Raw genomic sequence first — 57,671 nt, forward strand, 5'->3', positions numbered from 1 at the left:
TAGAGATTCTCAGTGAAAACAAGGCGAATTTACGCGTCAATAGCTAGCCTATTGCAAGTAAATTCAACGCAGTTAGCGCTGATAATAGCTGCTCGAGATAGATTTATTATCCAGAGTTCAGGTTAAGTAGTATTAGCTTACTTATAAAAGGCTTCAACAGTGCCTTTTCTGGTAAGTAAAAGTGGTTGTCCGCGACGATCAACTTTTGGAGATGCAAACTTTATCCAACCTTCGCTGATGCAGTATTCTTCAACATCAAAACGCTCTTTGCCGTTGAACGTGATACCAATATCGTGTTCAAAAACGTCTTCCACATGATGTGGGCTGCGTGGATTAATAGAAAGGCGATCTGGTAAAGCTGGTTTTGCGGTAGTGTCGTTCATGGTCATATTCTATATTGAATGAAGTATGCGCTATTGTAGGCAATACAAAGCTTTCGCTCAAGAGAGATAGTAGTAAATGTGTTTAAAAATGTACTAATTAATGAGTTGTGTATACAAATGAGATTGTGCTTGGAAAATATTTACAGAGGAGGTTTTGAAGATATTCGATTAAATAATTATAAAGGTAAATATATTAATGGGTTATTTCTAACCCACCAAATTGTTTAGCAATTAGATGCTAACAATGTTTTCGGCTTGTGGGCCTTTTTGACCTTGAGTAACAGTAAACTGTACACGTTGGCCTTCAGCAAGAGTTTTAAAACCGTCGCCAGAGATTGCGCTGAAATGTGCGAACACGTCTGCGCCAGATTCTTGCTCGATAAAACCAAAACCTTTAGCTTCGTTAAACCATTTTACTGAACCAGTAGTTGTAGTAGACATAATATGTATCCTAAAAAATTAATATAAGTGTGCCTGAAAAGAGGCGATTGAGCCGGAAAAAATAGTTAACTTGAGGATATCGTGCAGGATTATTACTAAAACAACTCGGTACTAACAAATAAAACAAAACTTCTTTCAAACTAGTATTTTTTTAATGGGTTATTGCTAACCCATTAAACGAAAGCAATTAGATGCTAACGATGTTTTCAGCTTGTGGACCTTTTTGACCTTGAGTAACAGTAAACTGTACACGTTGGCCTTCAGCTAAAGTTTTGAAACCGTCGCCAGAGATTGCGCTGAAATGTGCGAAAACATCAGGACCAGATTCTTGCTCGATGAAACCAAAACCTTTTGCTTCGTTGAAAAATTTAACTGTACCAGTTGTAGTATTAGACATAATAGTATCCTAAGAATTAATAAAAGTGCGCCTTAAATTAGGCAATTTAACAGGAAGAAAACATACATTTAACTGAGGATAACGCGAAGGATTATTACTAATATCAACGTGGTACTTACAAATAAATAGGGTTTTCTGTCAACCCGATGCGAGGCAGGATAACAGTAAGGTTAGACATAAAACAAGCTTTATCTGACATTTCATTTTATTTAACCCGCGGCTAAGGGGATTGATTTTTGATTTTAAAGTATTTTTATATACGAGTAAGTAAATATAAAACCCTTAATTATTAAATAGTTGACTGTTTAAAGCTTAAGGCTTTATATTGATTTTTGATAGTTAGTTACTGATTATTAAATTTATTCAAGGCGGCTTACTTTTAGAATAATACAGGGCTTTTGCGATGTATTAACTCTTATTAGGAGGTGGCAGAGAGGCTTCACGCTACTTACATCAGAGTTCAGATTACTTAAATGCAACTTCAATCATGGCTAATGCCGCGTTAAAGGATAGGATGATCACATTAGGTTATTTAGTAAAGTGGTTCTTTTGTATGTTTTTATATGTTTTTGTGTTTTTTTTTGTAAATAAATTGTACTGATTTAGATTTGTGTTCTACTTTGATTCGTACCTACTTTGGTTTAATTAAGGATAAGAATGAAAACTACATTAATTTCTATGGGTATTGTTTTAGCTTCTATATTTTCTGCGCAAGCGAGTGCAGATCAAATGGAGTGTTATGTAGATACTCAAGCATATGATCAATTTACTCCAAATCATTGTTCTGCGTTAATTTATGGTAAGAATAAAGCAACAGCAGTATTTAGAGTTATAGGTAATGGTTCTGACATTGATAGTGTTGTTTGGTCAAATGCAGCATCGTCTTGTGGTGTATCGGGTACATCATGCTCATTTTCGATAAGATCGTTCAGAGGCTATAAAGCAGAGGCGACGGTACTATATACAGATGGTACTTGGAGCAAAGTTTCTGCAACCGCTTCGTTTGAAGATGGTCGTTAATTAAAAAAATAAAATTTAATTGAATTGATAAGCGCAGCGTGTAAACGTTGCGCTTTTTTGTGCCTGACTTATTTTTGTAAAATTTTAGTCATTGTTTCTTCATCAAAATTACCTTTATTAGTCATATCTGTTTCCTATAGTGCGGCGGTTGATCTTTTTTGTGGTCACACATATTAAAAATAACCACTAAACAATGGGAATTACGGATGAAAATTAAAAAAGTCGCTACGGCAATCGCGCTAACATTTGCGTTTAGCGCAGTTAGTCATGCCGATGTACTACCGCAAAGCCAAAAAGACAGCAGCTGGTATAGCGCTGCGCAAACAAAACTAACAACAAAAACAACACAAGCGCAGGCTACAAAAACGACCAAAGCTAAAAACGTTATTTTATTTGTTGGCGACGGTATGGGTATATCAACACTTACTGCGGCGCGCATTTTACAAGGTCAGCGTAATAACCAATTTGGTGAAGAAGGCTATTTAAGCTTTGAGAGCTTTCCGTACTCAGCACAAGTTAAAACATATAATGTTGATGCACAAACGCCTGATTCTGCCGGCACAATGACAGCAATGATCTCAGGTGTTAAAACTGATGTTGGCGTAATTGGTGTAGATGAAGATATTGAACGCGGTGTGTGTTCAACAGTGGCAGGTAATGAGCTTCTTACAGCGACTGAACTGGCTGAAATTAAAGGTCTTGCAACAGGGGTCATTTCTACAGCACGAATTACTCATGCAACGCCCGCTGCAACGTATGCTAAATCGGCAGACCGCAATTGGGAAGATGTTTCAGATATGCCAGAAGATGCAGTAACGACTGGTTGTGAAGACATCGCATCGCAACTGGTTAATTTTGAAAAGAATTTAGAAGCACGTTTTGTTGGAACGGATGTAGATGGTCTTGATTTTGTAATGGGTGGCGGTCGTCGTCATTTTTTACCAAAAGATGCAGCGGCTAACTCAACGGATGCCGCAAGTACAATTGAGGGCGATCGTACTGACGAGCGCAACTTAGTGACTGAGTGGCAAACACAATACCCTGACGCAACTTATGTAATGGATCAAACAGGCTTTGATGCCATTGCCGATGATGCTACCAAAGTATTTGGTTTATTTAACGAATCCCACATGCAGTATGAAGCAGACCGCGCAAACGATGTAGCGGGTGAACCTTCACTTACCGACATGACTACAAAAGCGATTGAAGTACTTGGTAAAAACGAAAAAGGTTTTTTCTTAACGGTTGAGTCGGGCCGTATTGATCATGCGCACCACGCAGGAAATGCCTATAACGCATTAAACGATACCATTGAGTTTGCAAAAGCTGTGCAAGCTGCGGTAGATAACACCAATCCAGAAGAAACCCTTATTTTAGTGACCGCCGATCATAGCCATGTATTTACGATTGCTGGTTATCCTAAGCGTGGTAACCCAATTTTAGGTCAAGTTGTTGCGGTTGGAAAAACAACACCGAGCTTAGCAAAAGATGACATGCCATATACAACGGTTGGTTATGCAAATGGCTTAGGTTTTAGAAATTTAGGCGATGAAACAAATGCTGATGCAAGCTACGCAAGTGCCGCTGTTGCAGGGCGTGTTGAGTTAAATGGTGTTGATACAACCACACCTGGTTTTCATCAAGAAACAACCGTGCCACTTAGTTCTGAAACACACGCAGGTGAAGATATTTCTTTACATGCTAAAGGCCCAGGTGCCCAACTTGCTCAAGGTGTAATTGAGCAAAACGTAGTGTTTCATTTAATTAATCAAGCTCTTGAACTAACTCAGCAATAATGGCGGGTAACATGAACAAATTAACAGTACTTTCTTTAGCAGTAATGGTTGCCCTTGCGGGTTGCTCAAGTGATAACGATAACAACGAAAATAACATTATCGCAGTCGACAATAAAATTGCCGTGGGCTCTGAACAATGTGTTAACGGTGGTGTAGAAACACAATCAGGTGTAGATACAGACAAAAACGGTAAACTAGATAGCGGCGAAGTAACAGCAACTAATTTAGTGTGTAATGCACCAGCCACTTCGCTAACCAGCGAGCAGTTAAAATCATTGACGAGTAATGTGTGGTTTAGCGATGCACAAACAAAGCTCGAAACAACGCAGGCAGCAAACGCTAAAATTGTGACTGAATCAGGCAAAGCTAAAAATGTTATTTTATTTGTTGGCGATGGTATGGGTATTTCTACTGTAACCGCAGCACGTATTTTAGCAGGGCAGCTAGAGGGCGAAATGGGTGAAGAGCATCAACTTAGCTTCGAAACTATGCCTTTTTCTGGTTTTGTAAAAACATATAACGTAGATGCGCAAACGCCCGACTCGGCAGGTACTATGACCGCAATGGCATCGGGTGTTAAAACCGACGCAGGCGTTATTGGTATTGATGAAGCGGTTGAACGTGGTAATTGTGTATCAGGCAAAGGGCACGAACTTGTTACCTCATTAGAGCTTGCTGAAATTGCAGGCAAAGCAACAGGGATTATTTCTACAGCGCGTATTACTCATGCAACACCAGCTGCAACGTATGCTAAATCGGCAGAGCGTAACTGGGAAGATATTTCAGATATGCCAGCAAGTGCTGCAACGTGTGAAGATATTGCATCGCAACTGGTTAACTTTGAAGCCAACCTAGAAGCGCGCTTTAGTGGTGTTGATGTAGACGGTATTGATGTTGTTATGGGTGGTGGCCGTCGTCACTTTTTACCAAAAGATGCCGCGTTTAATTCAGCCGATGCAGTAAGTACTGTTGAAGGGGATCGCACAGATAATCGCGATTTAACCGCAGAGTGGAAAACGCAATACCCAAATGGCACCTACGTAATGGATCAAACGGGCTTTGATGCAATTAGCGATGATGCAACTAAAGTGTTTGGCTTATTTAACGAATCCCACATGCAATACGAAGCTGACCGTGCAAATGACGTTGCTGGCGAGCCGTCTTTATCACAAATGACCAAAAAAGCGATTAATGTGCTTGATAACAACGAGCAAGGCTTTTTCTTAACGGTTGAATCGGGCCGTATTGACCACGCACACCATGCGGGTAATGCTTATAACGCACTTAACGACACAATTGAGCTTGCCAAAGCCGTTAAAGTGGCGATGGAAAACACCAACCCAGAAGAAACATTAATAGTTGTAACCGCCGATCACAGCCATGTATTTACCATTGCCGGTTACCCTAAACGCGGTAATCCAATTTTAGGTAAAGTGGTTGGTGTAGGAAAAACAGAGCCAAGCCTTGCAGCGGATGATATGCCTTACACAACCGTAGGCTACACAAATGGTTTGGGTTACAGAGATTTAGGTAATGAAACCGATGCCGATGCTTCTTACTTAGCAGCAGCGGTAACAGGCCGCGTTGACCTAACTAATGTTGATACAACAACACCAGGTTTTCACCAAGAGTCGCTAGTACCACTTAGCTCAGAAACCCATGCCGGTGAAGATGTGGGTGTTTACGCAATGGGGCCAGGTGCTCATCTAGTAACAGGGACAAACGAGCAAAGCTTTTTATTCCATGTAATGGATTTTGCAGCTGATTTTGTAAAAGCTGCCGATGAAAAAGTAGCGCAATAAATACCGGCTAGTTATAAATTTAGTTAAATATATCTAAATAAAGAAACCCGTACATTGTGCGGGTTTTTTGTCATTAAACTGACATTTTTAGTGGTTATGTTATTGCCATAAACTTGAAATATAAATAAGAGATAGCTCAATGAAAAAAGCGTTATTACTAATTGCCACGCTTGTAAGTACAAGTAGCTTAGCCTCGCAGTGCGATATCAACCCAAATATATTAAAAGCAAATTACAGTGTAACCAATACAGTCACTCATTCTGTAAAAAGTACCGCAGCGGCTAATAACAAGCCTGTCAGTCAGTCGCTCAACCTTTGGCGAAACCAGCAACAAGTTGCCCATGAAAATGATGTAATGACCGAGCTTTGGCAGCATCTAGCCAATAATCAAATACGCCCAATACGTTACTTTAATGCTCAGCAACGCGGTATTGAATATCAACCATCTGAAGTACGCGGCGTACAAAATTGGAGTGCTAAAAGTCAGCTGGTGGATAACCACTTAATCGAAAAAATGACCTTAGTAAGCACACAAGGCAAAGGCTGTGATGAAGTGAAAAACTATACACTGAGCGAAAATGGCAACGACTTTAACCTCGCCTTTTTTACGCATTCAAAATTAGTTAAAACATTTAGTATTAGTAATAAAAAAAGCGAAACAACTACCTTGCTAAGCCTTAACAATGTAAGCACTGATGTGCCATTAATTACTGCTCAATTTGCACAGTGGGATCGCTTTCAAACCACCGATTACGCCGACATTGGCGATAACGAAGGTGACCCGTTTTTAGCTAAAATGATAAACCTAGGTTTTATTGAACACGGCGCAACTGGCTTTTATAACCAGCAGGGCGAGGCTATTCAAGGCGGGCATCACCACTAGTTTTTAAATGTAGTAGCTCATAGCTAAAAATGACAGGCTGCTATGAGCTACAAGTAGGTATTCAACGAGTTAATACAAGTCACTGCGACAAATTAAGCTTGTTAAGCAATTTTCCTCTTACTTCCAAAGCTACCCACCTTTCGCATGGCATTTAAAGTTGGCAATAATTTATACTCTTTGATATTAATAGAAGCCCATGCAATAGGGGCGCTTTCTCGTAAATGTAAGGAAGTAAACTCTGATAATGTTGTTATAAAGATAGGTGAATATGATGAGTCCTAATAAATCTAAAAGTTCATTAGTGGTTGGTTTGACACCTGAAGGGTATGAAATACCAGACTTGAGAATGACGAAGCCTACTTTTCATTTTGCCAAAGATAGTAGCGGTTCAATGTTGATTCAAGATATTGATACCGTCAAACTCAATCGTTCGCGAAGGATTAATTATTTCGTGCCAAACAACATAGGAATTTTAATGAGCGTAAGCACTAAAGCTTCAAGTCGAGCGAAAGAAATTTTTGACCGAAAATTTAAAAATATTAGCTATGAATTGGATATTACTAAGCTAACTGGAAGTAAAAAAGATGCAATAAGTACTATTTCCCAAGACGTTTATGATTATATCGAAGAGGTTCAATCTGCAATCGTCTTTGCTTATACTGCTTTAGAAGCATTTGCTAATCTAAGCATTCCTCATGGACACACTTACAAAGCTAAGAAAAACTCGAAAGGTATTATAGAGTCATACGATAAAGCAGCCATCGAACGCTGGCTTAGTTTAAAAACAAAGATTAAATATATCCTTCCAGAGTTGTATGGAACTAATAATGTAGAAAAGCAAAAATGGTGGGGGCAGTTTGTTACTCTTGAAGAGTATAGAAATGAGATAATCCATCAAAAATCTATCGGCGCAACTGAGTTTTATAAAGCATATTTCAAAGACTCAATTTTTAATATTATCAACTGTATAGAGCCTGTAATATCATTTTTCTACGTTGCGCATCAGGCCAATGGTAAAACTAATGAGGTTTGGCCTTGGTTAAAAGATCATGTTGATATCCCTACTGTAGAGTTTCAGAAAAATCAATTCGAAGTTATTGGGAATGTTCATCAGGGCTTCAAGTAAAGTGTTATAAAAGTGCTTTAAACTACATAAAAACCGTTGGCTACGTTTCGCTTTACTTTACTGTTTAGCCAACAGTTTATGTCCAATTGAGTGGGCGCTATCAATTTATGCTAATAGTGCAACCCAACTATCTGACTTTATTCAAGATGAGCATCATCAGGCTTTTTAGGTTTACTCTCTACTTCTGTTAAGCCGTCTTCGCAGTCACCGCTATCGCAGGTATTTAAATCGCTTTGTGCTTGTTTATCTTGTTGCAGTACTTGTTTTAAATCTTCCATGCGTTGGCGAACTGCTACGCCGTAGCTGGCGTCGTCTCCCCATAATGCAGCAAGTTGCAGTACCGCAGCGCGGTCGTGGTCTCTAAACAGCTTACCAGCACGCTCTGCATCTTGCTTAGTGTTACCTAGTAACTCCAGAGCTTCTACGGCAAGGTTAATAGCTGAATCGACGGTTTCACGGTTAAACGCATCTGCTTTTAAATTAAGTAACTGATACGCATGGCGGCGGTCGATTGCGCGAGCAACTATTTTAAGCTGCGGGTAGTTTTTATGCGCAAGCTTAATTATCTCAATGGTTTTATCGGGGTTATCAATTGCAATTACCAGCATTTGCGCGGTGTGTGCGCCTGCGGCTTCAAGGAGTTCTTGGCGTGCGGCATCGCCATAAAATACAGTATTGCCAAAACGGCGTAGTAATTCTATTTGGCTAGGGCTATGGTCAAGTACGGTAATTTCGTAGCCTTGCGCGTGCAGTAAACGCCCCATAATTTGCCCAAAACGTCCGTAGCCCGCGATAATTACGTGCTTAGCGGTGCTAATTTGCTCTGGCTTATCAAACTCAGGCAGAGCACTGCTGCTGCGTTTTTGTATTTGCTCATAAACCATAAGTAGTAACGGCGCTATTAGCATTGATACCGCCACAACTAAGGTAACAAGGCTGGTTTGCTCGGGCGTTAAAATACTTAAGGTGGTGGTTACGCTTAAAAGTACAAAGGCAAACTCACCCCCTTGGGCAAGCGCTAGGGCAAATAATAACTGCTGTTTACTGTTAATTTTAAAGGTAACGGCAAGGGCAAATAAAATGCAGGCTTTAACTACTATGAGTAAAACTACTAAGGCAATAACGGTACTAAACTCGTTAAATAGCAGTTCAAAGTTAATTGATGCGCCAACAGTTATAAAAAACAACCCTAACAGTAAGCCTTTAAAGGGTTCTATGTCGGCTTCTAATTCGTGTCTAAATTCACTTTCGGCAAGTACAACGCCTGCTAAAAAAGTCCCCAGCGCAGGCGATAAACCAATACTTTGCATAACCAGTGCAATAGCGACCACTAAAAAGAGTGCAAAAATAGTAAATATTTCACGCATGTGTGTTTGAGCAATGTATCTAAATAACGGGGCCGATACATATTTACCGCCGGCAATAATAGCGGCAATAACCGCAACCGATACACATACTTGTTGCCATACAGGCCAGCTTGCAATAATCGAATCGCTGATTTCTTTTGTGCTAGTTTGCGGGGCAAATGCGAGCAGTGGTAATAAGGCTAAAATAGGGATAATTGCGATGTCTTGAAACAGCAATACCGAAAACGCGTTTTGTCCGGCTTCTTGCTTTAGCCAGCCTTTTTCTTCAAGGCTTTGCAGCACAATAGCGGTAGAGGAGAGCGCGAGCATTAAACCAATGGCGAGTGCGGTTTGCCAATGCATGGCAAAAAACCAATAACAAAATGCAAATATAGCCGCTGCCGATAGCACAACCTGTAAGCCGCCAAGCCCTAAAATAGAGTGGCGTAATGTCCATAAACGCGAAGGTTGTAGCTCAAGGCCCACTAAAAACAGCATCATTACTACGCCAAATTCAGCAAAGTGCATTACATCTGTTTGATCGCCCACAACACCGAGCGCATAAGGGCCAATGAGTATTCCGGCAATTAAATAACCTAATACTGAGCCAAGTCCGACTCGTTTTGCAATAGGCACAGCGACTATGGCTGCTGCTAAGTAAATTAAAGCAATTTCTAACACGCGTTTATCCTAAGTTAATTTATGCTCAAAGTGCTTGAGCATAAATAGAATGACTTAGGTTCTTGTAAAATACAATAATTTATAGAGTTGAAAGTAGCTATTTGAGATTGATTTAATGCTTAAGCTTAAATGTTTAGTATTAATCGTCGAGCTTTACTGAACCAGAGATATTATCAATACTTACATCGCCAGAACCTGCTTCGATAATAGCCAGCCCTTTGGCATGATTAACGCGAATATCACCAGAACCGTCTTCAATAGTGACACTGGCATCAACATGCTCAATGATTATATCGCCAGAGTTGTCGTCTACATTGACTGCGCCACTTACATTATTAATAGCCAAGTCACCTGAGCCATCTTCAACGGTTAAAGTGCCGCCTATATTGCTCACGTGCATTTCGCCCGATCCATCGTCAATAACTGCATTGCCACTTACATTGCTAATATGAATGCTGCCAGAGCCGTCGGTTAATTCTAAATTACCTGCGATATTTTGAAAGTTGACTTCACCTGAGCCATCGTCAACAGTTAAGTTTTTAGCGCTGTTAATGGTTAAATCTCCAGAGCCGTCTTTTACATCAATATTGCTTTGCATCGCAGTGATAGTTATATCGCCAGATCCATCATCAATGTCTAAATTTAGTGTGCTTGGCACAGTAACCACTAAATTAATACTTGGCGATTGGCCACTGTAAAAGCTAATCCCATTACGGCTTTTATTTTGGGCAACAAGCTTTGCTTGTTTACCATCTTGCTCTAGCGTTAGCTCATATTCATCGTTAATGTCGGCTGTGTAGATAGTGGCATCAACACTTATGCTGCTGGCCGTTTTTGAGCCTTTTATTTCAAGGCTACCTGCGCCGCTCAAAACATTTAAATACTCAAGGTTGTTGCTTGGCAGTGTAAGTTGTTGCGTCTGTTTTACCGATGCAACGCTTGGCGATATGTGAAATACACAGCCGCTTAATAATAAAATACCGCTAATAAGTGAAAGTGGTTTTGTAATATTTAATACGCTTGATGAGCTCATGGTTATTCCTTTGATATTTATTGTTTGTATTTGTATAAACAATATAGAGCAAAAATGAGACCGAAATGTAAGTTATTGTTTTATATGGGGTGGTGATTTTTTATAAAAGCTGGAATACTAATAAGTGGTTAAAATAACTAACTATTAATAAAAAGGATGCATAAAGCATCCTTTTTATTATTCAACTTTGCTTTGTGTTTTTAAAAGCTGTAAGTGATATTACCGTATAAAAAGCGGCCATCTAAGCTGTATGGTGCATACGGTGTGTACGGGAATATTTGACTAAAGGTTGAGTAACCAATGTTGTCGATAGTCGCTTGTGGGTACTGATCGAACAAGTTATTGGCACCAACTGCAAATTTCCACTCATCATTAGGGCGATAAGCAACTTCAAGATCGGTTATCCATTTTGCATCTAGATATTCATCGCGATCGCTGGTTGTTGAAATATCAGCAACTTCACCATAGCGTGTAGCCCGTAATGTGGTTTGCCATTCGTTAAAGCTCCAAACCGCCGATAAGTTTAACTTGTTATCGGGTGTTCCTTCTTCAAAGCGGCCCACTTCACGCCGTGCAAATACAACGTAGTCGTCACCTAGCGAATTAAGTTGCTCAGGGTTATCGTCAACGTGGGTTACTTCGGTGTCGTTAAAGTTAGCGGCTGCGTTTAAGCGTACGTCGCCTAAGTTATCTAGCTCTAGCAAGTAAGTTGCAACGATATCTACACCTTGCGTACGAGAGTCAATGGCGTTAGTGAAATAGCGCACGCTTTCGGTGTTTAGCTCACCCGCGTTAGCTAAAATTTCTTGCACAGCTGAGCCTGTTAAGTTTTCAGACAAAACAATACGGTCATCAATATCAATGCGATATGCATCAACGGTTAAGCTAAAATTACCTTGGGTGTATACAAAGCCAGCGGTGACGTTTACTGAATCTTCTGCGTCTAGCTTTTTAGCACCTAGTGCTTGTGCAGCTGGCGCGTCACTTGGAAACAAACCGACTTCAAATGCTTGGTTGTTTTCAAGTACAGTCGAAATTTGACGGTATGAGCTTTGTGCTAATGAGGGCGCACGAAAGCCAGTGCTTATAGCACCACGTAAAGATAAACGGTCGGTAATGCTGTAACGCGTTGCTAGTTTTGATGTAAACGTATTGCCAAAGTCGCTGTAATCTTCATAACGGCTTGCTAAAACGACATTCCACTTTTCAGTTAAGTAAGTGTCAAGCTCAACATAGAGCGCGACATTGTGGCGGCTTTCGTCAGTGACGCTTTCTGGGCCAAAGCCAGAAAGTACTTGTGCGCCACCGGCAGCAATTGGATTGCCATTACCATCAAGAGCAGTAATGTAAGAGGCTTCTTCACCTTGTTCTATTTTGTAGCTTTCGTGGCGATATTCAGCACCTAGGGTAAAAAACACGTCGTCAGGCAGGCCTAAATCAAGCGTAGTGCTGGCATCACCATTAACAATAAATTGGTCATAAACGAGCGCGCCGTTATCAAACTCGGTAGGGCTGTTTGCGCCTAAAGAGGTGTTTAAGCTATTTACTACACCCAAAGAAAAGTCGTTCCGGCCATAGTTAGTACTGACATCCCATGTCCAGTCGCCTGACTCGCCTTGCAAACCAAGCGCAAGTGAATAATCTTCTACGTCTGTTTCAATTTGTGGTAAAAAGCCATCAGGGTAAAGAGCTAACACGTTACGGCTGTCTTTTGCGCGACGGTAAAAGCCACCCGAATTACCTTCACGTTTTGAGTAACTACCAAATGAATAAAGGTTTAAGCCATTATCTAAGTCATAACCCATATTGTAAAATAAGGCGTAGTCTTCAAGGTCTGCTTTACCAAAACGGTGGTTGTAACGATCAATAGTCAATTCACGTGGATCTAAACTGCCATCATCAAGGCGACTATATTGCTCGCGCGGGTCAAAACCAGAGCGCTGAGTTGGGCTGTTATCACGGTACTCAATTGATACGTTTACAAAGCCGTTATCTAATAACGAAAAGCCAGAATTGGCACTAATAGTACGAGTACTACCATCGTTTACTTTTCGGTCATCACCAGTATTAAAAGCCAAGTCGCCGTTTGCATCTGCATACGCACTTTGAAGGTTTGCAGCCCCTGCCATTTGGGTATCGTATTGTCCGTAAGTAACACTTACACTTCCGCCTTCAGTGGCATCTTTAAGGATTATATTAATAACACCCGCAATGGCATCTGAACCGTACTGTGCAGCAGCGCCGTCGCGCAAAACTTCTACACGTTTAATTGCTGATGTTGGGATCATATTTAAGTCTACAGCTGTTGAGCCACGACCTACTACGCCCCCTAAATTTAAAAGCGCACCAGAGTGGCGACGTTTGCCATTAATAAGCACTAAGGTGTGATCAGGCGCTAAACCACGTAACACGGCTGGGCGAGCATGATCTGTACCATCAGCAATCGTTGCACTTGGGTAGTTAAAGCTAGGTACTTGATTTGCAAGTACTTGACTGATTTCAAGTTGACCTGTGCTTGCCATATCGCCGCTGGTAATAATATCAACAGGTACTGAACTTTCGGCAATACTGCGTAAGCTACGACGCGTTCCTGTTACTGAAATTACTTCGATATTTTCTTCTGCCTGATTATTTTGCTCTGCGGCAGCTATAGAATAAGGCGTGCTAAGTGCAGTAGTAATAGCCAAGCTAAGTGCTAATTTATTGGCAGATAAACGCTTAAAAGTCATTAATGTTCCTTAAGAACGTCGTTGTTTTGGCAAGTTTGAAAAGGAGCGAATCATATAGAAGCGCTCAACTACGTGCAAAGATAAAAACCATCTATGTTATTCACGTTTTTAATAAGTAAGGCCACTGTTTACGTACGTTACAGACGATTAGATCGTTACTGTTGTAATCTTGTGGCGAATGGAGGCGAAATCAATAAAACTAATAGAAATTGAGAATAAAAAACGCAGGGCAATAAAAAGCCAAGTTAAAAAACTTGGCTTAAAAAATTTTAAAATAAGGGTTAAAAAATTACTCTGGAGCTACTTCAAGCGTTGTAAATAAGGCATAACGACCTGAGTCTACACCTTCTTCATTTACGGTAACCTTGTTAGATGTTTCGATTAGGTATAGGCCTGGCTCTTTCCACGTAATTGTAAACATACCGTCTTTATCGGTCGTTACTTTTACTTCGCCACGGTCGTTACGGTAGCGTGTGTCGCCTTTTAAAATGCTTACTTCAATGCCTTCACCGGCAGATTTGCCATCTTGTAGTAACTGAAAACGAGCTTGCTCACCGACAAATAAATCGTTTGGATGGGTTGGGCCGCTTAGCTCTAAACCTAAACCTAGTTGAGCTGGCTTAGAAGTACCGTTGTGGCTTACAAATGTATCTACCGTCGAGATTGATTTAACCGTTGTTATGTCGGTCGCATCTTTTGGTAAGTTGGCATCTGCTTTTTTAGCAAATACACGGTGGCGCTTACCTGCGGCATCTTTATAAAAGGTCATTAGCGTTGGTTTTTGCGTCATCGCAATGTGGTAAGTACCTTGTTCAGTTAAGCTAATTGCGGCTGAGCTTTTACGTTTTAAGTAATAAGCACGGATTGTGTCGGTGACAGGCTTACCGTTTGGCATAAGTGCCATTAGTAATGTATCGTCCCATTGAGCGCCTTTTTCTTTTGGCTTAAATGCTTTATCGGGTGCAAAAATTTCGTTTGAAACACTTGCATCAATCATCACATAATGCGCTTTATCGCCAGAAAGTGAGGTGTGTGAAGGCAGTAACCAGCGCGCGTGTGCATTTGCTGACGTTGACACTAAAGCAGATAGGCTCAATGCGCCGATTAATGCAGTTTTTAATAAATTAATTTTCATTATTTTTCCTTTGCTTAAATTCGAGTAATAAATAGCTGCTCGAGATAGATTTATTATCCTGAGTTCAGGTTACTTAGTGCTTACAGTGACGAAGCTTTTTGAAAACTCGTTTTTACCGTCAATGGTGAGCGTTCCTGATTGAGTTAAATCGAGCTCAACACGGGTGTAATCTCTGCCGCCTTCTTCGCGTACAACTTCAATATTTAGTAAGTATTTACCTGGTTTTACGGTGTTACCGTCCAAATCATTACCTTGCCAATTAATGGTGTAAGTACCAGCTCGTTTGGTTGCGCCGCTAATGCCGTCAAAGTTGATGTTACTTTTACCAGCTTTGCGCCACCACTGGCGTAAGTCTTTAAACCATTCTGCTTTTTGCACCCAAAGAGCGAGCGTAGTAACGTGCTTGCGCTCTGGTGTTTCGAGCCAAACAGCAACGTATGGACGGTGATAAGGTTGTACTTCTAAGTCGGGAAGTGTTAATTCAATCTCGAGTTGTGGTGTTTGCGCATGCACAGTCGTTTGAAAAAGCGCAGCTACTAGCAGTAATGCGGCGCTTATAAATAATTTAAATTTAACCATTAAGACACTCCTTTAATTTGTGGTACCCAGCATAAATAAATAACCAAAGGCGTTGCGATGCCTAAAACGGTTATCCATATTCCAGCTAAGCGTTTTTTTCTGTTTTGAAATAAAATAATCATGCCGGTGATAGCAAACAGAATCATTAGTACAGCTGATATATCAATAACCCAGCTCCATACTTCACCGCTATGGCGGCCTTTATGTAAGTCGCCAATAAGGCTTAAAAAGCCACCTGTTTGGTAATCAAGGTTTAGTTCACCAGTTGTAAAGTCTAATTCTGCGTAGGCAAACCCAGCAGGTAATGGGTAGTCGAGCATGACAAGTGCATCTTCTTTTTCCCATTCAATACTTTTTACTTTTGTAAGTGCATATTGCTCGGCTAAGTAGGCTTCTATTTCTGGGTAAATCGTTGGCAGCGTATCTAGTTGCGCATTTGCTTTATTAACTAGAACTGCAGGGATCATTGCCGTTACTTGGCCGTTATTTTTATCGCCTTTAAGCCAATCAACATGGTTGAGCACAATGCCGCTAACGCAAAATAAAATAAGCAAAAAAAATAAAGCTGTAGAAATATAAATATGCAGTGCGCGGCTTGTGCTATATAAAGCCCGCTTATTAATAAACGCCATAAATCTTTAATATTATAAAATTTCCAACATGATAATGATTTGCATTACTTATTACAAATTTACTTACCAAACTTTACATTAGATTTTACAAGTGGAGGGTATTGGTAGGTATGCGTTTAGTACTTAGGTGGGGTAGAAGGTCTTAAAATAAGGTAAACCATTACCGATATTTCTATTACTGCAACGAGGTAAATAATCCAAATAGGGGCGGCTGAGTACAGTAAAAATATAAAGCCAATTAACATTCCGATAGCGGCATAACATTTGGCTTTAACGGGAACCACTTTGTGAGCTTGCCACTGTTGTAGGGTTTCACCGTAGCGAGGATGGTTTAATAGCCAGTGTTCAAGCGCAGGCGATGAGCGAGTAAAGCAAGTAAGCGCTAAAATGAAGAATATAGTTGTGGGCATCACAGGTAAAAAAACACCTATAATCCCAAGTGCGACAAGCATTAATCCAAGCGCTTTTAGCCATAGATTTTTATAACAAATAAAGACGGCTCTTATATTCACTTATACTCATTTTACTTAACTGCGGATACATTAAATTGTAGGCTAATTAAAACGTAATTCGAAGGGTAATGCCAATTTTATTAAAAACACGCCCTAGCGTATTAAATAACTCACTAATTTAATGCAATTGGTATAAATAATAATGGGCAATAAAAAGGGTAAACTTAGTTTACCCTTTTTATTATTTATCTGAGGCTCAGGTTACTTAGAAATAATAACCTAGGTTAATATTGAAGCGACGTTCTGTGTCGCCATCCCCGATCATTGTGCCGCCAATAAATGGCTGATTACGTGCTTGAACATAATCAAAGTATGTAAAAAAGGCACCAGCGGATACACTTACACCAGTTATATTCATCCATGTATCTGCGCTATCGTCTGACTTGTTGTAGATGGTGCTGTAGTCGTTATAAAATTGTAGAGCACTTATAGGCCCCCATTCTACCGAGTAGTTGTAGGCAACGTTAACACTAGACATAGTCGCTTTACTTGCAACTGTATCGAAGTAAGCATAGGCCGCAACTGAAATACGATCGCTTTGGTCATCCAAATCATAGTCATATTCACCATGCTGTAGTTGAATATTCCAATTATTAATTTGGCTATCAAGATGCATTGCCCATGCACCATAACTGCCAGCACGGTCTACACCGTCATGTAAGCCACCACTGAGTAATGAAATACCAAGATCTGTTGTTATGTTTTTACTGTGCTCAATTTGATATGTTGCACGGCCAGCAAAGGTATTGTACTCACCAAGCTCATTAGCGGGTTCTGCGTAAGTTCCTTCGCTTGCGCTGCGACTACCTACAATGTCATAAGAGTAACGATGGCTTTTATCTGATGCTGAGCCGTCAACACCGCCTAGCTCGTCGTTTTTGAAAAAGCCTAAATCTAGCTTCCAATTATTTTTAAGCTTACGTTTTACTACAACACCTAAATCAAAGTCGTCTTCTAGGCCGATGTAATAGTTACTGCTGAAAAAATAGTTATGAGAATTATAAGGGCCGTTACCAAATGGAACTTGCGTAATACCTGCTTGTGCTTCCCAGTCATCTGCAAACTCATAGCCTAAGTAAGCATATTTAACGACAGTCATATAATCAAAAAAGCGGATTTCACCATTAACTGAAATATCGTTAATTTTCCCGGATACATTTAAGCGGAAAATATCAAAATCAAAATCGCCATTACGATCTTCATTGTCTTCATCGTATGAAGTTACACTATAGTTGGCACGAATAGCTCCACCAATTTTAATGCCTTCGTCTTTTTTCTCGGTTTTTGCTACTGCAAGCGTTGTGGTGTCGGCTTTTTTACTGATCTCAGCAACCTGTTGCTCATGTTTTTTATTAATTATCTGCTGCTTTGATTTTTCTTCAATTAACTGATTTTCAAGCAACTGCATTTGTTGTTTTAATTGCTTTAGTTGATTTTGAAGTGTGTCGAGATCTGTTGCATAAGAAGTGCTTGTTAAGCCACTTAACACAAGTGCTAGTGTTAATTTTGAGAGTTTAGTCATAATAGCTGCCCAGATGTTGGTTAATACTAATCTGCATAAGTGTTTGAATAAATTAAAAAATTAAATCATCCCTGTAATTAAGCTGGTTGGTATAAAAAATAAAAAGTTCAAGGCGTACAAAAACGCCTCACGGTTAAAATAGGTACTCACTTTATTCAGTTTTTATTTTTTATTGTTTATTCTTTTGGGGCTTGAGTAAGTGCACCTACTTCTAGTAGGGGGGATGCATCTAGTTTATCTGCATCCATCATTGCCGCTACACGCTGCATTGATGAGAGTAAAAGACTCTGTTCCCATTCAGCAAGTGCAGAAAACTTTTCAATAAAGTGTTCTTGTAATGGCTGAGGTGCTTTTTCAAGTAACTCTTTTCCCTTTTCGGTGAGGTATAAGCTCACTCGTCGTTTATCCATTTGACTGCGTACGCGTGTTACTAAATCTCTACTTTCGATTCTATCGAGAATATTGGTGACGGTTGCTGGGCTTAAATTTACATTTTGAGCAATTCGGCTAGCTGTTATGCCATCTGTTTGAGAAACTTCTTGCATTATAAGAAGTTGTGGCCCAGTTAAGCCTGCTGTTTTGTTAAGTTGCTTAGAATGCAGATCAATTGCACGGATCACTTTACGTAAAGAAACTAATAACTCGTCATATTTTTTCATTTGCTTGTCTCGTCGAAAGAGCAGTGGTTTTCCGTAATCGTGAAATGTTACACATCAAATAAATTGAATTCAAATTATATATTGTATTAAAGCCCTATTTTATTGGTTTTTATTTGTTTGAGCTGTAATTAAAATTAACGTAGTTTATTTATATATAATTGAAATTTTAACAATGTGTTAGCTAATATTTGCGCACACTACGTACGTTAGTATTTATTCGCAAGTTTTAATGGTTAGACTTTAGTATCATATAATAGCCTGCACGAAGCTGAAGTATTCAACAGTAATGAATAAAGTAATCGTTATGGCATTTAGTATAATCAATAATTGACTTACGTAGCTTATACTTTAAGTATACTTTATTGTGTATACCAGCATTAAAAATCTTTAGTTTCAGTATTATAGGGCAAAGGCATGAAATTATCACCATCAGTTAGCATAGAGCACACCGAAAGCGGCCTTGAATTTATTAATGTGGTTAGTAGTTTATGCAGTGCAAAAATATTTTTGCAGGGTGGTCAAATTACTGAATTTACACCCGTAGGAAAGCAACCTTTGCTTTGGGTGTCAAGCCACGAAGTCTATAAAGAGGGGGTTAGTATGCGTGGTGGCATACCTATTTGCTGGCCGTGGTTTGGTACACATAAAAATGAGGATTGGCCAGCACATGGTTTTACGCGTACAAGTTTATGGCAAGCTGATGAAGTGAACGAAAGCGATCACGAAATTATCATAAGCCTAAAATTGCCAATGAAGTTAGTAAATACAACGTATTGGCCTCATCACTCAGCATTAAAAGTTGAATTTGTATTGAGTGATAAATTACAGGTGCGTTTAACCACTACCAATCTTGGCAATACATCATTTAGCTTTAGCCAAGCATTACATGCTTATTTTCCAACCTCTGATATTAGTAATACTCATATTGATGGTTTACAAGGTTCGCAATATATTGAGTTTGGCAAAGGACCATTTGCGCAAAACGATGCGGTTAATATTGCACGAGAAACCGATATGATTTACACCCAAGCGCCTTCTTTGCAGGTAATTAACACGCCCGAGGGTGTGATACATGTGAGTCGCGAAAATTCACATTCATGTGTGCTTTGGAATCCGTGGATAGAAAAGTCAAAGCGTTTATCTCATTTTGCTGATGACGAATACCAAACGATGTTGTGCCTAGAAGCAGCCAATGTACTCGAAGATGCAGTTGTACTTGAATCCAAACAAAGCCATACACTAGTAACCACTATTAGCTGGGCTAATTAATTATAGCGATAGGAAAAATTGTGTTTAACAATCAACAAATAATGGATTTACCAGAGCATAGTGTCATTAATTTTAAACCTTTGGCCGATAAAGCTGTGTTGCATAACCAGCTCAACTGGCTCGTATTTTACATTCCACTAATAGCGGTGCTTGTTGCGCTTTGCTATTTTAATGAAGCATTTGCTAATAATGCACAAACGTACTTGTTGATTGGAATGCCAATTTTAATCGTTATATCTATGGTGTATAGCGTTGTGAGTATAAAGCAACAAGGCATTGCGATACGTACTCATGATATAACGTTTAGAAAGGGAATTATTTGGCAGCAAATAACTATCTTGCCGCTTGCTAGAGTGCAACATATTGAAATTCATCGCGGCCCCATTGAGCGCAAGCTCGATCTAGCAAGTTTAAAACTATACAGTGCTGGTGGGATGAGCGCCGATTTACAAATTAGTGGATTAACACATACTGATTGCAAAAATATCCGTCAGTTTGTGCAAGATTATCGTCAAGATGAAAGTACCATGCAGGCAGCGGCTACCGATGAGTGATTTAAACCCTTCCCCTGTAGATGCTACGAAAGCAGTAATGTGGCAAAAGGTATCACCTTGGGCGCTTGTTTACTTTGTTGTGCACTTTGGTATGCGGTTTATTAGAGATGGCATATTTAATTTATTACCAATCATGATTGTATTTGTTACTCAGGTTGAAAATAAATTATTTTGGGGGCAAATAGCCGGTGCTCTTGCCGTTGTTGCCTTGTTGGTTTATTCCTTTTTATATTATAGAAGTTTTCGGTATAGTCTTACAGACGATAACGAAATATTACTTAATAAAGGTGTTTTTAAAAAAGAGCGCTTAACGCTTAAATTTGCACGAGTACAAAATGTAAATATTGCAGAGCCATTTTACTTCACACCGGTAAAGCTCGTTAACTGTATTTTTGATGCCGCAGGTAGTGTGTCACAGGAGGTGATATTACCTGGCATAACTAAAGAATATGCACTGCAAATGCGTAAACAAATATTTGCTTTTAAAGCGCAGCAGCAACCAGAAATTAATACACCACAGCAAAGCGATGAAGTGGTCACTGAAAACAGTCTTTTTATTACTAACAAAGAAATAGCTAAGTTTGGTTTAATGTCGAATATGGCGATTTTAGCCCTCGCAGCGATTGCACCCTTTATAAATATAGCTATCGACTTTTTAGAAAAGAAACTTATTGTTAAAATGGAAGGCTTTTATCAGCAAGAGCTTGGCATTATAGCAAATGCGACATTGCTTGCGATAATAACACTGATTGTATTGTTAGTGTTTTTAGCCATTTTCTTGTCTGTGGGTATGTCGCTCATTCGTTTTTATAACTTTGAACTTTACTTTAAAGGGCAAAAATTTAAACGTATTGCAGGTTTGCTAGAGCGCCATCAGCTATCTATGAGCTTAGATAAAGTACAATCTATAGTTATAAAACAAAATTTAGTGGCGAGATTATTAAAGCGTTTTACAGTTGATTTTTTACAAGCAAGTGGCGGTGGTGTGATTGCAGGAGCTGCCGCTAAAAAAAATAAACAAACACTTGTTCTACCAGTATTGAGCACTGAGCAAGTAGATAGTGTATGCCAATGGATTTACCCATGGTTCAATAGTAAAAAGCTTATATTCAAGCGTCCTGAACGAGCATTGCTTTATAAAAATTTAATAGTGTATGCGTTATTACCAAGCGGACTAGCGGCTATTTTTTGTTTTAGTATGAGCGTTAACGTGTGGATTAGTGTGGGTGTTTTTGCTGCTTTTTCTACCTTAGTTGTTTTATCGTACCAGCGTTATGGTTACTATTTGCATGAAGATAACGGACGTTTTTATATGGTGGTACGCAAAGGCCTCATTGGCGTTCATTACCGTGTGTTTGAGCTTTATAAAGCGCAGAGTGCACATACAGTAAGTACATACTTAATGCGTAAATCTAGTTTAAAAAGCCTGTATATACAACTAGCTTCGGGGAGTGTATTCGTTCCTTACATTAAACAACAAGATGCTAATTTTATAGTGGATTTTACAATTAAACAGGTTGAATCAAATACTCGTAGCTGGATGTAAATTCCCCTAATAAAACATGTGTAAATACACATTTGCACATGCTTTATTACAGTCCGCCCCAAGCTTGAATTAATTTTTGGGATTACCCAATTATCTTGAATGCTCTGAGGTTTGAGCCGTTCTTCATCATATATTTTCTTTTCAGGCTCTTTCAATCGCGTCATTAATGAGGCATTTATATCGCAGTATCTTGTGCGCCATTTATAAATAATTGAGTTTCCCATACCATCTTCACGGTATATACACAGCTTTAGGCTTGCTTCAAAATGGTGAGGCTTTAACTGTCAATAAGATGTGCTTTTGCATAGCTTTATACAGTGTTTACAATAAGATAAAATTCTACATTTGATTTCTATTATTTCTTGAGGAATCACTCTGGGAGCGACTCTAATTAGTTTTAATATAAATAGGGGATTATTTTCGGTAATCGTTTTCTGCGAGGATCGGGGTTTGCTATCCCCAAGTTTGGATTAAATAAAGCATAAACTTGCCGTTAAATAAAACGTAAGAAGATAAAAATTTAAATTATTATCTTCTTAGTAAATTAGTCCGGTGTTTATAGTGTTTTTTGAAACCATGTATTGTCATCTATCCGTAAAAACACAGCGGAAGTTTCATTAGATGCTAATAAAATACCATTAGGAAAACTAGTAACTCGAAACTTAAAATCTTCTGATTGCATTAACGAAAGTACAGCAATATATAAGTTATCTGTTGATTTTATATCTTTTTCATTTGACTCGAGTAATGTTAATACCATATCAAATGCTTCTTCCAAAGCTAAGTTTGACTCGATTTTGGCAGAGGAGATTGCTTCAGCACCCCGACAGTCACTAAAAATAGATGTACTACCAAATTGACTTTCTTCATTACATTGCTTAGCGTTAGCACCACAGCTGAGTGCAGTTGTACATAAAAGCAATATTATTTTCCACCTTCCTCTAACGTGCATAATCTACCTCTACTCTCCAACCTTTCCACTCAGCAAAAATGATTTCTAACATTCGAGGTGATTGGCTGAAATTATCTAAAATTGAATGAAGATCCCACATTGTTTTTATTTGAGTTGCGGCTGAGTAGCTAGAAAGTAATAAGCTGGAGCCTTTAGGTTGAGGGATCTTAGAAACTAAGTCTGCTGCCAAACCAGAAACTGCGATAGGGCTCGTTGGATCAGCCGTCTCAATAATTTTAGGTATTATTTTGCTTGCTAATAGTTGATTCATATCTTCGATCAAAGCTACTTTCAATAATCGTGCATACGCTTTATTAGAACTGATTTGGTTGAATTTCCCTCTTGGAATAGAACCTTCATACAACATATCAGCAGCTACGGCTATTTCACTCTACCTAGTTCAGCATTTGGACTTATGTTTAAAAGCTTATTTCTAAAACTTAATAAATTGTGTTCAATAAAGTTATCCATTCAAAATTACATCCTTCATTACATTAATAAAAGCACCATAACTTACATAGTAAAATATAGTATGAAGAGCTGGTTGATTACTGTGTTCCTAATAACAGTTTTAATCATTAAACCATAGTCTAATATGATGTCAAGCTTGGATATATACTTGTCAGCTAAGCATTTAAATCGCGACAACCTTAGCGGAAACTCGATTTCTTCAGTCCGGTTACTTTATTGTCTGATTAATTTTTCATAGTATTACGCATTATGCTACTGATGCACATATCATAGAGGTAAAAATAATTGCTGATTGTTGAACCGACTTGCTTTATCTAATGCTGCGTATTCAACTGCACCGCTACTTTCTTAGTATCAACTTTGACTGAGTACTTCTATTTAAACGAATTTTTACACTTTTTTAATACTATAGAGGTCATTCTTCAGACAACCTAAGGCTATAGTAAACTATCAAGGACTATGATGAAAAAAACACTTATCGCATCTGCCTTATTGCTAGCTGCACCAAGCTTTGCAGCTGATTGGCAGACTATTCATACCGAAAATTTTAATATTCATTACAGTATTGAGCATGTAGATTTTGCTAAATCGACCGCGTCAGAGCTTGAAATAGTACGTACCAAAGTGCTTGAACAACAAAACCGAGCACTTGATAAAATAGTTGATGTGGTGGTGTTTGATCCCCTAAATGCAGCAAACGGCTTTGCTTTGCCAACGTCAAATAACCCTGTAATGGCACTTTTTACTACGCCACCGCAATCCGATACGGTTATATCAAATAGCTCAGGCTGGCAGCAGTTACTTGTACTGCATGAGTATATTCACTTAGTGCATTTAGCACAGCCTACCCGTAATGACTGGCAGCAAAAAGTACGTGGCATATGGGATTTATACGACTTAACCTACAGCGATACTCCACGCTGGGTAGCCGAAGGTTACGCCACACTGATTGAATCTAAAATGACGGGTCGTGGGCGTTTATTTGACAACTATTCAGAGTCGATATTACGGGAGTTTGCTCAACAAGGCGCATTGCCAACCTATGAGCAATTAAATGGCGATGAAGGGTTTATGGGCGGCTCAATGGCGTATTTAATGGGTAGCCGCTTTTTGAATTGGTTAGAAAAAAACTATTCAGAGCAAACGCTTGATAGTGTTTGGACGCGAATGCAAGGCGTAAAAACACGTGATTTTGATGAGGCATTTAGCGGCGTGTTTGGGCAAAAGGCAGCCAAGTTATACCGTCGATTTATAGCTGAATATACTTATAAAGTAATGCAAATCGAGCATGTGGAGCAACCACTTAATAGTGAACTTTGGCTTGAGCTTGATTTATATGCAAGTAATCCCGCACTTTCAAAAGATGGTAGTAAAATTGCGATTGTTGAGCGAGATAAAGAGAGTAATACCAAGCTTGTAATTTATAGCACTGATGACAACATTAAAGCGCAAGAAGAGTTTACTAAAGCGCAAAAAGAGCTACTCGAAAACGATGCACAAGACATCCCCGATATAGCGCCAAATGTTTTTAAACGCGAACAAAAACAAGTGCTTAATCAAATAAATCGAGCTGGCATTGCCAATCCCCAATGGGCAAATAACACAACGTTATATTTTAATGCGTATAGCAACGAAGAGTCGGGTATTTATAACAAAGTGTCTGACATATTTAGCTATAACGCTGAAACCGGCAATATTGAACAGCTTACCGAACTTGCTGGTATACGTCGATTTAGCGTAACTAGTAATGGTGAAACCTTATATGGCGAGCAAATAAGAGATGGCTACTCTGAATTAGTGAAAGCTGATCTCAATACGCAAACCATCACGCCATTATTTACAAAAAGCCTTGAGACAACTTACGATTATCCAATTCTCAATCCTGATGAGACTAAATTAGCTTATTTATCAACGTCATTAAATGAAAATTGGCGGTTGTATATACAAGATTTAAACAGTAAAAAACAGCTGTCAGTGCCTATGCCAAACGGGTATCAATATTTAAGCCAACCAAACTTTAGCCAAAATGGAGAATCACTTTATTTTATTGCGGGCTTAAATAGCGCTACTGATATTTATAACTATCACATAGCGAGTAAAACACTCACCAAGTTAACCCAAGGGCAGGAGGCAGTTGCTCACCCAATAGAAATGATTGATGGCTCGTTGCTTTATTTCTCAATTACCGCCGATGGGCCAAACATAAAAACATTGCCAAAAACTATGAGTAGCAATGTCGTTACTGAGTTTGCAGCTAACAAACAAGCACCGCTTTTGCTAGTAAATGAGCACACACTTCCAAAAGCCGAAATATATACGCACGAAACAACAGAGCAAACTAATTACAATATTCTCGACCAACACGCGACCCTTGCGCTTAGCTCTCAGTATTATTCTGCTTCAACAAGTGTGTTAGATTTAAGTATTAAAAGTAGTGACTTACTTAAGCAGCTCGACTTACAAGCGGGGTATGGCAGTGATTTAAACGATGGTGCGCTGCATGGTGGTTATGTGCAGGCAAAATATAACGCGCTCGATGTGAAATTTAAGCTGGCATTGTTTGACTACAATTTAAATACATCGCGTCAGTATCAACAAAATTCAAACGCTGATATTGATGCGCGAGGCGGTTTTGCAGCAATAAGTTACCCATTTAAATTTGGGCAATTAAACGTAACGCCTGAGCTTGCCTACAATTATACTGATTATAAACAAAGCTATAAAAAATGGACTCGTTTTGGGGTTACTCAACACTGGCAATATGATCGTCAAGACTTTGCAATTGGCCAGAGTATTAATGCGAGTTGGTACGATGGCGGTAGTAAAAGTAGTAATTGGCAAGGGTACGATTTATCTGCAAAAGTATTTGGAAAGGCGTTTAGTATTCCCCTTTATGCAAATTTTGAACAAAAGCAACGAGGTGATAACAGTCTTGCGTTAGGTGGCTTTGGTTCAAACCTCATTAATCAGCAACAAAGTAGTGAATATATACTTTCATCTGATCTGCCTTTTTACAGCGCAACCGCTGAGCGTTATCAAGGTTATTGTGGTGGGTTTAGCTTTAAAGAAGGCATGCCGTGGCTTTATTACAAGCAACATCAGCTTGATGGCGGTGTATACGCGCAAAGCTATGGATTAAAATACCAAGGCGACTTTAGTTTTGGAATGGGGCCTGCAGGTGTAAACGACTTAACCTTTAATATGGGACTGTCGCGAGTAGAAGGCGACAGTTTTGAAGATGAAATGCGCGCTTGGCTGAGCTTTTATTATTCGTTATAACACTTAATAAGCTAAGTTATACCAATTTTATTAAAAACATGATCATTCTATCGTATTAAATAACTCACTAACGACTTTAAAAATTATTTGTATAGAACAACTATGTATCATAATTTTAGCCTTGTTATTGAGCTATTTTCTTATCGCTATAATAGATCACTAATTTAATGCAATTGGTATTACTTATCGGTTTGTAGGGATAGTAACTTAGCTTGAAAATTTTAATCAAGCGTTCACTGTACCGCGCTTATTTGAGCGATTCACCTGTGACTGTTTTTTACGTTTTCGACGTGTGAACCATAAATAAAACCCCGTACCTGCTAGCCACACTGGGCTTAAGCCTATAACGCACCACAAAATTTTACTGATCAGCCCAGCAAAGTATCCAAAGTGCAGTTTTCTAAAGCTATCTATTACTTGCCAGCCAGCACCAACTTTACGAATGTCCCAATTGGCTATGTGCTCACCCGTTAATTTGTTATAGGTAACGGTATTTGCGTATTCGCTTGCGAGTGGATTGGCGGTGCTTACTTCGCCAAATACAGTGATGTTTTCATCTGGCTGTAGTGGCATGACTAAAAACGTACCATTAAATGTAGGTATTTGTTTTTTACTGTCGTCAAGTATATGTTGGAACGAAATGTCGCTACTGTATAAATTTTTGGTCAGTGCGAAGTGCTCTTCTTCGGCGTGCTCAATTACTTCGTGATACCACACTGCCCCGTTAAAGTAACCACCCGTAATGGCTAAAATGATGATAATAGGCGAGCCTATAACGCCAGTCATTTTATGAATATCACTAAGCACTATTTGTAGTGTCGCACGCCAGCGTACGCTAAATAGACGCTGCCAAAATTTGCGATAAATAATGAGGCCAGTAATGCCTAATACTAATAAAAATAGAGCAAAAAAGAATCCCAGCACAGTCCCAGTTTGCCCAGGTAAACTTTTGAAGTCGTTAAGTAAAAATGTGTAGTGTAGCTCTAGAAACCAATCGGTAAAATAGTGGCTAGTGCCGACAGGCTCTGACAATATATCACCAGTATATTGATTTAAATGAAACTTATACCATTGCTCAGTACCGCGTTTCACTAAATAAACCCGATCTGCTGTATCGCCGTTAAATATTTCCCAGCTGCCTATTACATACTCAGGGTACGCATTTTCTGTATTCGAGATTAATTTATCGATTGGCATACGTTCAGGTAATGCTTTTACAACAAAATGACTGTTTGGCATCAGCAAGCCATCTATTTCACTTTTAAAAACTAATACACTGCCTGTAATGCTAATAACAATCAGTGGAATGATTGCAATAAGAGCAATCCAGCTGTGTATTTTAAAAAGAGTTTTTCTCATAGATGATTTTGTATGCAGTTATTTATTGTTTACGCATGATAACAACTATCATTTTTATTTAAAAGCTTGTGGGATGACTTTCCTAAAAACAAATAAACTGTAGACGTAATTCCACGATTTTTGTATACCCAGCTTGCCACTATTTAAAATAAATATTTGCGATTTAGTTGAGTTAAGCTGACTTCGCTCTACAATGCCGCGCTTATAGTAAAAGCCTTTTAAAACATATGTTTAATAAATGTTTTTATTTCTATTTTTAATTAACAGTTATGTAACGAGCGAGGTTGTTTTGGCGCATTATTTGCCTATTTTATCTTCATTTATTTTGGTTTTTAGTTTTTTACCCCTATTGACAAAAATTCGAAAAAATCGCAGTGTTTCGGGCTTGTCACTATTAATGATGACATTTGGCTTGGCGCAAAGCCTTTACTTTATAACTTATAATATTTATTTTGAGCGTTTTTATATTGCTCTACCATTTATTGTAACAGGTACGCTAAGCGGGCTTATTTTGTACTTTTTTGCGCGTTTTAACGCAGCTAAGCGAGAACGTACTCAACTTGTGGTTATGATTGCTTTTTCGTTGCTGCCTTTTTCTCTACTACTAAATTCAACCCTTGATACTGCAATGGTATTAAACGCTTTAACATATGTGGGGCTTGTGATGAGTTCGGTACGTGTTATGCCGCAAACTTATAAAACACTGCGTACGGGTAATGTAAGTAATTTAAGCGCGCGCTACTTTAGTTTGCAGTTTATTGCTGGTATTTGCGGCTTAGTTGTTGAGCTTTCAAATGCTGCTCCAAGCACTGCGCACTTACTTATGTTTATTATGCTGTTACTTACCAATGCTGTGCAATTTGGTTGTATGCAATATTATAGAATGCGACCTGTAATGGCTTAAAGGCAAAATAAAAGTGCTAATTTAATCTGAACTCTGGTTAAGAGATTTACTAACAGATTTAACTATAATGATATTTAAATTTATTTTTCTCTAGCCAGAGATTTTCAGTGAAAACAAGGCGAATTTACGCGTCAATAGCTAGCCTATTGCAAGTAAATTCAACGTAGTTAGCGCTGATAATAGCTGCTGGAGATAGATTTATTACCCAGAGTTTAGATTGATTTAGTTAAGCTGTGGTAGTTTTAAGCTCTTAATCATTACAAAGTTTAAACAATGCAATTAACTATTCATCAAATTGATGCGTTTACGAATGAGTTATTTAAAGGTAACTACGCGGCAGTGATCCCATTGGAATCGTGGTTAAGTGACGATCTAATGCTAAAAATTGGTGCTGAGAATAACGTATCTGAAACGGCTTTTACTTGTCAGCAAGATGATGGAAGTTTTGTTATTCGCTGGTTTTCTCCATTAATGGAAATAGACTTTTGTGGCCATGCCACACTCGCTGCGGCGTATGTTTTATGTGAAGAGCATAATGTATCGAAAATCCGCTTTATTGCCGATGCAGTAGGCGAGCTAATCGTTAATAAAAATGTTGACGGCAGCTTTGCAATGACCTTTCCGAAGCAAGTACCGAGTGAGGCTGATAATATACCTAAAGAGTTATTTGATGGCTTGTCTATACAACCTTTTAAGGTGTTAAAAAATCAGCAGGCTTATTTTGTGGTGTATAAAAATGAGCAAGATGTCATTAACCTTAAAACAGACTCTAATTTACTCAAAACCTTATACCCGTTAGACGTGGTGGCGACAGCTAAAAGTACAGAATATGATTTTATATCTCGTTATTTTTGGCCTGCAAGCGGTGGCGATGAAGATTATGTAACGGGTTCAATCCATACTGGTCTTGCACCTTATTGGGCGCAGCAATTGGGTAAAACTACGTTAAGCGCTTATCAAGCTTCAAGTCGAGGCGGAGAGATGCAATGCTATGTAGATGAGCATACTGTTACCTTAACAGGGCATGCTGTTCGCTATATGCAAGGCACTATTTATTTGTAGGAAAACATTATTTTAGAGCACCTTGCGAAAGCTTTATTGTTATTTGTGCGCCCTGATTTGTATTGGCTAAATACAGCTGACCGTTATGTTTTTGCACAATATCATTACATAGTGCTAAACCAAGGCCGAAACCGGTTTTTTTAGTTGTGTATAAAGGCTGTATTGCATACTCCAGGTTAGCAAATCCCGGACCATTGTCGGTTAGCTGCAATATATGCATATTCGCTTGTGTAAAGCTGTTAAGTGTTACGTGTGGTTGGTCGTTATTGGCTTCAAATGTATTTTTAAATAGGTTAATTAATAGCTGCTCAATAAGTAACTTATCCGCAAAGCATTGTGATTCTCCAGCAAAACTAAGCTGAATACTTTGCTCTACGGCATTAAGATCTGCTAAGTTTTTTAAATCAAAATATTGCGGTTTTGCTGATGGTAGTCGGCTCAGCTCTGAGTAGGACTTTATAAATTGTAGTAAAGACTCACTACGCGATTTGATTCTTGTTAATACTTGCCTTGTTTGTTTTTCATTTAATGTTTCTGTGCTTAGTAATGTATCTGTCATGGAGGCCATAGGCGTGAGTGAGTTATTTAATTCATGAGATAAGATACGAATTAAATCAGCTTGAGATTGACGCTTTGCATCTTGTAATTGATGACCAATATAACTGGCGGTAATAAGTATTTGCTTTGCATCACTGAGTACAATGCGTTGCACTTGCCAATCTTGGTTTAACTTAGCATGGCTACATTGTTTATTATTCACTGTAAAACCGCATTCAGCTATGGTCATGCCACGCAGAAGTGGTGTTTTCAGTTGCCTATACATAGGGTGATTAAAGAAAGTAAGCTTCCCTTGATCGTTAAATAAAGCGATAGGGTGAGGCCAATGTTGGAATAATCCATCGATTAACTGCGTTGATGGAGGTGTTGATTTTGTAAATAACGTTTCAATTTGTATACCTAGAGCTGTCCATGGTGAGTTGGGATCGTTGTAACCTAAACTGAGATTACTTTGTCCCTGTTGCTTTGCATCAATATAGGCCTGTAATTGAGTAATAGGTAAGAAGTAACTATTAAATAGCTTATAAAGAGAAATAATAAGCAGGTAACTTAAAAAAATAGCGACAGTTGTCGTTAGTAATATATCTTGGCTTAATTGATAAACCCACCCTGTACTAGGACCAATAATTGCGCAAAATACAGCAACTAATATGCTAATTGTTTTGGTTTTATAGCGTACTTTGATATTACTCATCAAATCCCTCTAGTTGGTATTTTTCCATCCGTCGGTACAGCGCATTACGTGAAATACCTAAGCTTTTTGCCGCCGCTGTTATTTGTTGATTGTGTTGTTGTAGTACATCAGTGATTCTTTGTTTTTCAAGCTCTTCAAGTGTGAGTTTTGGAATTGATTGCCCTTGGTTTACTTGATTATCTAACATGATATTAGGTAGCTCGATGACACTGTCAGTGCTAATTAGCATTGCGCGTTCTATCACATGGCTTAGCTCACGAATATTACCGGGCCAACTATGGTTACATAGCAGCTCTTCAACGCTTTGGGATAATGTGCAAGGCGACTTGTTATATTTACCAGCAAACTGATTAATAAAATGTGCGGCGAGTGGCAATATATCGTCTTTTCGTTCACGCAGAGCTGGGAGCGTGATCACAAAGGTGTTTAAGCGATAATATAAATCTTGGCGAAATTGCCCGTTTGTAATCGCACTGGCTAAGTCTTGATTGGTTGCTGCAATTAGGCGTACGTTAACCTGCTCACTGTTGTTTGCGCCCAGTGGTGTAAATTCACCGGTTTCGAGTACTTGCAATAATTTAGGCTGTAAATGAAACGGTAAAGTGCCTATTTCATCCATAAATAAGATGCCATTTTTGGCGCGGCTAAACGCACCAGTGCGGTCTTGCTTAGCGTCGGTAAACGCGCCTTTATGATGACCGAATAGCTCACTTTCAAATAAAGACTCTGCAACAGCACCCATATTTAGGCTCACAAAGGGGGCTTCACTGCGTGCGCTTAATTGGTGTATACGCTTGGCTAGTTGTGATTTACCCGTGCCGTTTTCTCCTAAAATTAATAAGTTAGCATCGGTAGGTGCAAGCTGTGTTATTAGGGTATTGAGCGATTGCATCGCGCTGGAGTATGCTATCCAATCACTTTGTGTCGGCTGCATAGTAATAGGCTTAATGTGATTAGCTATTTGGCTGAGTAATTTTTCTTTTCGCCATGGTTTTTCAATAAAATCTTTAGCGCCAGTTTGTAACCCGGTTACTGCAAGTTCAATATTTGCCCATGCAGTCATTAGCATAACGGGAATATCCAATGGCGTGATTTGCTCTAGTAGTGCAAGACCTTCCTTTCCTGAAGTTGTATCACGGGTGAAGTTCATGTCCAGTAACACCAGCGCAGGCGTTAACCGACAGAGCAATTGCATGCATTGGCTTGGTCCATCAGCTTCAACCACACGATAGCCTGCCTGCTCTAAAAGTAGTGATAGGGCAAAGCGAATGTCATCGTCGTCATCAACAACTAAAATAGTGTGTGGGGTCATTGTGGTTGTAATGGCAGCGTATGCTGCCATCTCCTTAAAAGTTTATTGCTCTCTAAGCGCACGCATAGGGTCAGCATTAATAATACGCCATACTACCAAAACAATGGCAATAAAGACGATAGCAATCAATAAACTAGTGAATATTGTTAGTGCTTGCCAAGAAAATGCTGGCAACATAGGAATTGCTTTTTGTAGCGCTAAATAAAGACCGCAGGCGAGGGTAATAGCAATAGCTAGCGCACTCAGTAGTAAGCCATTAAAGCTTTTTAATGTTCGCTTCATTAGGTTAATACGGCTTGCGCCGGTTGCCATGCGTATTGCAAGTTCAAAGCGTTTTAATTCTGTAAAGCTCATCGCCATACCATTACTACCTACGGCTGCAAGTAGCAAAGTTAATAGAGATAACGCACTGATAAAATAAAACTGTACGCGCTGCGGCATTGTTTGTTCTGCCCAGCGCTCATCAAGTGTGCGTGCATCTACTTCAATCACTTGTGGGTGAGCATATTGAATCGCTTGCATAATGGCATGTTTGTCAAAGCTCTGCCCTGGTGGTAGCTGCATAGCAATATTGATCCCAAAATTAGCATTATCGTGCGAATAACTGTAAAGCATAGTCGGATAGCCCTGATCTTTTGCCATCATGGTGTAATTGTTTGCGATTACTCCAATAACTTGACGATTAGAAACTTTTTTACCTATTACCGATTCAATCGTGCCATCTGTGGACAATTGTTTGGCAAAGGTTTCGTTGATCAATGCCACAGGCTCTAAATTTTGATACTGCGTTTGAGTCATATTCTGCCCTGCTAGCAAATTGAGCTTATAGGTCTGTAAATAATCAGGCGCAATATTAATCGTCATATAGGTAAAGCGCTCTTGTGTTTGCTCATCCTCAGTCATATTTATGACGGTATTAAAACTAAAGGGTTCGCCTTGGCTTTGTAGTGGGGTGATATTTGGCTGCACTTGGAGGATTGCTTGCTCAAGTTGATTTTTTATTTCGAGCGCCCCCTGATAGCGTTGCTTAGTTTTTTGCTCTGCGGCCTCAGGATCTTGTGCGACTTGCGCTACTTTTTCCTCAATTTCAGCACTGTCTAAAATCGGATCATCGTTACTTTGTAGACGTACATTGGCTATTAGTGTATTTCCTGGCTCAAAACCTAAGTGAATATTTAGCTTATCGTAGGCGGTATTTGCCAGCATAGCGGTGCCCGTTAAAATAACCGCAGCGGAGCTTAACTGTGCAATAAATAACACTTGACTAAGACGGGTCACTTTACCTGCATTGACACCCTTATTACCGTTATTAAGGTTGCTAATTAGTTGTGTTTGATCAAACTGACGGGTTGATAAAAATGCAAAAAATAAATTTATCGTCAGCACAATTGCAACCGCAACAGCAATAGTTATTGCATCAATTTGCACTAGTTCAAGCATCGCGATATTACCACCACTGATGATAGGTAATAGCCTAATCAGCCAAGCTGCACCTAACAAACCTAATACTGCGGCGAGTAAAAAGGTGCTCAGGTTTTCTAAAAAGCTCATTACTAATAATTTGTTGCGTGATGCGCCCATACATAACTGTGTGGCAAATTCTTGTTCGCGTTGTTGGTAATGGGCAATAAATAGGTTTAGTAGGTTGAGGCTTGCCATTACGAGTAAGATGACCACAGTTGCTAATAAAAACAACAGCATGGTTTGCTGATCTTCCATCAGGTTATCGCGATATAAGGTTGCCGTGCTTTCTGGGGCCATGCTCTCAAACATTTGTTTCATAGGGCCAAGTTGTTCACCTTGGTCAAGATAATACTGCTGCCAAAAACTCTCCATGTCATCGGCCGTAAATGCACGTTCGGTTTGGCGAAATAGGGGCTGCAGGCTGCCATCTATCGTCATTTGTGTAGGCATTGCTGCTTTTTCGGCTAAATCATAATAACGCCAAACTTGTTGAGTATATTTTTCATCGTTATCGGAATTAAACGATGAAAAGTCACTGATCACTCCGCGAATTTGCACCGATGTGGCGTCTATTTGTAATGTTTGACCTATTGCATTTACGTTTTTTTGAAATGCGCTTTGCCATAAACTCTCAGAGATCCACACAGAGTTTTGAGTATTTACTTTGTTTGGTTGTTCACCTAGTAGCAGGGTTCCTCCGACCATGGTCATAAAGTTATTACTGGCATCAAAACGTGACACTGGGTAATTCGTTTCATGCACTTTTACCGCACTTTCGTCCGCTTGGTATGCAGCAAACTGGCCGTATCCTTTGTATTGCTCAGCTAATAGTGCCAAGCGCTTAGCGGTAAACATAGAAACACGCATGTCTTGTGAAACCGCCATGGTACGGTTAATGACATATAGGCTGTTTTCGTCTTTTATATCAGGTAAAGGTTTAAAAATAAGATGGCTACTCATGGCGACAACAGCAAGCACCGCTGCCAACGTTAAACTTAACGTAAGTAGAATTGGCAGTGACAAGCGTGGCAATGTAAATAGCCGTAAAACACCGTGACGTAATGCGCGTAGATAAAAACTCATGCAACGGCCTCCTGATGTTCAACCAATACTTTACCATCAAATAAACGGATTTGACGCTGTGCCATTTGGCTGTAACGTTCATCATGCGTCACCATAACAACGGTGGCACCTTGCTTGTTTAAATCAAGTAACAGTTGCATTACAGCATCGCCGTTTTGGCTATCTAAGTTACCGGTTGGTTCATCTACTAGCAGTAAGTCAGGGTTGCCTACTAATGCGCGAGCGATTGCAACGCGCTGCTGTTGTCCGCCAGATAACTGGTTTGGTTTATGAACTAAGCGTGCACTCATGTTTACCGCAGCTAGCTGTTTCTCCACTGCGGTTTTTATTTCTTTGCTAGATGTGCCGCGGTGCTCCAATGGCAATGCCACGTTTTCAAATACAGTGAGGCTATCAATTAAATTGAATGACTGAAATACATAGCCAATATGCTTGTTACGTACGCTAGAGCGTTGATCAACTTTAAGGCTATGTGTATCAATATTGGCTAATTGATAATGGCCATCAGTTGGCGTATCTAGCAGGCCTAATATACTGAGCAAGGTTGACTTTCCACAACCTGAAGCCCCTGAGATAGCGATGAATTCACCTTTATTGATAGTTAAAGATACATCTTGTAGGGCATGTGTTTTTACTTGGCCTTTACTGTACACTTTATTGATATTGTTAATTGTTACGAGTGCTGTCATGAGGTTTTCCTTAAAGTTTTGAAGTGTCTAGGGCCAAGTGGGTGTAAGTATGCCATTGGCTTAAATCATTTGTGATAATTTTTTCACCCGCAATAGCCCCGGTGGTAATTAACAGTTCAGAGCCTGTTAATTCGCCAAAGGTGATTTGCTGTTGTTGTAGTTGTGGTTGGTTGGGAATTTGTTTGTATAGTCGTTGTGCGCCAAGTGGTTTTAAACCGGGTTGCTGGCTCACATATAATGCATTCTCTTTGCGCTCAACGAATACCAATGCATTGACTGGTTGTGCTGGGCGTAGGTTTGAAGGTAATGGTTCGCTCAGATGTACTTCAGCTACAATAAAGCCATTTTCGACTACAGATGCCAGCTGTTTAACTGTGCCTTTTAGCGTGCCATTGGGATGCTTTAATTCAACCGTAGCACCAAGTTGGATACGCTCAGCAATACGTTGTGGGATATTCAGTCTTGCCATTAATTGTGTTTTTGAACCAACGCGCGCCATTGCTTGCCCTTGGTTTACCCGCTCTCCAAGTTCAATATCTAAACGTTGTAGGGTGCCTGCAATCCCAGCGGTGATAGTTAATGCCGCAACTTTGTTGCTGACTAAATCGACTTGTTTTTGTTGCTGTGTTAATAGAATTTTCTGTTGCTCAAGTTCTAACTTGTGCATTTCTTTTTGTTTTTCAAAGCGGTAATTTGCAAATTCTAGGCGTTTCTTAAGTTGATTGTGTTTAAGAATGGCACGCTCTAAATCAATTTTGGCAGCAATACCTTGATCCGATAGGCGCTGGTTTACGTCAACATCTAACTTAGTCCCTTGTATCTGACTATCAATATCAGCCAATTCGGCTTGGAAGGTTAATTGCTCGTTTTGTTTTTGAAATTTAAATGAGGCAAATTCAGAATGCATACGCTCAAGTTTGGCCTGTGATTCAAACAATTGCTGTTGTAAATCAGGATTAACTAACTTCGCGATAATAGTTGTTGCTTCTACATCAGCACCTGCTCGTAAATAAATCTCACCCACTTGCCCTGTTGCTGGTGCGCTGATTAGGCGTTCATAGCGTGATGCATATTGACCATACACAGGCGTCATAATATCAATATCACCTTGTTGCACAGTAATTATATTGAGCGTGCTAGCACTGAGCTTGGGTACGGTGGGTTTTATTGTGAAATAACCGATACATATGACAACTAAAAGTGTTGCAATAGTCAGCATCATTTTTAATTTGTTCGGTTTTGTTTTTTGGTCAATATTAATATTCATTATTTACTCATCATTTTGATTGATGTAGTCGTTAATGAAAGTTTGATGCCAAATTTAAATTGTTTTATATTTCAATGTTTTATTTGTTTTTATAGTGTTTTAAAATAAATAGATGTTCGATATCGAACACGTCGGTGTTCGGTTTTGAATAACGGTTGTGGATCTAAGTTCAGTAAATAACCAGAACTCAGGTTAAATTGAATTTAGGTCAGTGATTAGAGCCTCGGTAAAATAGATTTAAAACTGATAGCATATTTTGCGAGAAAGTGATCGCCTGTACGCTTTTCCTGAGATGGGTAAAGCAAACGCTAAGCAAAGCTTATGACTCTTAACTGCATCCATCTAGGAAACAAGAGTAAACAGCCCTTAGTTTTATTTAAAATAAATACCAGTAACGTGGTGTTATGAAGAAGGCCGTACTTTTATTAATTAGGTTAAATATTAAAAGTACGGCGTAATTTTTTAGGCTTCTAGCGCTTTTGCGATTAAGCGGTCAATATATTTTTTATGTGCTTTAGTCGCTGTATCTGATCCCCACGCAACACTGGTGTCGGCTATTTGAGTTAGCTGATATAACGCAGCGGTTTTAGCTAGGTTATCAAATTTACTTGCTTTACCAAGGCCTGCAATCGCGATTAGCTGATTAACATACTCAATTTGTAAGTTGTGGCTAATAGAGTTTGCGTCTTTGCTTTTCACAAAGATGCTGGCTGTTAAATCTTGCATAAACTGAGTTAGGCTATATTCATTACCGTATAGAGCGGTGTCAGAAATACGCAGTAATACCGCTGGGTGTAATAGCTGTGCAAGTACAGATTTCTGCATACCTAAAATCATTTGGTGTGCTTTAGGGTCCTCATTTTTACCGTAGTGATTAAAGCCACGACGTTGTAGTTGTAGGTAGCTGTATAGAGGTTGCATGTTTTGTAGCACGTCAGGGGCAAATACAAACTTGGCTAGTATATCCATCGCTTGTGTTTGGCGCTCAAGCGATACTGGCGTAAATGGTTTATCTGCATTTGCATCACCCACTACAGCACGCTCAACATACACACCGCCAATCTGGCGAGAAACAACACCTGCTTGAGCTCGGTATTGACCAAATAAGCTATTAGCAGAGGTAACAAGCTGTTGGTAAGACTCACCTTTAACTGTTGCTTTATCTTTTAGCTCAGTAAATAGTTTATTAATTAGCGCCATACGATCTGCGCCATAAGCTGCAGGATTTGATGACAAATCACCAATCATTACACGTGGATCAATATGGCGACCTGGTGCGCGCATATCGTCGGCATCGTTACCAAAAGCAAGGGCGTGCTCACTTGAGCGAGCAAGTATTTTATCAAGCCGAGCTTGTTCAGCTGCTTTATCTGCAAGTGCTACGCTATAACCGTAGTTAATTGCCCAATCATCGTAAGGACCTGGTTTTGTTTGAAAAATATCACCTTGCTGCATACCAATTGGGGCAATGTTAGCGGGTGCATAATCCATTACAGAACCGGTTACTATGCCTTGGGTTTTGTTTTTATCGTGTACTTCTTTTTCATCCCACAAAATAGATGATTTCATGTTGTGGTTAAGGCCTAAGGTATGACCAACCTCGTGAAGTACCAATTGTGTTAAACCTTGGCGAAGCATTTCTTTGTCTGCAATTTTGTCGCCGCTTGCAAGGCCTTTCGCAAGCATTAGATTTTGTTGAATTTCATGCCCAAGAGAGCAATTCAACTCGCCGGTACTCATTGTTTCGCCGTGACTCATTGTACCTTGGGTGAAAAGGGTGTCGTAAATCCAACGGTTTTTCATAAATACAAACTCAAGCATAATGTCTGAGCCCAGTATTTCACCAGTTAATGGGTTAGCAAGTGCTGGTCCGTATCCGCCAAATGGAGGCTTAGGTGACGAAGTCCAACGTAGTACGTTGTAATTAATATCGCCCGCATCCCAATCTGCATCGTCTGGTTGTACTTTTACTTCCAACGCGTTTTTAAAACCGGCTTTTTCAAAAGAAGTATTCCACGTTAATACAGCGTCACGAATAGTATCGCGCCATTCAACTGGTGTCGTATTCTCTATCCACCAAGTAATTGGTTTTACTGGTTCTGAAAGGGCTGCACCTGCGTCTTTCTTTTGTAAATCCCAGCGTTTTATAACATCTTGATAAGGTGCCCAATCAGTAGACGTCATTTGATCAAATTGGTTGGTAAAATAACCAATGCGAGCATCATCCATACGTGGAGCGTAGTTGTTGTTAGGTAGAGAAACAAATGAGTGCTGCACTTTTAGCGATACACTACGCGGATCGCTAACCGCATTTGAGCCACGTACAGTAGGGCTTGCATTAGTAAATACGTAATCAACTACCACGTCTAAGTTGTTAGGATAAGGACGCTGTTTAATAATGCGTGATTTTTTATCGTCTAATTTACCTACTTTAAAGCGCTTTTTGGCATTTTTATCCGCTGGGTTTGGCGTAGGCGATACTTTGTGAAGTGCTTCGCTTAAAAATAGCTTATTTACATTAAATGCTATTTTTCCATCTTCTTCTTTTTCTATTTTAATGCTTGCTAGTACAGCTTCACTAATATTGGCCTCGCTTGCTTTAGAAATAGCACTGTTTTCATCAAACTTATATCGAGGTGTTTTGCTAATAATATCAATGCGGTCAAAGTACTTTCTAAATTCAATTAACTTAGTTTCACGGTATGCACCACGGTAGTGGCCTGCATCAGTAACTCCATCAATGGTATGCGCAAAATACACAAATGGTGTATCGAGTTGTGACTCGCTAATTACCATTAGGTGTTCACCTGTTTTTCCGTCTTGATAAAGGTTAAATACACCAGCGAATTCGGTTTGTCCTTTGATCATTTCGCTAAGTGTTTTTGGTTCTTTGTCTTCTTTCTTTTCGGCAGCAAATGCATGGCCGCTAAGCGCTAAACTAAGCGCAAGAGTAATAGTGGTTAATTTCATTATTTGATCTTTTTAATGTTTGTTAATTTAATTGGACTGTACGTAAATTAATTTCATTTAGCACATCTTCGCGATGAAATTTGCATGATTACATGTAGTCCTTTGATTTATATGTATAAAATTTTGTAACAAAATATAACAAATGAGTTGAATGACAGGTTCTTCACTTCTCAAAGACATAAATGGTAATACTTTGTATGTATTTGCAACAGTTGCTTACAAATGTCACCTTAATGTTTTGTTTGCCTCTGATATTATGGTGCTAATAGAACTTTAGGGATAAATAGAATATGCAAACAAATTCACTTAAATGGGTCTTCCCGTTCGTAGCACTTGCGATAGGGGTTGTTGGTTTCATGGGAATAAATGCCCTCGCACAAGAATCAGAAAAAAAAGAAATCGTTGATACTCGCCCAACAGTGCAGGTTGAGGCTGTTGCTGCAAATGATCATCAAGTTATTATTAACAGTTATGGTGAAGTAAAGCCGCTTGAAAATACACAGCTTTCGGCGCAAGTGTCGGGTGAGGTGTTAAGTTGGCACCCTAATTTTGTAGCTGGTGGCATTGTTGCGCGCGGTGAAACGCTATTTACCATCGAGAAAGATAACTACGAAGCGGCAGTACTTGTTGCAGAGGCTGATCTTGCTCGCGCACAAGCTGGCTTAATTGAAGAGCAAGCTCAAGCGCAAGTAGCCGAAGACGAAGCAAAGCGTTTTCCAAGTAAAGCTCGAACAGATTTATTTTTACGTAAACCTCAAGTACTCAGTGCGCAGGCATCCGTTAAGTCGGCACAAGCTGCATTAAAACGCGCGCAACGTGACTTAGATAATTGTGACGTGACAGCCCCTTACGATGCGTTGGTTATCAGCCGCAATGTTGGTGTTGGTCAATATGTAACAATGGGTTCGCAAGTTGCTGAGCTAAACAATATTGAAACCGCTGAAGTCATTATTCCTATTGCAGGTTTTGATAGCATATTTTTACCAGAGCGCATAAAGGGCATTACCGCAACGGTTATTCAAAAAGGGTTAAATAGCTTTACTCGAGAAGGCGTGATTGACCGTGATTTAGGAATTATTGATAACGCAACACGTATGAGTAGCTTAGTGGTGCGTATTGAAGACCCATATGGGCTTAAAACTAAACAACCAGCCATTAAGTTCGGTAGTTACGTACAGGTGAACTTTGCTGGTGCGATGCTAAATAATATTTACCGCTTACCGCAAGAGTTAGTAAATAATCAAACAGTGTGGATTGTTAATAAAGAACAACAGCTTGAGCCGCGCAAAGTCACAGTTATTCGTGAAGAGGGTGAATATTTTTATATTAGCGATGGTTTGCAAGCAGATGATAAGTTGGTGATCACTTTGCCAGAATATCCGCAAAAAGGCATGGCTGTAAAAATTGCAGGCCTTCAAGATACTAAAAAAACAGAGGCACTTGAAAGTGCCTCCACTGAACAATTATAAAGGTAGACTGAGTTATGAGTAACACTGAACTACCAAATACAGCGCCAAACGCTGAAAAACAAACCGGTATTATTGCTTATTTTGCCAATAACTCCGTTGCTGCCAACCTAATGATGATTTTTATTGTGGTGATGGGGATTATTAGCTTTCTTAATCTTCAGCGTCAAATGTTCCCAAATATAGAAATTAATTACATTAATATTGAAGCCAATTACCCAGGCGCTTCACCACAAGAAATTGAAGAAAGCATACTTATAAAAATTGAAGAGTCGCTAAAAGATGTGACCGAAATTAAAAAAGGTGTGTACAGGGCATTTAGAAATGGCGGTAGAGCAAGTCTTGAAATTAATACCGATGTAGAGCTTACCGATATACTTGATAAAGTTAAATTACGGGTTGATGGTATTGCGACATTTCCTGCTGGTATGGAGCCGGTCACCATAAGTCAGGTGGAGTTTAAGCAAGATGTAATAGGTATGACGCTTGTTGCTGACCTACCACTTACTGAGCTTAAGCCGATCGCTAATCAGATTGAAGATGAGCTATTACAGCTTTCAAATGTATCTTTGGTGGTAAATGATGTTCCTCTTGATGAAATAGCTATCGAGATAGAGCCCGATACGCTGCGTCAATATAACCTAACCCTTAGTGATGTAGTGAATGCAGTGCGTCGTTACTCAGCTAACTTTTCGGCAGGGCAGTTAAAAACCGATGCGGGTGTTATTTCTGTACGAGTCGAAAATCAGTTTTACTCAGGTGAAGAATTTAGACAAATACCGGTAAAAATAGGGGCTAATGGCGCTAAAGTGTTACTGCAAGATATTGCCGTGATTAAAGATCAGTTCACTGAGGGTGAGCGTTACTTTAAATTTAATGGTGAAAATGCGGTTTATATATCGGTTAAAGCGACCGAAGAGCAAAGTATTATCCCAGTTGCTGATTCAGTAAAAGCATTTATAGAATTAAAAAATAAAGAGCTACCGCTGGGGGTTCGTTTAGAGCCATTAATGGATATGACGTACTACTTAAATGCTCGTTTAGACATGATGGTTACAAACCTTATTCAGGGTGCTGTTTTGGTTGCAATTATGCTATCAATCTTTTTACGCTTTAAGTTGGCATTATGGGTAATGATTGGTTTACCAGTGTGCTTTTTGGGCGCAATGATGATGATGCCACTGTTTGGTGTAACCATTAATATTTTATCACTTTTTGCTTTTATTATGGTGCTAGGGATTGTGGTGGACGATGCCATTGTCATAGGCGAAAGTGCCTACACCGAAATAGAGAAAAAAGGTGGCGGTGTTGTGAATGTGGTTAATGGCGCAAAACGCGTAGCAACCCCCGCAACTTTTGGTGTACTAACTACCATTGCAGTATTTGCTCCATTTACGTTATCTACAGGTCCAGAAAGTGCCTTCTTTTATGGTATAGCTGTGGTGGTAATGCTGTGTTTGGTATTTAGTTTGATTGAATCAAAGTTGATATTGCCTGCCCATATTGCCCACACTCATTTTTCACCAATAAAAGAGGGGGGCTGGCGCGATCGGTTTAATACGCGATTTTTTGGTTTTGTAAATGGCCCATATAAGCGCTTTGTTGTACGTTGTGTTGAATGGCGTTGGTCAGTATTATTTTCATTTATCGCCCTATTGATCGTAACCTTTGCTTTAATCTCATCAAATCAAGTTCGTACTGGGTTTATGCCAAAAATTCCGCATGACTACCCGCAAATAAATCTAGAAATGAATGACAATGTATCAGACATACAAACAATAAATGCTATTCGTGAAATAGAGGCGATGGTGATTGCGATTGATGAAGATACTGAACGCAAATATGGTCAAAAACTCATAAGAGATATTTTAGTCTATAACCAAGGGCGCACCGAAGCCCAAGTGCTTGTGCCACTCGTTGATGAGAGAGTACGACCTTATAACGCGTTTGAATTATCACGCCGTTGGCGCGAAGCCATGCCAGATATTGCCGGTGTTAAATCATTAACCATTTATGATGATGTAAACGGAGGAGGTAGTGATGGCGAATTTGGTTATTTATTATATGGCTCAGATATTGATACATTGAATGATGCTGGTCGCCGCTTTATAGAATTGCTGCAACAGCAAGAAGGCCTGTTTGATATTAGCTCAACAATAGACCCTGCCAGTAAAGAAGTGCAAATGAGTTTAAAACCGGTCGCTTACGATTTGGGTTTAGACTTGGCTTCTATTGCTAATCAAGTTGGGGCAAGCTTTTACGGTGGTGAGGCTCAACGTGTCATCCGAAACGGCGAAGAGGTGCGTGTCATGGTACGTTACCCTAAACTGACTCGAGAGGCATTTTCGTCACTTAAACATGCGGTTGTTACTACCCCGCAGGGCCGTGAAGTACTGCTTGGCGATGTAGTTGAACTCACTGAAACACCGGGTATTAGTTATATTCGCCGCGAAGGGGGTTACCGCACTGTGTATGTTTATGGAAACATAGATGAAGAATTGATTGAACCAAACGAAGTTGTTGAGCAAATTAAAGAAAAATTACTACCACAACTTAAAGAAGAGTACCCAAGTGTTAAGTCTGAACTTGGTGGCGCCATTGAAGAGCAACAAGATCAAGCTAATCAGCAGAAGATGTTTTTCTTCGGTGGTATGATTTTGGTGTATATCTTATTAGCAGTACCTCTTAAGAGTTATGCGCAACCACTTATTGTTATGTCGGTTATTCCATTTAGCTTAACGGGAGCAATATGGGGGCATTACTGGTTTGGTTTGGATATAACTTTAATGTCTGGCTTTGGTATTATTGCCGCAGCTGGGGTGGTTATAAACGACTCTCTCGTCATGACTGATTACGTGAATCAAGCCCGCAAAACAGGTGTCAGTATCAAAAATGCTGTAATAGATGCCGGTTGTGCTCGATTCAGACCGATATTACTTACTTCAATTACTACATTCGCAGGTGTATTGCCCATTATGTTTGAAACAAGCTTACAAGCTAAGTTTGTTATACCTATGGCTGTAGCTCTTGGATTTGCAGTGATGTTTGCCACCTTAATCACTCTTATATTAGTGCCATGCTTATATATAATATTGAGCGATATAGGTGCAATGTTTAAGCGCTTCTTTAGAATGATTTTTAAAAAAGCGACGATTAAAAATTCTATGTCTTGAATGTAAAAGATACACATCAAAAAGCCAGCTCAATGAGTTGGCTTTTTTGTATGCTCGAATAATGATATTACTTATAAAAAGTAAGTATTAGTGATGAGATGAAAGCTTAATTTTACCATTTATATGGTATGAACCATCGTATAACTTGTTTTTAGTGTATTTTTTGTGTATCCATATAGTCATAGATTCAATTTCGGTTTTTTAAGGTGTTGCTGTGTTTATGCATACGTCGTTGGCTTGTGGAAAGTGGTCGACAATAGGTTGCTTAAGTCATCATACCCAATTATTTATTGGTGATGTGGTGAGTGTAACCTTTTATGACATGCAAGGAGAGCTAGTTAGTTTGTCGTTCGATTATAAAATCACCTCACTTGAGCAAGGTGAATCTCATGCGTGGCCACGTTTAGTTGCTGAGTACATTAACGTGCATATTCCACTTGTAAGCGCAGGGCAAATGACAGAGCAAGGGCTTGTTGTAGGTTATCGTCATAATGAGATTTTTGCGTTGCAAAGCAGTGGCATTTATAAAGCTAGTGTCGACTTTCACTGCATTGCAAAATGTGATGAGCGTAAAGCTAAAACTTCCGATGCTTACGATTACATTTATCCAGAAAATAGCGATATTTACAATGCGGGTACAAGAGTATTGCAGCCAAAAACGGGAAAAATTTATCAGTGCAAGCCATGGCCATTTAATGAGTTTTGCCGTGCCAGTGGTGATGAAAAATTAATGTTTGAACCTGGGGTCGGTAAAAGCTGGGCGATGGCTTGGTTACAAATCTCTGACTAATACTTAGCTAAGCTTAATATTTATACTTAACATAATTATTTTTAAGTTGGCCCAGTGGGTAGGCTTTTTTATTTTTATGATAAACTGCGAATATTGTTATTTTTTAATTGGCCTTATTTGTGTCTCGTCCTAACTTACCTTTAAATTTATTACCCAATGCCCCTATTGCTAAAAAACAACCTCACACGCTCAATACTCATAATAAATCACGCACTGACAATTATTATTGGATGCGCGATGATGAGCGTCAAAGCAAAGCAGTACTTGAACATTTAAAGGCTGAAAATATTTATTGTGATGAGCAGTTAGCACCCATGAAGCCATTACAAAATACGCTATTTGAAGAGTTAAAAGCACGTATTGTTAAAGATGATAATACGGTTCCAGTTAAAGATGGCAAATATTGGTATCACTCAGAAGTGCGCGGAGATGATGAATATTCTCGCCATTATCGTAGCACCAGTATGAGCGCAGACGATAAACAGCTTTTATTAGACGTAAACAAAATAGCCGCAGGGTATGAATTTTTTGAATTAGGCGAAGTTGCACTGAGTTCATGTGAGCAACTTATGGCATATTCAGAAGATACTGAAGGCCGTCGTATTTATGTGGTGCGCTTTAAAAACCTTGAAACAGGTGAAATGCTAGCGGATGTACTTGAAAATACCGAAGGGCAAATTGTTTGGGCTAACGATAATAAAACTGTTTTTTATGTAAAAAAAGATCTCCAAACATTACTAGGCTACCAAGTATTTAGGCATCAACTGGGCAGCGATCAAAGCCAAGATGTTTTGGTGTATGAAGAGCAAGATAGCAGCTTTTTTATGGGACTTGGTAAAAGTCGTGACGAAAGTCTTATTATTATTGACTTGGCTACCACCGAAACAAATGATACTTGGGTGCTTGATGCCAATAAACCAAATGGCGAATTTAAAGCATTAATGCCACGCGAGGAAGGGCACGAGTTTGATGTAGATAAACTTGGTGACATATTTTATATTGTGACTAACTGGCAGGCTAAAAACTTTAGGTTAATGACGGCAACAAGCCAAACCATTGCCGATAAAACACAATGGTTAGAGCATACTGCTCATAGAGATGATGTACTGCTCGAAGGCGTTGAGCTATTTAATGACTATTTAGTGTTGAGTGAACGCGAACAAGGACAAGCACGGTTCGTAGTAGTTGATCAACACAACAACCGCATGGCGTTAGATTTTGCTGATCCTTGTTACTACGCAGCTGTTGCAATGAACCCAGAGCCTAATGTGCAAACCGCACGTATTTATTATTCAAGCCTTACCACACCTGGCTCGTTATATGATGTTGATTTAAAAACGGGTTTTAAAACATTACTAAAACAGCAAAAGGTAGTCGGTGATTTTAATGCTGATGATTACCAATCTGAACGGTTAACAATTACTGCCCGTGATGGAACAAAAGTGCCCGCGTCGATTGTGTATCGTAAGGAATGTTTTAACAAAGATGGTACTAACCCGTTGTTTCAATATGGATATGGAGCGTATGGCTATACTATTGATCCGAGCTTTTCTAGTACATCATTAAGTTTACTCGACCGTGGCTTTGTTTATGTTATTGCACATGTTCGTGGATCTGAAATGCTCGGACGAGAGTGGTATGAACAAGGTAAAAAAGAGCATAAACAAAATAGCTTTAATGACTTTATCGATGTAACTAAAGCACTCGTTGCTCAAGGTTATTGTGATAGCAGCAAAGTGTTTGCTTCAGGCGGAAGTGCAGGTGGTTTACTTATGGGAGCCGTAGTCAATCAAGCACCAGAGTTATATTGTGGTGTAGGTTGTCATGTTCCATTTTTAGATGTACTCACTACCATGCTTGATGAAAGCATTCCACTTACCACTAATGAATATGACGAGTGGGGAAACCCAAACGATCCTTGTTTTTATGACGTGATAGAAGCCTACTCACCATACGACAATATTAGTGCGCAAAACTACCCGAATATGCTGGTAACTACCGGACTGCACGATTCACAAGTACAATATTGGGAGCCTATGAAATGGGTTGCCAAAATGCGTGAACTTAAAACAGACAACAATATTTTAGTGTTTAAAACCGATATGGATGCTGGTCATGGTGGCGCATCAGGTCGTTTTAAAAGCTTAGAAGAAAAAGCCCTCGAAATGGCCTTTTTTATAACGCTTGTCAATAAACCGTAAGTACATAACAGCTAATATTAATGAGCCTACTATTGAAGTGGGCTTATTATACTTTCTAAACATCCTTTATAGCGCCTTGATAAATTTAAACACATATCGTTTTTTAGCCTCACTTTATAGTCACCGCTGTCTGTTGGCATAAGTTCGCAAATGGCTTGTTTTCTAACTAAAGTAGAGCGATGAATACGTATAAATCCTTCGGGTTCTAGTTGTTGTTCGATATTTTTCATCGTTTCGCGATGTAAAATTGGCGTGCTACCTTGAGTGAAATGTAATTCCACATAATTACCTGCGCCATTGATCCAAACAATATCTTTTATATCAATCAACCTTACCTTACCGACATCTTTAACTACAATATGCGACGAAGACGGCTTCTCATGTTGGATGCTTTGTTGGTATTGGCGCTCAATGGCACTTGCAATTGGACAAAGGTGAACAATTTTATCAAAGCATTTTTCTATTCTGGGGGCTGTTGAATCTACAGTTAAGAAGTCTACAGCGCCCACTTCAAACGCAAAACTGGCAAACTGGCCTGATTGCCCAATAATGATCAGCTTCATTTTTTTTGCTAATTCGGCTAAGTGTACAATTTGGGTTGGATCAGAGAGGCTTGTTAACTCGTAAAAAAGCACATTATATTTCGTCGTATCTATTTGATCTAATCGCTTATCTGCAGCAAGAGATTGAGACTTAAAATGACGGTGATCTTGCATTTGTTTTGTTAAAAATGTTGCAAACGTGGCATTACTAACCAGTGTTTGAGCATGAAAAGAAGCGTCCATTATTTTATACCCCATTGTGTAGATAATAATTAAGACCGTGTTTAGAGAGAAAAGTGTTAAAAAAAATACAATATTTTTATAAAATTATTGTGATATATGCATTTAACCCATCAATCTTGCAGTTCACACCAATATAAACGCCTGTTAAAGCAAACATATAGAGACTTGATATTAATCTTTTTAATGTGGCCCGTGAAGTAACTATTTAGTTACAAAAATAACAATTCAGGGGAATTACATGACATTAACTAACAAGGTTCGCACGCGATTATTTAAAAAATCATCGTTAACTATTGCGCTAAGCAGTGCAATACTTGCAGGATTTTCATTTCAAGGTGTGGCTGCAGAAGATGATGAAATTGAAAAAGTAGAGCGTATTCAAATAACGGGTTCACGCATCAGTAAAGCAAAGCTTTCTCAACCAGCACCTATTGTCACAATTACAGCGGAAGATATCGCAAAAGGTGGTACACCAGATTTAGGGAGTATTTTAGCTGAGCTGCCATCAATAGGTGCAACTTACTTTAAGTGAAACAGATTTTGACTATGATTTTTATTATGTTTATGGTCAAACAGATAATCGTCGTAAAACATTGAATGATTTAATACCCGATAATTTAGTAGATTACTCTTTGCAAGGTGAACTTAAGTTAAACTTGTTTGTTAATCACTTAATCACTTAATCACTTAATCACTTAATCACTTAATCGAATTAGAAGGTTTCGAATTCCAAAGTCGTCCAGATACGGTAAATGTAGAAAACGGTGAAGTAGGTGACTCTGAGTGGCAAGCTCGTTTTTCTGCAGTGTATAAATATAACGATATAACACTTAACTGGACAACTCGTTATATTGACCGTTCAGCTCGTTTTGATTTGTCACCAGATGGAGATATAGAAGAAGACCTACAACCAGGTTACGTAGGTTCGATTATAACTCATGATATTTCAGCAAGTTACTTTGTATTTGAAAATACACGCGTAGATTTTGGTCTTCGTAACTTAACGGATAAATTACCGCCAGCATATATCTCTGCCAGTGGTGACAATGAAGCTATTTATGATGCTGTAGGTCGACGCTTTTTCGCAAATTTAAGTGTGAATTTTTAATTCTAATTTAACCAGTTTTAGAATAAAGCCTCAGTAATCACTGAGGCTTTTTGCAATACACTGCTTTATTGTCCACTTAAACCAAAAACAACGCCACTGGTAACAGGGGCGTTGTTTCGCTTTGGGGTGAGGTTAATATAGCAACCGAATCGCTTGATTGTTCGCGATTTATCCCTAATTAAGCCCTCAATGAGGGCTTTTATTTTTTTGACTTAATCTAAATATGCTTTAAGCATCCAAACGAGTTTCTCTTGCTCTGAGATATAATCGCTCATTAACGAAGCCGTTCCTTCGTCTTCAGCGTCACTTGCTTGGTTCAATATTTCGCGCTGCATTTTAATTAGCGTGCTGTAACCGGCTAGTAAGTTTTCTACAGCAGTAACTCCATCGCTAATACCTTTTGCTTCTTTAATTTTGCTTACTTCTAAGTAATCAGAAAATGCGTGAAGAGGCTCGCCATCTAGCGTTAAGATGCGCTCAGCTACTTCGTCTACTTTTAAAAGTAAAAGGTTATAAATTTCTTCAAACTTAATGTGTAGTTCAAAAAAGTTACGGCCTTTAATGTTCCAATGAAAACCGCGCGCATTCATGTACTGAATTTGGTAGCTGCTTAATAACGTATTGAGTGACTTTACAATATCATCACTTTTTGCGCTGTTTAGACCAATTGCGTTTACCTGTGACATAACTGACTCCTTTAATAACCGTTTGTTTGTGAACTTGTGATAAGTATTGCGTACCAGCTTAAATTAGTAAAATCGTTTATGTTAATCAACTTTATAGTTTTAAACTATCGTAACCAGTAATGCTTATATTCACCCTTACCTAATAGAAATGGGTCGGATTAATTAAAATACCACCCCTTACAAGAAAATAAACATTTGAGCTGTGTAAATTATGATCTAAAACAAGTTTTGTATGGGCAAAGTACAAAGGCATTTTATTGTTTGATTTAGGTCAAAAAGCACTCGTTTTAATAGCGCATACTAATTTTGTAGCAATTATTAGGAGAGATAACATGCACGCAAAAACAGTTAAGCAAAATAAAGCAGAGTTGATTGTAGTTGGTATAGCGTTGGTGGCATTTGTATTGGGGTTAGTTGCTCATTTAGCAGGAGCTAGTATTGCTAATTCGGGTTTTTTTGGTTACATAGCAGCGCCAATACCCCTGATATTGGGTATTATATTTTTAATAAGTTATAAAATTGCAGAAGCCGCAGAAGATTAATTCTCACTTAAGCATTTTAAAATGTAGTCGACCACTTCGCGTGAGTAAATCATACTGGTATGGCTTAAATGGAACACTTTATGTTCAGCCATACCTTTGAGCTTAGTTTCATCAAGCAATACAGTACCATCTGATTTACTGCCTTTAACTATAAGAGGCATTAAACCAATGGGTAAGTCACCTGCAATACTAAAAAGCTTCGCTTTAAACGGCCAGTTACCATTTTGTGTAAGCAAAAATTCAACGCTATTTTTTAAAAAAGACTCAAACCCTTTTTGCTTCATTTTTTGTGCAATATGGCTACCTTGATGAGGCGTGCCTAAAGTAACTACTTTTGTAATGTGTTGGCTTGCATCTGAATTAGCTTCTAGGTATGCGCGAGCGACTAATCCGCCCATTGAGTGACATACCAGTGCAGAAGGTTCGCCTGCAATAAATTCATCAATTTGAGCAAAAATAGCATCGCGGTTTGGATCAAGCGTATTATAAGTAAGGTTTAATACCTTAACACCAGATTCTTCTAAACGAGAGCACAGTGGGCGCATAACAAAGCCAGACATATATAAGCCATGTAAAACAATAACGTGTTTAATCTTCATACGCCCTCAAAAAATCATTAGTTACATTAACTGCTGTGGTTTTATTTCAATATTAGTATTATCTGTGTTGACCCACACTTCGCCATCTTGAATGGTAATTGCGAGCTTAATACTGCGATCAACCAAAGCAGCAAGCGCTTGTGTAGTTGCGTAATCAAGGCTAAAAATACTTAGGTTTTTAAATTCATACAACTTAGGTTGATGTTTTTGCCACCAAATTGCCTGATTGTTTTCACCATAAGTATAAAGCACCACTTTTTTAGATTTATTACAGGCTTTTTTAAGGCGTTTTTCATCAGGTAAACCCAACTCAACCCACAACTCTATTTCTTCGCTGTAATTTACATGCCAAAGTTCAGGCTCATCATCAGCACTTAATCCTTTAGTAAATTCTAAACCGTCACAGCTATTGAGTGCAAAAGCGAGTAGACGAATCATCAATCGTTGATCGGTTTCTGAAGGGTGTTGAGCCAAGGTTAAACTAAAGTCTTGGTAAACGTGGCGGTCCATATCGCTAAGCGATAATTGCACTTTCATAATGGTGGATTTAAGAGCCATAACAACTAATCTAAAAAAATTTGCGCCAGTATAGCGCATTAATACCCAAACCACCTCAAGATAACAATCCAGCGTTTTATTGGGTTAAAAAAGTAAATTTACGCATTAATAGTGAGCCTATCGTAAGTCAACTTAACGGGCGAACATTGACATGAAGCGTGCTTATATAGCTAAACTTGGTCTCTACCTTTAAGTAGCGCTTTAATTACTTGTTTTGCTAGCGCATCAACAACTTTCATACATACAGAATTACCAAACTGTTTATAAATTTGGCCCTGAGATACGGCGTCAATAATGTATTCTTCTGGGAATCCTTGTAATCTGGCACATTCTCGAGGTGTTAGCTTTCGAGGGCGTTTACCAAGTTCTGATTGATCAATTAAAATTTCAGAGCCATCTTTGTAGTAACGGGCACTTATTGTGTTTGTATATTGGCTTTGCGCGTTAAATATCGAATAGCCAAAGCCGTTACCTCTTGCTTCGTGATTTTTTCTTCTGCGTTGATGGCCCACCCATATTTTTTCAGATATCGTGAATTTATCATCACTAGGAGCTATAGCGCTTAAGTCTTCTAAAATATCACCCACTTTTGTTGGTGTTTTAAGTGCGATTGGCCAATTAAACAGTTCATCAAAATTACAGTCTTTAAAGTGGTTTTTATTAAACCCGACTATGAATACACGCTCTCTGTTTTGAGGAACGCCAAAATCACCTGCCCTAAGTACTTTATAATCAACCCAATAATTTAACTTCTCTGATAGCGCATGTCTTGTCTCTTCACTTAAAGGCACATCATCCGGAATTTTTAAATCAAAGTTACCTCTTAAAATATCTAAAATGGTATTTAAGGTACGGCCTTTGTCATGACCTTGTAGCTGTTTTACATTCTCAAGTACAAAAACTTTAGGTTTTTTTTCTGTGAGGATTCTTTGAATTTCAAAAAACATGGTTCCACGGGTATCGCTAAAACCTTGTTTTAGCCCTGCTTGAGAGAAAGCTTGGCACGGGAAGCCACCTAAAAGTATGTCATGATCAGGAATATCTGAAGCCGCTATTTGAGTAATGTCACCATTAGGCATTTCACCATAATTAGTTAGATATGTTTTTTGCGCAAACTGATCCCACTCAGAGGTAAATACACAGTGCCCTCCAAGCTTTTGAAAGGGTAATCTTATGCCACCAATTCCAGCAAATAAGTCTATGAATGTAAATTCAGACTCAGATAAGGCTTTTTGCTTAAATGGTGCATTATCTAAATGAGATTTTAGTTCTGACTCAAGGTTGAATATATCAGCTAGTTTTTTTGCTGTAGGTTTATGTTCACCAGTTTCCCACCCTCTAACTGTACGCTCACCCGTAGAAGCCATACCAAGTAAGTTCGCAAATTCAGTACGTCCTAACCCTAAGCCTTCTCGTATGCTTCTAATTTTTTTTGCTATATCTTTATTTATTAAAGCTGTTTGCATAGTACAGTTTAACTTATCCGGTTTTAATCCGAGGAGAGTAGCACTACATAAATAGCCAAGCAATACGTATAGAGCACTTGAAAGCTTAGTGATAAATATAAGACACCAGCAGACATATTATGGGTTGGCGTTATCAGCCCTTTTCTTTGGGATATTTATTAACAGAGGAGAGGTGTGATATATCTTTGAGCTGCTAAACAATTTATGAGTTTATGACTAAAGGCACATTCCCAAATCAAGTTTCGTTATGTATTAAGTCTGAGCTAGTACAATTAATGACTCGCTGTTAAAAGCGCCCCAAGTAGGGCACTTAATTTATTTACTTTCATCTTCATAGATTGCTTTTAAAATCTTTAATATAGCAATCGTATGAATAATGATTCTTACAGTATTAGAATTTAGCAATATATCCTCCTCTTAGTTATTACTGTCTAAACTCAGTAGCTGCCTTTCTGCAAAAGAAACACAGGTTTCACCTACGATAATGTGATCAAGCACAGTCACGTCTATTAGCGCTAAAGCACTTTCTAGCTTCTTTGTAATGAGTTTGTCTGCCTGTGATGGCGTGGGATCACCTGAAGGGTGATTATGAGCAAAGATAACGCTGGTGGCGTTTTTATTAAGCACAGACTTAACAACCTCCCTTGGATAAACCGAAGCTGCATTAATAGTTCCAAAGAAAAGCTCTTGATAATCAATAATCCGATTTTGGCTATCCAAGTACAACGCAGCGAATACTTCACGCTCATATACGCCTAGTTTTGCCTTTAAAAAGTCTATGGCTGTAGAGGGGCTATTAAGCGCCCCTAGGCGAGCATATCTTTGCTGCATTATTTCAGCTGCTCTTTCTAAGATTTGATCTTCTAAACATTTAAATTTTGATTCGTATTGCTTGGTTTTAATTAAAGCCATTATTAGGTCCTCAGGTGGATGATTGATACCCCTAAGTGATATATGCCTTCAATATTTTGGATTTAGCCACCAGCCCAAAAAAGTAACTTTCTACATAACTGATATATCTCTTGAACCTATAACGGAGATAGAAAAATGCGGTTAATCAAATTAAAAGAAGTTATACAAAAAACGTCACTTGGCCACTCAAGCATTTATAAGTTTATTGCTGAAGGGTCTTTTCCCAAGCAAGTATCATTAGGAGCTAAGTCGGTAGCTTGGCTTGAGTCAGAAGTTGATGATTGGATAATGGATAGATTAGGGGAAAGAGAGGTATAAGTCGTGGAATTAGCTTTTAGCTAAAATTCATATGGAAGGAGCCCTATTAAATATACTGAAAGCTTGCCTAATAATTGCCAATTGCTAATATAGCCCATCATTTGAAACTGCCATCCAGTTAGCCAATGTTTTAAATCTTTATTTTCCGTTAATCAAGCTGAAACCATTTGCGAACTAATTATTCAGCTTTAATTATAGAGAGAAACAATTTCTGTGTGGTCAAGTTTTCAAAGCTTTCAAGCTTATTAATAGGTATGTATTTTGAATAGTGTGATCTTTTCTTTTTTTTCTGGCTCAGGTTTCTTAGACCTAGGCTTTGAGAAAGCTGGGTTTGATGTTGTCTTTGTTAATGAGATTGATAAATCATTTATCAATGCTTATGAGCACAGCCGTCAATTGATGGGGCATTCTCAACCCAAGTATGGTTATCATACTGGTTCAATCGAGGATTATTTAGAAGAACGTGATGAATGCTCACTAGCTAAGAGCGTTAAGTCGGAGCAAGCTAATGGCAAATTAGTTGGTTTTGTAGGAGGGCCTCCTTGCCCAGACTTCTCTGTAGGTGGAAAAAACAAGGGGCAAGAGGGTGAAAATGGTAAACTTTCTCAATCATATATTGATTGTATTAAAAAGTTTGAACCAGATTGGTTTGTCTTTGAAAATGTAAAAGGACTATGGAGAACGAAGAAGCATCGTGAATTTTATGAGCGTTTAAAAAGTGAGCTTACAGATGCAGGATACATACTAGATAACAGACTAATTAACTCATTGGAATTCGGTGTTGCCCAAGATCGTGACAGAATAATACTGTTTGGTATAAAAAATACTAAAGCTAAATTAGAAGCTAAGTTTGAATGGGAAAAATATATGAAGTATCCCAATCGAGTGGCATTTGACTTTAATTGGCCCAGTACAAATAGGTTTGGAGAGCAGCCCCCTTTTCCTGATAATGTTCCCGAAGACCTTACAATTCAATATTGGTTTGATAAAAATGATGTAAGTGCTCATCCGAACGCTAAAGCTCACTTTACGCCAAGAGCTGGGCTTGCTAAGTTCCTAGTTATAGAAGAAGGCGATACAGCTAAAAAATCTTATAAACGACTGCATCGATATAGATATTCACCAACTGCCGCATATGGTAATAATGAGGTTCACCTCCATCCATATGAGGCAAGAAGGTTATCAGCAGCTGAAGCGCTGGCAATACAATCTTTACCAAAGGAATTCCAATTTCCTCAGACTATGACATTAAGTGCAATGTTTAAAACTATTGGTAATGGAGTGCCATACTTATTTTCTTATGGTATTGCATCTACAATAAAAGATTACTTAGAAAAATAAAAATGAATGGTAATAAAAATGGATATTGAACAAACAAAAACATGGATAGACGAGCTAGTTAATGTAGAACTTAAATATATTACTGGCCGCAATATAGTCATTATAGAAAGTACTGATTGGAGTGGAACAGGAAGGGTAAATGTATCTCGTGGTGAAAACAATTTCTCAATAAGGTTTGAACGAATTGAAGCTTTACTTCACAAACTTCAAGGTGGGGCTCCTATACATGTAGATACAGAGCTTCGCTCTGGTAGTAATGACCGCAGCGCTATTGAAACAATAATTGCAAATTTCCCTGTAGTTGGTTACATGAAACCTAAACAGGGAAGGAACAGAACTAAAAATAAAGTTATACAGTTGATGAATCAAGAGTTACACCCATTAGGAGAAACTCTTGATGTATCTGATGAGCATTATAAAGCGCATTTATTAACCTCTTTTAGTTTAGATACTGTAACGCTTTTATCTAAGCCTTTCCTTCTTTTAGCGGGTATATCAGGAACAGGTAAAACTCGCTTTGTCAGAGAGCAGGCGGAGCTAACAGGCTCCTTAGCAGATACTTACTGCTTAACATCTGTGCGACCTGATTGGCATGAGCCTAGTGACATACTGGGATATGTATCTCGCTTAAGTGGATGTGCTGAGTTTGTAGTAACGGATGTACTTAAGTTTATTGCTAAAGCATGGCGTGAAATACTTGATAAAGGTATTTCATTATCAGTAAATGAAAAGCTTTTATGCCTTCAAGGTGGCGTATCAGACATTGATGCAATAAAACCATATTGGCTTTGCTTGGACGAAATGAATTTAGCGCCTGTTGAACAGTACTTTGCGGATTACTTATCAGTCATTGAAACAAGGTGTTGGGCTTGGGATGAAGATGATTTTCAATACTCGTGTGACCCACTATTAAAAGCTACTACAATTCAATCAATCGATAATATTGAAAAACTACGTGAGGAACTGGGGTTTGCGGATGCGAATTATGATGATGCGTGGCAACATATTTGTGAATATGGTTTAAGTATTCCATTTAACTTGATAGTTGCTGGCACAGTAAATATGGATGAAACTACCCATGGCTTTTCTCGTAAAGTAATAGACCGAGCGCTAAGTTTTGATTTTGGCGACTTTTTCCCTAACGATTTCGATAATTTTTTTGCACCTACAACCACCAATAAGGCATTGAGTTACCCTATTTACTCTGACGCACGGACCAGTACCGATAAACTCCCTAAAATAGATATAGATGGTCGTAAAAGTATTGCATTTATTAATGCAATAAATAACGTATTGGCACATACGCCATTTAAGCTTGCATACAGAGCGCTTAACGAGCTGCTATTAGCAGTTATAAGTAGCGAACCCAAAGAAGAGGTTGACTTAAAAGCGGTATGGGATGACTTTTTAATGTGTAAGGTTTTACCCCGTATTGAAGGTGATACCGAGAAGCTTGCCGCAGTTGAAACTGTCGATATATCGATATTGAAACAATTGGAAGAAATTCTTGAAAGTGAATTTGGTAGCTTTTGGAATGAATTACCTGGCTCAGATAAAGCAAGACCTGATTTGTACCGTGAAAATGTAGATGGCGATAAATTAATTCATATTACTTGC

At 38.9% G+C, this 57,671-nt stretch carries 48 protein-coding genes (1 of these 48 running past the window's edge); 21 read left to right on the forward strand and 27 right to left on the reverse strand.

Translation table 11 applies throughout. The annotated features are described in order from the left end of the window. Positions 1 to 137: 137 nt before the first annotated feature. The 3 genes from H5119_RS03095 to H5119_RS03105 form a co-directional block, all read right to left on the reverse strand. A complete protein-coding gene (locus H5119_RS03095) occupies positions 138 to 383 on the reverse strand; it encodes a DUF3297 family protein (protein WP_182701172.1) in 246 nt (81 codons plus the stop codon). 231 nt (positions 384 to 614) lie between these two features. After that, positions 615 to 824 (reverse strand): cold-shock protein, encoded by a 210-nt coding sequence (locus H5119_RS03100; RefSeq protein WP_010554515.1) that lies wholly within the window; start codon positions 822 to 824, stop codon positions 615 to 617. A 187-nt stretch (positions 825 to 1,011) separates the two neighbouring features. Continuing rightward, a complete protein-coding gene (locus H5119_RS03105; protein ID WP_006792548.1) occupies positions 1,012 to 1,221 on the reverse strand; it encodes a cold-shock protein in 210 nt (69 codons plus the stop codon). A gap of 657 nt (positions 1,222 to 1,878) precedes the next feature. On the opposite strand from H5119_RS03105, the gene H5119_RS03110 reads away from it, so the two are divergent. From H5119_RS03110 to H5119_RS03130, 5 genes are all read left to right on the forward strand, one after another. After that, a complete protein-coding gene (locus H5119_RS03110; RefSeq protein ID WP_182701173.1) occupies positions 1,879 to 2,241 on the forward strand; it encodes a hypothetical protein in 363 nt (120 codons plus the stop codon). 206 nt (positions 2,242 to 2,447) lie between these two features. Next, positions 2,448 to 4,037: an alkaline phosphatase gene (locus H5119_RS03115; protein WP_182701174.1), complete on the forward strand. Its 1,590-nt coding sequence runs from the start codon at positions 2,448 to 2,450 to the stop codon at positions 4,035 to 4,037. A gap of 11 nt (positions 4,038 to 4,048) precedes the next feature. Continuing rightward, a complete protein-coding gene (locus H5119_RS03120) occupies positions 4,049 to 5,839 on the forward strand; it encodes an alkaline phosphatase (RefSeq protein ID WP_182701175.1) in 1,791 nt (596 codons plus the stop codon). Positions 5,840 to 5,978: 139 nt separating this feature from the next. Next, positions 5,979 to 6,722 carry a hypothetical protein gene (locus H5119_RS03125; protein ID WP_182701176.1) on the forward strand — a complete coding sequence of 248 codons (744 nt, stop codon included), beginning with the start codon at positions 5,979 to 5,981 and terminating at the stop codon, positions 6,720 to 6,722. Between the two features lie 268 nt (positions 6,723 to 6,990). Next, the gene (locus H5119_RS03130; RefSeq protein WP_182701177.1) at positions 6,991 to 7,848 is read left to right on the forward strand and encodes a hypothetical protein; all 858 of its coding nucleotides are present in this window, start codon (positions 6,991 to 6,993) and stop codon (positions 7,846 to 7,848) included. A gap of 137 nt (positions 7,849 to 7,985) precedes the next feature. Here the strand turns inward: H5119_RS03130 and H5119_RS03135 are convergent, their stop codons facing one another. The 9 genes from H5119_RS03135 to H5119_RS03175 form a co-directional block, all read right to left on the reverse strand. Continuing rightward, positions 7,986 to 9,875, reverse strand: a complete 1,890-nt coding sequence (locus H5119_RS03135; RefSeq protein ID WP_182701178.1) for a monovalent cation:proton antiporter-2 (CPA2) family protein — start codon at positions 9,873 to 9,875, stop codon at positions 7,986 to 7,988. A 139-nt stretch (positions 9,876 to 10,014) separates the two neighbouring features. Next, the gene (locus H5119_RS03140) at positions 10,015 to 10,908 is read right to left on the reverse strand and encodes a DUF4097 family beta strand repeat-containing protein (protein WP_182701179.1); all 894 of its coding nucleotides are present in this window, start codon (positions 10,906 to 10,908) and stop codon (positions 10,015 to 10,017) included. Between the two features lie 200 nt (positions 10,909 to 11,108). Beyond that, entirely contained in the window at positions 11,109 to 13,637 is a 2,529-nt protein-coding gene (locus H5119_RS03145) for a TonB-dependent siderophore receptor (protein ID WP_182701180.1), read from the reverse strand. Between the two features lie 289 nt (positions 13,638 to 13,926). Then, a complete protein-coding gene (locus H5119_RS03150; RefSeq protein ID WP_182701181.1) occupies positions 13,927 to 14,772 on the reverse strand; it encodes a DUF4198 domain-containing protein in 846 nt (281 codons plus the stop codon). Positions 14,773 to 14,841: 69 nt separating this feature from the next. Further along, positions 14,842 to 15,351 (reverse strand): DUF2271 domain-containing protein, encoded by a 510-nt coding sequence (locus tag H5119_RS03155; RefSeq protein ID WP_077536462.1) that lies wholly within the window; start codon positions 15,349 to 15,351, stop codon positions 14,842 to 14,844. Continuing rightward, positions 15,351 to 15,983 (reverse strand): PepSY-associated TM helix domain-containing protein, encoded by a 633-nt coding sequence (locus H5119_RS03160; protein ID WP_182701182.1) that lies wholly within the window; start codon positions 15,981 to 15,983, stop codon positions 15,351 to 15,353. The genes H5119_RS03155 and H5119_RS03160 overlap by 1 nt, the downstream gene beginning before the upstream one ends. Positions 15,984 to 16,099: 116 nt before the next feature. Beyond that, positions 16,100 to 16,495: a YbaN family protein gene (locus tag H5119_RS03165; protein ID WP_182701183.1), complete on the reverse strand. Its 396-nt coding sequence runs from the start codon at positions 16,493 to 16,495 to the stop codon at positions 16,100 to 16,102. A 205-nt stretch (positions 16,496 to 16,700) separates the two neighbouring features. After that, positions 16,701 to 18,017: a porin gene (locus tag H5119_RS03170; RefSeq protein WP_182701184.1), complete on the reverse strand. Its 1,317-nt coding sequence runs from the start codon at positions 18,015 to 18,017 to the stop codon at positions 16,701 to 16,703. A gap of 176 nt (positions 18,018 to 18,193) precedes the next feature. Then, a complete protein-coding gene (locus tag H5119_RS03175) occupies positions 18,194 to 18,676 on the reverse strand; it encodes a MarR family winged helix-turn-helix transcriptional regulator (protein ID WP_182701185.1) in 483 nt (160 codons plus the stop codon). A gap of 414 nt (positions 18,677 to 19,090) precedes the next feature. Between H5119_RS03175 and H5119_RS03180 the strand changes: the two genes are divergently transcribed. From H5119_RS03180 to H5119_RS03190, 3 genes are read left to right on the forward strand one after another with little or no spacing between them, the layout of a single operon-like run. After that, positions 19,091 to 19,945 carry a D-hexose-6-phosphate mutarotase gene (locus H5119_RS03180; protein WP_182701186.1) on the forward strand — a complete coding sequence of 285 codons (855 nt, stop codon included), beginning with the start codon at positions 19,091 to 19,093 and terminating at the stop codon, positions 19,943 to 19,945. Between the two features lie 20 nt (positions 19,946 to 19,965). Continuing rightward, positions 19,966 to 20,499, forward strand: coding sequence for a PH domain-containing protein (locus H5119_RS03185; protein ID WP_182701187.1), 534 nt, complete (start codon positions 19,966 to 19,968; stop codon positions 20,497 to 20,499). After that, a complete protein-coding gene (locus tag H5119_RS03190; RefSeq protein ID WP_182701188.1) occupies positions 20,492 to 22,045 on the forward strand; it encodes a PH domain-containing protein in 1,554 nt (517 codons plus the stop codon). Before H5119_RS03185 ends, H5119_RS03190 begins: the two co-directional genes overlap by 8 nt. Positions 22,046 to 22,601: 556 nt before the next feature. On the opposite strand, the gene H5119_RS03195 is transcribed toward H5119_RS03190, so the two are convergent. Together H5119_RS03195 and H5119_RS03200 are read right to left on the reverse strand one after the other, a co-directional pair. Continuing rightward, complete coding sequence (locus H5119_RS03195) at positions 22,602 to 22,997, reverse strand: hypothetical protein (protein ID WP_182712969.1); 396 nt, start codon at positions 22,995 to 22,997, stop codon at positions 22,602 to 22,604. Then, positions 22,987 to 23,364 carry a hypothetical protein gene (locus H5119_RS03200; protein WP_182701190.1) on the reverse strand — a complete coding sequence of 126 codons (378 nt, stop codon included), beginning with the start codon at positions 23,362 to 23,364 and terminating at the stop codon, positions 22,987 to 22,989. Before H5119_RS03200 ends, H5119_RS03195 begins: the two co-directional genes overlap by 11 nt. A 566-nt stretch (positions 23,365 to 23,930) precedes the next feature. Here H5119_RS03200 and H5119_RS03205 point away from each other — a divergent pair. Beyond that, positions 23,931 to 26,747, forward strand: a complete 2,817-nt coding sequence (locus H5119_RS03205) for a hypothetical protein (protein WP_182701191.1) — start codon at positions 23,931 to 23,933, stop codon at positions 26,745 to 26,747. A 225-nt stretch (positions 26,748 to 26,972) separates the two neighbouring features. Here H5119_RS03205 and H5119_RS03210 read toward each other — a convergent pair whose 3' ends face one another. Further along, a complete protein-coding gene (locus H5119_RS03210; RefSeq protein WP_182701192.1) occupies positions 26,973 to 28,106 on the reverse strand; it encodes a PepSY domain-containing protein in 1,134 nt (377 codons plus the stop codon). A 289-nt stretch (positions 28,107 to 28,395) separates the two neighbouring features. Between H5119_RS03210 and H5119_RS03215 the strand changes: the two genes are divergently transcribed. Then, a complete protein-coding gene (locus H5119_RS03215; RefSeq protein WP_182701236.1) occupies positions 28,396 to 29,010 on the forward strand; it encodes a PQ-loop repeat-containing protein in 615 nt (204 codons plus the stop codon). 273 nt (positions 29,011 to 29,283) lie between these two features. Continuing rightward, positions 29,284 to 30,072, forward strand: coding sequence for a PhzF family phenazine biosynthesis protein (locus H5119_RS03220; protein WP_182701193.1), 789 nt, complete (start codon positions 29,284 to 29,286; stop codon positions 30,070 to 30,072). A 7-nt stretch (positions 30,073 to 30,079) separates the two neighbouring features. Here the strand turns inward: H5119_RS03220 and H5119_RS03225 are convergent, their stop codons facing one another. The 6 genes from H5119_RS03225 to H5119_RS03250 all read right to left on the reverse strand — a co-directional run bounded on the left by H5119_RS03225 (position 30,080) and on the right by H5119_RS03250 (position 40,109). Beyond that, on the reverse strand, positions 30,080 to 31,324 hold the full coding sequence (locus tag H5119_RS03225) for a PAS domain-containing sensor histidine kinase (protein WP_182701194.1): 1,245 nt from the start codon (positions 31,322 to 31,324) through the stop codon (positions 30,080 to 30,082). After that, the gene (locus tag H5119_RS03230) at positions 31,317 to 32,666 is read right to left on the reverse strand and encodes a sigma-54 dependent transcriptional regulator (RefSeq protein ID WP_259398967.1); all 1,350 of its coding nucleotides are present in this window, start codon (positions 32,664 to 32,666) and stop codon (positions 31,317 to 31,319) included. The genes H5119_RS03225 and H5119_RS03230 overlap by 8 nt, the downstream gene beginning before the upstream one ends. Positions 32,667 to 32,678: 12 nt before the next feature. Next, entirely contained in the window at positions 32,679 to 35,183 is a 2,505-nt protein-coding gene (locus H5119_RS03235) for an ABC transporter permease (protein ID WP_182701195.1), read from the reverse strand. After that, a complete protein-coding gene (locus tag H5119_RS03240; RefSeq protein ID WP_182701196.1) occupies positions 35,180 to 35,872 on the reverse strand; it encodes an ABC transporter ATP-binding protein in 693 nt (230 codons plus the stop codon). Before H5119_RS03240 ends, H5119_RS03235 begins: the two co-directional genes overlap by 4 nt. A gap of 10 nt (positions 35,873 to 35,882) precedes the next feature. Then, positions 35,883 to 37,139 carry an HlyD family secretion protein gene (locus H5119_RS03245; RefSeq protein WP_182701197.1) on the reverse strand — a complete coding sequence of 419 codons (1,257 nt, stop codon included), beginning with the start codon at positions 37,137 to 37,139 and terminating at the stop codon, positions 35,883 to 35,885. Positions 37,140 to 37,601: 462 nt separating this feature from the next. Continuing rightward, positions 37,602 to 40,109 carry a zinc-dependent metalloprotease gene (locus H5119_RS03250; protein ID WP_182701198.1) on the reverse strand — a complete coding sequence of 836 codons (2,508 nt, stop codon included), beginning with the start codon at positions 40,107 to 40,109 and terminating at the stop codon, positions 37,602 to 37,604. A gap of 290 nt (positions 40,110 to 40,399) precedes the next feature. Between H5119_RS03250 and H5119_RS03255 the strand changes: the two genes are divergently transcribed. The 4 genes from H5119_RS03255 to H5119_RS03270 all read left to right on the forward strand — a co-directional run bounded on the left by H5119_RS03255 (position 40,400) and on the right by H5119_RS03270 (position 47,739). Then, positions 40,400 to 41,578, forward strand: a complete 1,179-nt coding sequence (locus H5119_RS03255) for an efflux RND transporter periplasmic adaptor subunit (RefSeq protein ID WP_182701199.1) — start codon at positions 40,400 to 40,402, stop codon at positions 41,576 to 41,578. Positions 41,579 to 41,592: 14 nt separating this feature from the next. Next, entirely contained in the window at positions 41,593 to 44,748 is a 3,156-nt protein-coding gene (locus H5119_RS03260) for an efflux RND transporter permease subunit (protein ID WP_182701200.1), read from the forward strand. 220 nt (positions 44,749 to 44,968) lie between these two features. Continuing rightward, positions 44,969 to 45,538 carry a chitin-binding protein gene (locus H5119_RS03265; protein ID WP_182701238.1) on the forward strand — a complete coding sequence of 190 codons (570 nt, stop codon included), beginning with the start codon at positions 44,969 to 44,971 and terminating at the stop codon, positions 45,536 to 45,538. Between the two features lie 119 nt (positions 45,539 to 45,657). Then, a complete protein-coding gene (locus H5119_RS03270) occupies positions 45,658 to 47,739 on the forward strand; it encodes a S9 family peptidase (RefSeq protein WP_182701201.1) in 2,082 nt (693 codons plus the stop codon). Between the two features lie 29 nt (positions 47,740 to 47,768). Here the strand turns inward: H5119_RS03270 and H5119_RS03275 are convergent, their stop codons facing one another. Continuing rightward, the gene (locus H5119_RS03275) at positions 47,769 to 48,524 is read right to left on the reverse strand and encodes a LytTR family DNA-binding domain-containing protein (RefSeq protein ID WP_182701202.1); all 756 of its coding nucleotides are present in this window, start codon (positions 48,522 to 48,524) and stop codon (positions 47,769 to 47,771) included. 238 nt (positions 48,525 to 48,762) lie between these two features. On the opposite strand from H5119_RS03275, the gene H5119_RS03280 reads away from it, so the two are divergent. Then, on the forward strand, positions 48,763 to 49,056 hold the full coding sequence (locus tag H5119_RS03280; RefSeq protein WP_182701203.1) for a hypothetical protein: 294 nt from the start codon (positions 48,763 to 48,765) through the stop codon (positions 49,054 to 49,056). 273 nt (positions 49,057 to 49,329) lie between these two features. Then, positions 49,330 to 49,632 (forward strand): TonB-dependent receptor, encoded by a 303-nt coding sequence (locus tag H5119_RS20415; RefSeq protein WP_310741148.1) that lies wholly within the window; start codon positions 49,330 to 49,332, stop codon positions 49,630 to 49,632. 212 nt (positions 49,633 to 49,844) lie between these two features. Here H5119_RS20415 and H5119_RS03290 read toward each other — a convergent pair whose 3' ends face one another. Further along, entirely contained in the window at positions 49,845 to 50,318 is a 474-nt protein-coding gene (locus H5119_RS03290; RefSeq protein WP_077536443.1) for a Dps family protein, read from the reverse strand. Between the two features lie 332 nt (positions 50,319 to 50,650). Between H5119_RS03290 and H5119_RS03295 the strand changes: the two genes are divergently transcribed. Then, positions 50,651 to 50,860 (forward strand): hypothetical protein, encoded by a 210-nt coding sequence (locus tag H5119_RS03295; protein WP_077538893.1) that lies wholly within the window; start codon positions 50,651 to 50,653, stop codon positions 50,858 to 50,860. Here the strand turns inward: H5119_RS03295 and H5119_RS03300 are convergent. The 4 genes from H5119_RS03300 to radC form a co-directional block, all read right to left on the reverse strand. Next, positions 50,857 to 51,459, reverse strand: a complete 603-nt coding sequence (locus H5119_RS03300) for an alpha/beta hydrolase (RefSeq protein WP_182701204.1) — start codon at positions 51,457 to 51,459, stop codon at positions 50,857 to 50,859. The genes H5119_RS03295 and H5119_RS03300 overlap by 4 nt on opposite strands. 21 nt (positions 51,460 to 51,480) lie before the next feature. After that, the gene (locus H5119_RS03305; protein WP_138585810.1) at positions 51,481 to 52,017 is read right to left on the reverse strand and encodes a YaeQ family protein; all 537 of its coding nucleotides are present in this window, start codon (positions 52,015 to 52,017) and stop codon (positions 51,481 to 51,483) included. Between the two features lie 170 nt (positions 52,018 to 52,187). Next, positions 52,188 to 53,483 carry a DNA (cytosine-5-)-methyltransferase gene (dcm, locus tag H5119_RS03310; protein ID WP_182701205.1) on the reverse strand — a complete coding sequence of 432 codons (1,296 nt, stop codon included), beginning with the start codon at positions 53,481 to 53,483 and terminating at the stop codon, positions 52,188 to 52,190. A gap of 417 nt (positions 53,484 to 53,900) precedes the next feature. Beyond that, a complete protein-coding gene (gene radC, locus H5119_RS03315; RefSeq protein WP_182701206.1) occupies positions 53,901 to 54,395 on the reverse strand; it encodes a DNA repair protein RadC in 495 nt (164 codons plus the stop codon). Between the two features lie 135 nt (positions 54,396 to 54,530). On the opposite strand from radC, the gene H5119_RS03320 reads away from it, so the two are divergent. From H5119_RS03320 to H5119_RS03330, 3 genes are all read left to right on the forward strand, one after another. Next, positions 54,531 to 54,713, forward strand: coding sequence for an AlpA family transcriptional regulator (locus H5119_RS03320; RefSeq protein ID WP_182701207.1), 183 nt, complete (start codon positions 54,531 to 54,533; stop codon positions 54,711 to 54,713). Between the two features lie 270 nt (positions 54,714 to 54,983). After that, positions 54,984 to 56,054, forward strand: a complete 1,071-nt coding sequence (locus H5119_RS03325) for a DNA cytosine methyltransferase (RefSeq protein WP_087531408.1) — start codon at positions 54,984 to 54,986, stop codon at positions 56,052 to 56,054. 18 nt (positions 56,055 to 56,072) lie between these two features. Then, positions 56,073 to 57,671, forward strand: partial view of an McrB family protein gene (locus H5119_RS03330; protein WP_217896157.1) — the 5' portion only. It continues 72 nt past the right edge of the window; the window shows 1,599 of its 1,671 coding nt (coding positions 1-1,599); the start codon lies at positions 56,073 to 56,075; its stop codon lies off the right edge, out of view.

Source organism: Pseudoalteromonas sp. SG45-5 (assembly GCF_014164085.1).
GTDB classification, from domain to species: domain Bacteria; phylum Pseudomonadota; class Gammaproteobacteria; order Enterobacterales; family Alteromonadaceae; genus Pseudoalteromonas; species Pseudoalteromonas aliena.

Coding starts and splice junctions, on each gene's coding strand:
- H5119_RS03095 (WP_182701172.1), bottom strand. CDS start 383: ATGAACGACACTACCGCAAAACCAGCTTTACCAGATCGCCTTTCTATT.
- H5119_RS03100 (WP_010554515.1), bottom strand. CDS start 824: ATGTCTACTACAACTACTGGTTCAGTAAAATGGTTTAACGAAGCTAAA.
- H5119_RS03105 (WP_006792548.1), bottom strand. CDS start 1,221: ATGTCTAATACTACAACTGGTACAGTTAAATTTTTCAACGAAGCAAAA.
- H5119_RS03110 (WP_182701173.1), top strand. CDS start 1,879: ATGAAAACTACATTAATTTCTATGGGTATTGTTTTAGCTTCTATATTT.
- H5119_RS03115 (WP_182701174.1), top strand. CDS start 2,448: ATGAAAATTAAAAAAGTCGCTACGGCAATCGCGCTAACATTTGCGTTT.
- H5119_RS03120 (WP_182701175.1), top strand. CDS start 4,049: ATGAACAAATTAACAGTACTTTCTTTAGCAGTAATGGTTGCCCTTGCG.
- H5119_RS03125 (WP_182701176.1), top strand. CDS start 5,979: ATGAAAAAAGCGTTATTACTAATTGCCACGCTTGTAAGTACAAGTAGC.
- H5119_RS03130 (WP_182701177.1), top strand. CDS start 6,991: ATGATGAGTCCTAATAAATCTAAAAGTTCATTAGTGGTTGGTTTGACA.
- H5119_RS03140 (WP_182701179.1), bottom strand. CDS start 10,908: ATGAGCTCATCAAGCGTATTAAATATTACAAAACCACTTTCACTTATT.
- H5119_RS03145 (WP_182701180.1), bottom strand. CDS start 13,637: ATGACTTTTAAGCGTTTATCTGCCAATAAATTAGCACTTAGCTTGGCT.
- H5119_RS03150 (WP_182701181.1), bottom strand. CDS start 14,772: ATGAAAATTAATTTATTAAAAACTGCATTAATCGGCGCATTGAGCCTA.
- H5119_RS03155 (WP_077536462.1), bottom strand. CDS start 15,351: ATGGTTAAATTTAAATTATTTATAAGCGCCGCATTACTGCTAGTAGCT.
- H5119_RS03160 (WP_182701182.1), bottom strand. CDS start 15,983: ATGGCGTTTATTAATAAGCGGGCTTTATATAGCACAAGCCGCGCACTG.
- H5119_RS03170 (WP_182701184.1), bottom strand. CDS start 18,017: ATGACTAAACTCTCAAAATTAACACTAGCACTTGTGTTAAGTGGCTTA.
- H5119_RS03175 (WP_182701185.1), bottom strand. CDS start 18,676: ATGAAAAAATATGACGAGTTATTAGTTTCTTTACGTAAAGTGATCCGT.
- H5119_RS03180 (WP_182701186.1), top strand. CDS start 19,091: ATGAAATTATCACCATCAGTTAGCATAGAGCACACCGAAAGCGGCCTT.
- H5119_RS03190 (WP_182701188.1), top strand. CDS start 20,492: ATGAGTGATTTAAACCCTTCCCCTGTAGATGCTACGAAAGCAGTAATG.
- H5119_RS03195 (WP_182712969.1), bottom strand. CDS start 22,997: ATGCACGTTAGAGGAAGGTGGAAAATAATATTGCTTTTATGTACAACT.
- H5119_RS03200 (WP_182701190.1), bottom strand. CDS start 23,364: ATGTTGTATGAAGGTTCTATTCCAAGAGGGAAATTCAACCAAATCAGT.
- H5119_RS03205 (WP_182701191.1), top strand. CDS start 23,931: ATGAAAAAAACACTTATCGCATCTGCCTTATTGCTAGCTGCACCAAGC.
- H5119_RS03210 (WP_182701192.1), bottom strand. CDS start 28,106: ATGAGAAAAACTCTTTTTAAAATACACAGCTGGATTGCTCTTATTGCA.
- H5119_RS03220 (WP_182701193.1), top strand. CDS start 29,284: ATGCAATTAACTATTCATCAAATTGATGCGTTTACGAATGAGTTATTT.
- H5119_RS03225 (WP_182701194.1), bottom strand. CDS start 31,324: ATGAGTAATATCAAAGTACGCTATAAAACCAAAACAATTAGCATATTA.
- H5119_RS03230 (WP_259398967.1), bottom strand. CDS start 32,666: ATGGCAGCATACGCTGCCATTACAACCACAATGACCCCACACACTATT.
- H5119_RS03235 (WP_182701195.1), bottom strand. CDS start 35,183: ATGAGTTTTTATCTACGCGCATTACGTCACGGTGTTTTACGGCTATTT.
- H5119_RS03240 (WP_182701196.1), bottom strand. CDS start 35,872: ATGACAGCACTCGTAACAATTAACAATATCAATAAAGTGTACAGTAAA.
- H5119_RS03245 (WP_182701197.1), bottom strand. CDS start 37,139: ATGAATATTAATATTGACCAAAAAACAAAACCGAACAAATTAAAAATG.
- H5119_RS03250 (WP_182701198.1), bottom strand. CDS start 40,109: ATGAAATTAACCACTATTACTCTTGCGCTTAGTTTAGCGCTTAGCGGC.
- H5119_RS03255 (WP_182701199.1), top strand. CDS start 40,400: ATGCAAACAAATTCACTTAAATGGGTCTTCCCGTTCGTAGCACTTGCG.
- H5119_RS03260 (WP_182701200.1), top strand. CDS start 41,593: ATGAGTAACACTGAACTACCAAATACAGCGCCAAACGCTGAAAAACAA.
- H5119_RS03265 (WP_182701238.1), top strand. CDS start 44,969: ATGCATACGTCGTTGGCTTGTGGAAAGTGGTCGACAATAGGTTGCTTA.
- H5119_RS03275 (WP_182701202.1), bottom strand. CDS start 48,524: ATGGACGCTTCTTTTCATGCTCAAACACTGGTTAGTAATGCCACGTTT.
- H5119_RS03280 (WP_182701203.1), top strand. CDS start 48,763: ATGACATTAACTAACAAGGTTCGCACGCGATTATTTAAAAAATCATCG.
- H5119_RS03290 (WP_077536443.1), bottom strand. CDS start 50,318: ATGTCACAGGTAAACGCAATTGGTCTAAACAGCGCAAAAAGTGATGAT.
- H5119_RS03295 (WP_077538893.1), top strand. CDS start 50,651: ATGCACGCAAAAACAGTTAAGCAAAATAAAGCAGAGTTGATTGTAGTT.
- H5119_RS03300 (WP_182701204.1), bottom strand. CDS start 51,459: ATGAAGATTAAACACGTTATTGTTTTACATGGCTTATATATGTCTGGC.
- H5119_RS03305 (WP_138585810.1), bottom strand. CDS start 52,017: ATGGCTCTTAAATCCACCATTATGAAAGTGCAATTATCGCTTAGCGAT.
- dcm (WP_182701205.1), bottom strand. CDS start 53,483: ATGCAAACAGCTTTAATAAATAAAGATATAGCAAAAAAAATTAGAAGC.
- radC (WP_182701206.1), bottom strand. CDS start 54,395: ATGGCTTTAATTAAAACCAAGCAATACGAATCAAAATTTAAATGTTTA.
- H5119_RS03320 (WP_182701207.1), top strand. CDS start 54,531: ATGCGGTTAATCAAATTAAAAGAAGTTATACAAAAAACGTCACTTGGC.